This window comes from Chryseobacterium paridis (assembly GCF_016595215.1).
Taxonomy (GTDB): domain Bacteria; phylum Bacteroidota; class Bacteroidia; order Flavobacteriales; family Weeksellaceae; genus Chryseobacterium; species Chryseobacterium paridis.
The window spans coordinates 2,197,150-2,254,820 of sequence record NZ_JAENHK010000010.1 but is presented as its reverse complement, the minus strand read 5'-3'; the positions used below and the strand labels follow the sequence as shown (position 1 = coordinate 2,254,820).

Below are 57,671 nucleotides of genomic sequence, written 5' to 3'. Positions count from 1 at the left end.
TCCATATAATGCAGTTAACTGGAAACAATCTATAGGAGTACAGGCTTGGTTAGCAATGTTTAACAAAGGGTTTGCTAGCTGGAACTTTACAAGACGTCTGGATAGCCCAACACTTGTGAATCCTCCGAAATCAAATATAGCGTCTGTGCCATATAGAATGCCTTATTCTGATCAGGAATATGTATTAAATGGTGCTAATGTTAAAGCTGCTGCAAGTAAAATTGGTGGCGATAAAGCAACAACTAAATTATTCTGGGACAAATTTTAATATATTTAACATTCATATCAAACAATGTTTTGTTTATAATGGTCGGATTTATTCCGACCATTTGTTGTATACCATCTATTGAATTAGTCATTACAAAGTAATAAAAATGACATTTATGATATTGGTATTAATTTTAGGAGTCTACCTTAATTGTTTGATAAAAGATCTTAATATCCTTTTGGGTTAGGATACAATTTTCCCTCTTTGATGTTCCATTTTTACAATATCATTAGTGTTTTTGACTTATTTATATTTATTAATTTATTAATTATTGGTGTAAAATATTAATAAAAAATACGTTTAAATTAATTGTTTCTGAGTATTTGTTAATTTTGCGCCATTTTCTTTTGCCTTGTTAACGAAAGTTTAACAAATTTGTGAGGCAAAAAAAATTAATTGATATGAAGAAAACTACAGCAGGTGTTCTTACACTTGTATTGTCTTCATCCCTAGCTGTATCATATGGACAGAAGGGAAAGAATGATACAGTAAGAACACAAAACATTGAAGGTGTCGTTGTTACAGCTCTTGGAATTAAAAGAGAAAAGAAATCTTTAGGTTATTCAACACAGGAAGTTAAGGGTGAGCAAATTTCTGCAGTTCCTGTAGCCAATGTTTCTGATGCACTGGCAGGGCAAGTTGCAGGTTTAAACATTACTCAATCTGGAACGATGGGTGGATCCACCAATATGGTCATTCGAGGTATTAAGTCACTAACCTCTAGTAATCAAGCTCTTATTGTAATAGATGGAACTCCTATTAATAATGAGACTTTCAATCAGAGTGGAATAGGCTCTGGTGGTGGTGGATATGACTACTCAAACGGATTGGCTGATCTTAATGCTAATGATATTGAAAGTGTCAACGTTTTAAAGGGAGCCGCAGCAAGTGCTTTATATGGTTCAAGAGGAATGAACGGAGTAGTAATGATTACCACCAAAAAAGGTAAAAAAAGCAAAAAGCTTGGAATAGAATTTAACAGTTCAACTACATTAGGATTTGTTGATAGGTCTACGCTTCCTAAATACCAACATGAGTATGGAGGTGGTTACACAGGAAGCTCTTTTTATAGTGGTGATATCAACGGAGATGGTGTTGTGGAAAACAATATAGTATATACTTATGATGATGCCTCGTTTGGGACACGCTTTGATCCGAATGTAAAAGTTTATAATTGGGATTCTCAATATCCACAATTACCAGGCTATCTGAAAACAACGCCATGGGTAGCGGGAAAAGATCCTAATTCTATTTGGAATACAGCTGCAACATTTCAAAATTCAATTGCTTTTTCCGCTGGAAATGAAAAAGGGAAATACAGGCTAGGATTTACAAATTTTATCCAAGAAGGTGCTCTGGACAATAGTGAAATAAGAAAAAATACAATTGACTTTGCGGCGGATTATAATTTTACAGAGAAGTTGAATATTTTCGGTAATATCAGTTATGTAAATACTAATGGGAGAGGTAGGGTTTATACAGGATATGAATCACGAAATCCGATGCAGGGATTCAGGCAATGGTGGAATATGTCTGTAGATATGGATAAACAAAGAGAGGCTTACAACCTAACAGGTCAAAATATGACATGGAATATCAAGGATTATACGAAGCAGCAAGTAGGATATACGGATAATTATTTCTTCAATAGATACCAGAATTATCAGTCAGATACAAGAAACAGATACTTTGGAAATTTTGGATTTAACTATAAGATTACAGACTGGATAAGCTTTATGGGAAGATACACTTTTGATACTTTTGATGAGCTTAGACAAGAAAGAGTTGCTATTGGTTCTTCTAATCAAGGACGTCGCAATAATGGAGGGAGAGGTGAATATTACTTTATGAATCATAAGGTTTATGAAATGAATTATGATGCTATTTTAAATATTAACAAAGATCTGGGAGCAGATTTTAACCTTAACGGAAATATAGGTTTTAATCTTAGAAGAAATGGAAGATATGGTAATTCAGGAGTAACAAATGGAGGCTTGAAGGTGCCAGGGTTATATTCTATCACAAATAGTGCAGAACCTTTGACAGAAGTAAATGTTAATGATTTCGACGAAAATAAAAGCGTAGATGGGATATTTGCCCAAGCAAGTTTAGGGTATAAAAATATGTTATTCTTAGATGGATCGATTAGGAGAGATAGATCATCAACTTTGCCAACCAACAATAATACATATTGGTACCCTTCAGGTTCATTGAGTTTTGTTTTTTCTGAACTTTTGGCGAATAAAAATAAAATAAGCTTTGGTAAAGTTCGTTTTAATTATGCAGTGGTAGGGAATGATACAGGGCCCTATAATCTGTTAAATACATATGTTTTTAATCCTGCATTTAATGGATCATTTAATGCAAGTGTAAGAGACGTAGCTGCAAATCCAAACCTAAAACCAGAAATGATGAATGAGATGGAAGCTGGTTTAGAAATGGGTTTCTTTAAAAATAGATTAAGTTTTGATGTTTCAGTCTATCAACAAAGAACCAAGGATTTGATTACTCCTACCAACATTTCAGGAGCATCAGGTTTTACAAGTAGATGGGTAAATGCGGGTGATATCGAAAATAGAGGTATTGAAGCAAGATTAACTGCTGTCCCAATAAAAAGTACAAAATTTTCATGGGAGGTAACTGCCAACTGGTCTAAAAATAGATCAAGGGTTACTAATATTTATGGAGAAACTGATTTTTTACCATTTGCTTCGATGTGGAATGTTACTTCGGGAGCTATGTTGGGAGAATCTACCGGGACAATTAGAGGAACTAATTATGTCTACATGAATGGACAACGCGTAGTAGACGATAATGGTAAGTATATGATTAGCAGTAATCCACAAGAAAAAATTGGGGATGCTGTACCGGACTGGAGAGGAAGTATTATCAATACTATTCGATATAAGAACTTAAGTCTAAGCTTTTTAATTGATGTTAAGAAAGGAGGTGATGTGTATTCACAAGATATGGCATTTGGTCTTGCTACAGGATTATATAAAGAAACTGCTGGGCTTAATGATTTGGGTAATCCTATAAGAAACACTATTGCAAATGGAGGTGGAGTTATTTTACCAGGCGTAAAAGCCGATGGAACTGCTAATAACACAAGAACAGGATTTACCAATTATAGAAACCCTTATGGTTATTATGGAGGACCTGAAGCTATGCATGTTTATGATGGTTCATTTGTAAAACTTAGAAACGTAACAATTTCCTATAGACTACCTAAAGAAACCTTCGGAAATTCTTTTATAGACAGCATGACCCTTTCTTTAATTGGAAGAAATCTATGGATTATTCATAAAAATTTACCATATGCCGATCCTGAAGCTTTAATGAGTTCCGGGAATGCATTAGGTTTTCAGAATGGTGCTCATCCATCTATGCGAGAAATTGGAGCAAGTATAAAAGTTGAATTTTAAAAGTTAAAAAAAATGAAAAAAATAATAATAGGATCATTGATAAGCTTGTCGCTGTTTTCATGTACTAATGAAGATTATGAAAACTTAAATAAAGATCCCAAGAACCCTGCAGAAGTCCCTGGTAGTTTTCTTTTTACAAATGGGGTGAAAAGCCTTTTTGACCAAATGGGTAATACCAATGTAAATAGAAATGTATTTAGACTCTTTGCTCAGCAATGGACACAGACTCAGTATGTCGATGAAACTAATTATAGTATAAGGAACAGAAGTATTCCGGATAATCATTGGAACATTCTCTATACGAAAGTTCTTTATAATTTAAAACAAGCCAAGGAATTTATTAATAAAGATCCTAAACTTACATTGGGGCAGAAAAAAAATCAAACTGCCTACATTTCAATTATTGAAGTTTATACGTGGCAGCAATTGGTTGATGTATTTGGTAATGTTCCTTACTCACAAGCATTACAGGGAGTTGAAGGAACTTTGCCGGCTTATGATGATGCTTTTACTATTTATAAAGATCTGTTATTAAAAATTACAAAAGCTTATAGTGATATTGATTTTAAGTCGACTGGTTTTGAAAAAGATTTTGTTTTTGATGGAGACCATACCAAATGGAAAAAATTAGCTGCTTCGCTAAGATTTAAATTAGCTATGAGAATAGCGGATGCTGACCCATCATTATCAAAGACAGAAGCAGAGGCAGCTTTTGCACAAGGGTTGATTTCTTCTAATCAAGACAACTTTATTCTCCGATACGAAAGTAATATTGCTAATGCTAATCCATTGTATGCCGATTTGGTTTTAAGTGGAAGACAGGATTTTGTTCCGGCAGATACTTTTGTAGACTATTTAAATAATTTACAAGATCCTAGAAGAAGTGTGTTTTTTGATAATAATAAGGTTCCTTATGTAGGGGGAATTTATGGAAGTTTTAATACTTATACAGATTATACCCATATTGGGAAAGTTTTTTTTAAACCAGATCTGAATGGAAACTTAATGGATTATTCTGAAATTTCATTTTTGCTTGCTGAAGCGAAGGAGAGAGGATATAATGTTTCTTTACCTGCAGCGGCTTATTATACACAAGGAATTATTGCAAACATGGAATATTGGGGTATAGATTCTGCCGATATAGCAACTTACCTTGCTAAGACTAATGTAAATTATGCTACTGCATCTGGGACATGGAAAGAGAAAATAGGGAAACAATTCTGGATTGCAATGTATAATCGAGGGTTCGAAGCATGGAGTGTCTGGAGGAAATATGACAACCCTGCATTAAGATTACCTGCAGCAACAAAAACTCCTGTACCAAACCGATTTACTTATCCAGTACGCGAAACTACTTTAAATGGTAGTAATTATAATCAGGCTGCTGCTGCTATTGGAGGAGATAAGCTTCAGACAAAGTTATTCTGGGACAAATTTTAGTATTCTAATATATTTCACATTCACTTAAAACCGCCTTCGGGCGGTTTTTTTATTTCCGTATATTTGTATTTCGAAATTTCACTATGAAATATCTTCAAGAAATATTTCATAGTGAAAGTAAAATTGTCTGTGTTATCCTACCTAGACGAAAAAGATAAAAGTAATTACATGAATATTAAAAATATAATTGAGGAAAAACTTTCAGAGGTTATTCTAAATGTATATCAGTTGAAAGATATCAATCTGGAGGTTCAGGAAAATAAAACTGAATATGAGGGAGACTTTACGATTGTTACATTCCCATTAGTAAAACAACTTAAGAAGAATCCTGAAAGTATAGGAATAGAGTTGGGTGAATCTTTAACGGCACAAACTGACTTGTTTGAAAGCTTTAATGTGGTTAAAGGATTTTTGAATGTTAAAGTGAAAAACCAATTTTTTGTTAATCAATTCAGATCTGTAGCTGAAGGTTTTTCAAAAATAGATAAAAAAGATGCTACTGTAATGGTAGAGTATTCTTCACCGAATACCAACAAGCCTTTACATTTAGGGCATATCAGAAATAATTTGTTGGGATTCTCTGTTGCTCAAATTCTTAAAGAGGCTGGATATGATGTGATCAAATCACAGATCATTAATGACAGAGGGATTCATATTTGCAAGTCGATGTTGGCTTGGGAAAAGTTTGGAAATGGGGAGACTCCGGAAACGACTCACATAAAAGGAGATAAATTTGTTGGAAACTATTATGTAGAATTCGATAAAAATTATAAAAAAGAAATCTCAGATCTTGTTGAACGAGGAATAGGAGAAGATGAGGCTAAAAAAGAAGCCCCATTAATGAAGGAAGCTCAGAAAATGCTATTGGACTGGGAAAATGGAGATGAAAAAGTCAGAAATCTTTGGAAGGAAATGAATTCTTGGGTTTATAAAGGATTCAATGAAACGTATAAAAGACTGGGAGTTGATTTTGATCAGGTTCAATATGAGAGCAATACCTACATTTTAGGAAAGGATCTTATCCAGGAAGGATTGGAAAAAGGTATTTTATATCAAAAAGAAGATGGATCAGTTTGGTGTGACCTTACAGATGAAGGATTGGATCAAAAACTTTTGTTACGTTCAGACGGAACCTCTGTTTATATGACCCAGGATTTAGGGACAGCGGTAGAAAGATTTAAAGATAATAATATCCAGAAACTCATTTATACCGTAGGAAATGAACAGGATTATCATTTCCAGGTTTTATTCAAAATCTTAAAGAAATTAGGATATTCATGGGCTGATCAATTATTCCATTTGTCTTATGGAATGGTAGAACTTCCGGAAGGAAAAATGAAATCACGTGAAGGAACAGTAGTAGATGCTGACGATCTAATGCAGGAAATGTATGAGACGGCTAAGTTTAAGGCTCAGGAGCTGGGCAAGCTCGAGCACTTATCCGATGAAGATAAAGAAGCATCATATGAAACTGTAGGTTTGGGAGCATTAAAGTATTTCATGCTGAAAGTGGATCCAAAAAAGAAGATGTTATTTAATCCTGCTGATAGTGTCGATTTCAATGGAAATACTGGACCATTCATTCAGTACACCTATGCCCGAATTCAATCTTTATTAACAAAAGCGAATTACGAATATAAAGAAGCTGCGGAAGTGAATCTGAATCAATTTGAGAAAGAATTGATTATGCTGTTAGCCAATTATAAAGCAGTTGTAGAAAGAGCTGCTGAAGCATTAAGCCCCGCTTTAGTTGCTAATTATGTATATGATCTGGTAAAATCTTACAATTCATTTTATCAAAATCAAAGTACTCCGATTGTAAAACTGGAAGAAGGAGATTTAAAGCAAACCCGTTTGAATCTATCAGATCTGACAGCACAGACTATAAAAAAATCGTTACGATTACTGGGAATAGGAACCGTAAACAGAATGTAAAATATAAGCCTCTTGAATTCCAAGAGGCTTTTTTTATGTCGATTCGTTTTGTGTGGTTTGTTCTTTGTGACTGTCTTCATACAATTTGGCATCACTCCATTTTGCATGTTTGGAAGGTATAATTTTATAACCTCTTTTATACGAATACACTTTGGTAAATTCGGCGCCGAAAAATATCAACATGCAGGAATAGTTGATCCACATCATAATAAGGATGACAGTTCCTGCTGTTCCAAAAGTTGAGGTAGGTTTAAAATTGCTGAAATAGAGACTTAATAAAAACTTACCCAGGGTAAATAAAATCGTTGTTAATATAGCTCCTTTCCATACTGGTCTCCAGCTGATCTGAACATCTGGAAGGAATTTGAACATCAATGCAAATAACAGCATAACCAGAGCAAAACCAACCGCAAAATTGACCAACTCCACCAGCATATACGTTTCAAACCCAAAATAATTCGTAATCCAAGTATTGAAAAGACTTATGGCTGAGGAAAGAATCATCGTGATCATTAATAGAAAACCCAAAATAAGGATCATTCCTAAGGAATTCGCTCTATCGAGGAGGAATTTAATCAATGCCTTTTTGGGTGCTGATTGTACATCCCAAAGAGTATTTAAAGAATGTTGTAATTGGAAAAATAGAGTAGTGGAACCAAAAACTAAAGAGCCTATCCCTACTGCCTTCATGAAAATATTTTGCTTATCAATCAGTGCTCCTGCAATCATGCTTTCTACACTTTTGGCTACGTCGGTTCCCATTAATCCACTGATTTGAGTACTGATCTGCCCGCGGATAGCTTCTTCACCAAAAAAGTTACCCGCTATCCATATAATAATAATTAATAATCCCGGGATAGAAAAGATGGCGTAATAGGCAAGACTGGCCGAATCTCTTGATGCGGTAGAAGTGTTCCATTCCGTGAACGTGTCTTTCAAAACCTCCCAGAAAAATTTTATATTATTGATCATATTAAAATGGATATCCGATTGCGATATTTAAAACTAAATTATCTTTTCTCCAGCTGCTGTCTCCAAAGTTAATCCTGTTAAAAGTCCATCTGTCTCCCTTTTCATAATAAGGAACACGTATTGGCATTGCTAAATCGAGCCTTAGAATTAAAATAGAGAAATCAAGTCTTAGACCAACTCCGGCACCGACAGCTATTTCACTTAAAAAATCTTTAGAAAACTTCCCTCCAGGTCTTTCATTTTTCTTGTCATTAATCAACCAAACGTTTCCGGCATCTACAAATGCAGCGACATTTAAAAACTTATAAAGATTAGCCCTATATTCTGCATTCATTTCTAACTTAATATCTCCGGACTGGTCAAAAGCAAAATTCTGATCTAACCCTCTGGGATCATAACTTCCAGGTCCTAAAGTTCTGGCCCGAAATGCTCGGATACTATTACTACCTCCCACAAAAAATTGTCTGGAAAAAGGAATCTGATCTGAATTTCCATAAGGATAGGCAATACCCGCAATAATTCGTGAGGCAAAATTAGTTTTCTCAGAAAATTTATGATAGAATCTGAAGTCATTTTCCATTTTTGCATACTGGCTGAATGGTACTCCGAAAATTTCTTTCTGCTTACCTTTTTTTGCATTAGCACCTGTCACTAAACCAGTAATGTTTCCCGCCAAATCAAGTGTACCTTTATAATAGATGGTATTTGGCTTTGCCAACATAGTGTTGGTATAGGTATAAGAATAAGTAGGACCAAAAATAAGTTGTTTCTGAACAGCTCTTTCTAAATATGGCCTTCCGTTAGTCTCAGCATGATATAGATCAGTAACATTGGCTGGAGAAACTAAAGTAATATCAAGTACCTTTAAATCATGTTCTTTTCTTGCATTTTCTTTCCACACATATCCAAAAGAAGCTGTAAAATTGTTAAGTGTGTAGTAATCAGTACGATTTTGAAATTCATACCCTAAGCTGATATTGGTTCTTGGAACAAAAGCACTGGAAGAATTGAATCTGAAAGGTGCAACAATTCTAGGAATGGATAGCTGAACATTGGCTCCGGCACGATACATATTCTTAGCTTGTGACTGACCTCCCATTTGTACATCAAAGGCCCCATAAACTGCTGCTTTAAACTGTTCAGCTCCCCGGAAGAAATTTCTGTGGGTCCAGTTTAAATTCAATTCACTACCGGCAAAGCTTGCAGAATTGGTTCTCCCTAAAGCTTCTAAACGAAGAGATTGTACTTCTCTGGGGGTTAATAAATAATATGCATCAAACTTATGCTGTAAAGAATCTGAAACAATGAATTCATTCTTCACGAATTTGAAAACTCCTAAACTTATCAAACGATTCAGAGACAGATTATGATTGGTTCGGTTATATAAATCTCCTTTCTTGAAATATAATGCCCTGTCAAAGATTTTCGGTTTAAATTTATGCTGCGGATCGATCACATAAATGTCATCATAAGCATATTTTGAAAGAGAATCAGAGTTCATCGGAACACTGTATTTGCCATTCTTAACATCCTGAAGGTTATAATTAGGGAAAACAATTACCTTATCGATCCCGAATTGCTGAGTGGCTAAATCCGGAGTGTCTTCTTTTAGTTTTACATTAAGTTCAACTTTATGATTTTTTGCAACTGTACTGTCGGCCTGAACGATGATGTTATCAGAATGGAAATAATAAAATCCTTTTTCTTTCAAACCATTATCAATCCGGTCCCGCTCGGCTTTGATGACACCTAGATCAAAAGGGTTTCCATTTTTAAGAAAAGTTTTATCTTTTAAATTCTGAATTTCCTGATTAACTAATGTAGAATCTTTTTGAAATTTTACATCACTGATCAAATATTGAGCACCAGGTCTTAAAGTATAGATTACCCTTGCTTTTTTATTTTTGGAAATTGTATCATAAGTTGCTTTAGCGTTAAAATATCCTTTGTTTTCAGAATAATTAACGATAATGTCTTTATTGAATTCACGATCAACATCACCAAGTAAGACCGGTTTTTCACCGACTTTATATTTTAACCAATAATTGAAACCTTTGTCTTTTTTCGGTTCTTTAGCAATATTATAAAAATACAATCTCGGACGTAGCCCTAAAATTGTTGAATTGGGTTTTGGAACTAAATTTTCCTCCAGAGCTGCTTGGAGTTCTTTTTTTTCTTTTTTCGGAATAGTGTCGTTTTCAATTTTTACTTCTGCACCAGTATAGAGCATTTGCCCTTCCTTAAGGTATTTTGTATTGCTGCATGAAAGAGTAACCACTGTAATTCCAGAGTAAAGAAAATATTTCAGATATGTATTGAATTTGTTTCCCATTATTTAAATTCTACTACTTGGTTATTCTTGTTTTCTTTTTTAGATCTGTCTTTTCTGGATTTTTGAAAAATATCCCGGAATTTATCATAATCCAATGTGATGATAAAACCAACTCCTGTTTCAATAATCTGTCCTTGTAAAGCCACCTGATATTCATCTTTACGATAGGCTCGCAACATATATCTTCCATCTTTGGAAAGACTGTAATCTACTGTAACATTTCCTGCAATATTAGTCGTACTTTCATTTTGTCTTGCATCACCCTCCAGACCGAAATTACTTCCTACAGATACTTTAAGCCTATCATTCAAGAGTCTTTTGCTAATATCTACGTTGAGATCTGTTCTGGTATTTTTTTGTCCAGTAGAATAATCTTCAGAAGATTCGAGACCAAAATTTAAATCTACTCCTTTTATTAGGCCTGAAGCAAGGTTGTTCAGCTGTTGTGAAAGAATCTTACTTACACTTTGCCTTGCCATTGCTTCTGCGGACATTCCTGCGCCGCTTTGGAAAGGGTTTTCTCCTATAAAACGGTTTAGTAATAATAATGCAAAAACCTGTTTATTCATTTCAGATTCCTGTGTTCTTAGCTGTGTTAGTTTTTGATCCACTGCATCTGTTACGGTTGATGAAACAGAATTATTTTTCTTATCTGTTGTAATATCGAATGTAATCTGTGGTTTTAGTAATTCACCTTTCATTTTTAGTAGTGTATTGAAAGGTATTCTTTGTTTAAATTGATTCAATACAGCAGCATCACCACTTACCTGTTGCTCAACAAGATCGATAGGGGCCGTTTCGGTTTTATAAATAGCTGTAATATCCATAATGGCTGCGGTTGGTTCCCCAGTCCATGTGATGGTACTTCCTTTCTGGATATCAAATTTCCTTTTAAGTAAACTCACAGAAAGTTCATAAGAACCTTTTTCCACTTGATAAACGCCAACAAGAGTCGTTTTTCCGGATGGATCAATTCCTCCCGTTAATTCTGCCTCTCCCTGGAGTTTTACAAAGTCACCATTTGCTTTATCAATAACGATCGACATTTTAGCTTCTTTACTTACTTCAATGTTTACACTTACATCCATCCCTTTGATGCGACTTTGAGCTTTCAAAGAATCGGCTTTAATAGTTTTGTTTAAAACTACCTGATCCTGATCTACGAATTCTACAATCCCATCTCTTTCCTGTAATGATGGACTGGATTGAGGAAGGACAAAAGTAAAATCAGTATTATCAGCAACAGCTAATTTACCGTCTACTTTTGGAAGGTCTAGATTTCCACGAATGTGTAATCCTGCATCAATAGCAAGAATTCCATACATCATGGCATCATTCGACTTTTCAGAGCTTACTACTTTAAAATCTTTAGCATTTACATCCAGGTTAAATGCGAAATCCCTGTAAGTTTGAGTAAGAACCTGTCCGTCTACTACAAGAGCATTTCCATCCTTATCATTAATTTTGAATTTATTAAATTCTATTCCCCTGTTGGTAAAATCAATCTCATCGTTTAGTTTTCTGAAATCACTTCCTGTTTTAGCAATTTCAAGTCCCACATTATTAAATTTTACTTTACCTAAGATGTTAGGTTTGTCGGTATTTCCGGTTATTTTGAGATTTCCTGAAAGATAACCTTCTGTATTGGTAACCGCATTCATAGAGAACCCCTGGACACTTTTCATCTGGAGTTTATTGATGGCCATATTAAGATCAAACGTGCTGGAAGAAGTATTATAGTCTCCTATAATTTTTACATCATTATCATTACCGGATAATGCAATGTCAGCATTTAAAAGTTTAGCTGAGGTGCTGTTTACCTTTACTGCAAGATTCCCGATAGGATTTCCATATACAAAAAGATCTGAAATATTAAGATCAGAGGTGAATGTCATGTCCTTCGTCAGATCCCGAAGCTGAGCTGTTCCATTGATCGTTCCTTTGGCCAAAAGAGAATCTTTTTTGATGATCTCAGTAACCGTTTCAATCTTGAAATCTTTCAGTGAGATATTCAAAGGGCTGTTTGGCGAATTACCTTCAGATTGTAAAGAAATTTCACTTCCTGAATTCGATAGTTTGAAATTATCGGCTATAATTCCTTTGCTGCTGATCTGAATTTTATTTCCTTCGGCTACTGTCCAATCATTATAATTTAATTTTAAACCATTTGGATTTAGGGAAACTTCTGTTATATCATTTAGCGATTTTGCATTTCCTGCAATCAGGAATTGAGTGACATCTTTTTGATCCTTGGTTGTGATATTGTAATTAATCGTATTGTCTGAAACATCGCCGCCAATATTAACTTTATTTAATGCAAAGCTAGAGCTTTTTAAAGCTGCTACATTGAGATTATACTGTAATGCATCATTCTCATTAGTAACTTTCAATGATGCATTTTCAATTGAGTTTTCACCATATAATAGCTGTGGGATCTGTCCATCGATCTCAATTTTATGAGAATCTGCATTATAGTTTCCAACTAAATTGATCGTTTCAAAACTTTTCAGATCAGGAACAAATTTTCTGATAAGGTCATCATTTTTAATCTTTGCATTGAAGGTAAAATATTGTCCTGCATCTACTTTTTGAGATTTGTCAGGTTTCTGGAACTGATAGTATTGATTGATGGTTTGAGTTAAAGATCCAAAGATCTGGCTCAATTTATATTTTCCTTTCAGTTCTACATCAGCGATCTGCGAGTTGAAAACAATGTTCGTCGAGTCATTAGCAGATCTGGCATTCAAATGAACTTCCTGGATCGGATATACTTCTTTAGTATCTGAGAATGCAAAGTTTTGAAGATTTAAATACCCGTTCAAATGATCTGGATCAAGATTGGTGAAATCACCATCTATTTTTCCACCAATAATCATTTGTTTTTCATAAAAACCAAGTTTGTTGAGATCAACTTTGATGATGTCTCCATTGATCTTTACCGTTGGATTTTTTTCATCATAAACTCCTGAAGCAGTTAATTTCAAATTAGCATTCGGATCCCTTGAATCTAAAAGAATATGGTAAGCACCATTATTTATTTTTCCGGTTAGATTCATATCGCGATACTGATAACCTTTGTAGGTTGCAGAAGCAACATGTCCAGTAAGATCTGCTTTTGCTCTTTTAAAGTCAAAGCTTTCTCCTTTTGCGGAAATCTGTGCTGTAATTGAACCAATATCTTTATTCTGAATAATTTTTCCGACTTGTATTCCCTGAAGGTTTGCTTTGATATTATACAATTCATGATTCTTTCTTCGCATATCCACTTCAGCAATAATTGCAGCATTTCCGAGTGTTGAATAAAGATTCAGATTAGTATCAACCATTTTAGTGGTTCCCTTCGCTGTTCCCTTTATACTGAAATTCGAGGGTAGGGAAATGTTGGAAGGAATTGTATTTTTGGGAACGAGGTTAAAGATTGTCTTGGCAGAAGACGAAAGTTCTCCAATTTTAAGATCATAGTAAAGCTGATCAGGGTTCATTGCATTTCTAATTCTCCCAGACGCAGCAACTCTTAGCTGATCCAATCCGGAAAGTTTGAAATTCTGAATCAAAAGATCATTGACACTCCCTTTTACATTGGCGTTTACAGCAAGTGTTGCATTCGGGTATTTATTAAATGGGACCGTATTACGTAAAGTTGGAACGATATTCAAAATATCGGTAAAGCTTACTTTAGAATCACGGATATTAGCTGATATTTTGACCGCTCCGAGATTTGAACTTAATTGCTCTATTGAATTATATTCCAATATAACCTCATCCCGTAAAATTGTTTTTGGAGTCTGTAGATATAGGTCTTTAAGATAAGCCTGTCTTTCTCCGTATACAAAATCAGTATTGAATTTCTGGATATCCAAACCACGGCCTTCCTGAATTTCTGCTGAATTTACCTTTCCTGCGAACGTATTATTTTCCATTTTGAAACTATGGACCTCCACATTCATTTTTGAAAAGTTGAGGTGATTAAAATCCATTCCCTGTTTTGTTGGAGCAATAGCAGTATTGTTGTATGCTACTTTTACATCATTCAGAACCATTTTACCCAAAAGCAGTTTCATTGCTTTTTCTTTATCAGAATCCGGAGTAGATTTAGCCTCTTCCTTTGAATTTTTTGGATTGGCATTTTGAGCAGGCAGATAAAGGTTAGCATTAATATCTGCTCCCGAAAGAACCAGATTGGATACATTGTAAGAATTATTATCAAGATCAAGCTTATTGACTTTTGTACTTAATTCTTTAAATAAAACCTTTGCAAAAGTCTTCGTATTATCATCACCATAGTCAATATCAAAATTGGTTAATTTAATTCCCCTTAACCCAATATTCATTGATTTTTTCTGGTTAAGGGAATCTACCTTTTTCTCAACCTTCTTTGATACCTCTTCTACGATACCCTGTTTTAATTTTAGTTTTAATCCATCAAGATTAATATCATTAACGGCATAAGAGTTTTTATTTAAATCAAAAGTTTTTACCCTTGTATCAAAAGATTTAAAGTAGAGTTTAATATCATTTTTTGATTGAAGATCATTAAAAGTAACTCCAATATCTTTTAATTTAATTTTATCAAGAGAAATAATAAATGGTTTGGAAGAACTCTCTTCTTTATCCGAAGTAGCGAAGGCATCAATAATGTAATCAAAATTGAATTTTCCGTCCTTTTTTCTTACCACATTTGCTTGTACACCCTCTAGATCTACAGAAGTAATATCTGCTGTAGAATTGATAAGTTTAAGCATATTCAAGCCCACATCCAGTTTTTTGACTGCAAGAAGAGTATCGACGTCCTGCCCCTTTAAATATAGATTTTCCATAACAAGACTGTTAGGGAATCCTACATATACCTTTTCAAGGCTGACTTTTGTTTTGATTTTTTTTTCGAGATAGACAACAAGCTTGTCTTTGATGAAGTTTTGAACTGCCGGAAGGCGTAGACTAAGTATAAGAAGGGTGACAAAAACCAATATACAAATAATGGTTATGACAATACGCCTCAGGAGTTTTTTTATATTAATTTTTTGTTTCAAATGGAATAGGGTTTATAACAAAGATAATGATACTATTTAAAAAATTACCTGATGTGGTACCCTATTGAGCATGCAAAAATCCTGCCTTGGCTGTCATTTATGGAATTTTAGTTGAGTCGAAGTGAAGTGAATAGTTGAGACAACAGCCAAAACAAGGATTTATTTTTTTCTTTAAAAAGCCCCCTTTTAATTCATTTTTCAAGTATGAAAAGGTAGTAGAAAATGAAGTTTAATGTTAGTTAGTATTCAAAGGGGGCTACTATGGATTGATGTGTTTAGTTGAATGATTTATTGATTGTTATTTTCCCATTTTACCTCTTCTCCTTGAGGGGCAGCACCACCCTGAGCTTCTGTAACAGGTGTTTTTTCCTGATTGATATGATAGATATAAGATGCAATTTTTTCGGCATCTCTGCCTGTAATGGTTCCTTCCTTAATAAAAGGTCTCATGGTTGGGTTGTTTGGAGAACCATTTTCCAGCATCCAGAAAACATTTTTAAAAAGGCTTTTTTCTTTAATATTGATCCAATGAGTATCCGTAAGATTAGGACCAATTCCACCTCTTGCACCATCTCCATGGCAGGTTACACAATTGGTTTTGAAAAGTTGTTCACCCTCTGTGATATAATCAGCATTATATTTTGCTGTTTCAAGATTGATGGTAGGGGCATTTTTTTCATATTCTATAATAGAAGCCAGCATGAATTTAGTTTCTTTATCATATTCCGCATCTGGGTGAGCATAATCTGTAAAAGCAAATGCAAACATATACACAGCGCAAAAAATGATTCCAAAATAAAATAGTCCGATCCACCATTTGGGTAAGGAATTATCAAGTTCAGTGATTCCATCGAAACCATGGTCTATAAGAATATCTTTTTCTTCAGTTTGTGATTGCTTTTTCACAGCCGAATTCCATAGTTTTTGATAAAAAGGAATGCTTTTTTCTTCAAGATATGCTTTCTTCTCAGTTTCTGTTAATCTACTGAAGGTTTCATTTTCAACAAGGTCTCCGATAGTGTTCATAATTAAAAGCAGGATTGTCGCAATTAATAACAAAGCCCAGAAAAAAGGAGAAGTAAAATAACCGGAATCCTGAGCAAACATCTCGAACGCCATAATAGTCAAACCTATGGTTACAATGATATATATGGAAATGGGTGTTCTTGTTTTCATTTTACGTTCATTTTAATAATTAGTCTACACTTGCTGTTTTAATGTCCGTGGTTTTAATATCAGTACCCAGTCTTTGAAGATAAGCGATCATGGCTATAATTTCTCTTTGCTCAAGAGGAATGAATGCTGAACCTTTTGTTGTTTGATCTTTCTGCACCTGGTCCCTAACGTCAGTTGCTTCAGCATAAATTCTTTTTACGATTGCTTTAGATTGGTTATCTGCCCATTGATTGGCTGAATCTATTTCGGCTTTGGTATACGGAATATCAAAAGTGTTTTTCATCAGTTTCATTTTATCCACCATTTCAGAGCGGTCAAGTTTATTTGTGATCAACCATGGGAAACGAGGCATAATAGAACCCGCTGAAGTAATTCTTGGATTGTACATGTGTTTAAAATGCCATGAATCCGGATTTCTGCTTCCTTCTCTATGTAAGTCGGGTCCTGTTCTTTTAGATCCCCATAAAAAAGGTCTGTCATATACAAATTCTCCCGCTTTTGAATACTGTCCGTTTTTACCATCAAATCTCATTACCTCATCTCTGAATGGCCTTACCATTTGGGAATGACAGGAATTACAGCCTTCACGGATATAGAGATCGCGTCCTTCCAGTTCCAATGGAGAATAGGGTTTTACAGCAGTGATCTGAGGAAGGTTGCTTTTTATAGTTAAAGTAGGAACAATTTCCACAAGGCCCCCTATTGAAATGGCAACAAAAGCCAGTATAGAAAGTAATTTAGGTGTTCTTTCCAGCCAAAGGTGAGCTCCTTCGCCTTCTTTTCTGTGACTTCCGATATGAGCTAAAGCTGGTGCTTCCGCAGGGACTTCTTTCTGGAATGATCCTGCTTTGATTGTCTTGATAACATTAATTACCATTAAAATAGCTCCTGAAAGATAAAGAACACCACCAAGAAATCTCATTTTGAAATAGGGGATAATTGCCGTAACGGTGTCCAGCCAGTTTTTCCATAATAGAGTTCCGTCAGGATTAAATTGTTTCCACATCAACCCCTGTGTAAATCCGGAAATATACATCGGTACTGCATAGAATATAATGCCTAAAGTTCCTAACCAGAAATGCCAGTTGGCTAGTTTTTTAGACCAAAGTTCGGTTCGCCACATCATTGGAATCAGATAATAAATAACCCCGAATGCCATAAATCCGTTCCATCCCAATGCACCTAAGTGTACATGACCAATTACCCAGTCGGTATAGTGCCCTATTTTATTTAATGATTTTGTAGCTAATAGAGGTCCTTCAAAAGTGGCCATCCCATAACAGGTCACAGCAACCACAAAGAATTTTAAAATAGGATTTTCTCTCACTTTATCCCAGGCTCCCCTTAGTGTAAGAAGCCCATTAAGCATACCTCCCCAGGATGGTGCGATAAGCATGATAGAGAAGCCTGTTCCCACAGCCTGAGCCCACGCTGGAAGTGCTGTATACTGAAGGTGATGAGGTCCTGCCCAGAGATACACGAAGATCAATGACCAAAAGTGAATGATTGAAAGTTTGTAAGAAAAAACAGGTCGGTTGGCAGCTTTAGGCATAAAATAATACATTAGTCCTAAAACCGGAGTTGTCAATACGAATGCAACTGCATTATGTCCATACCACCACTGTACAAGGGCATCTTTTACTCCGGCATATACCGAATATGATTTCCAACTTGTAAATGAGAGAGGAACCTCAAGATTGTTAAAAATGTGAAGCATTGCTACAGCAATCCATGTTGCAATGTAAAACCAAATAGCTACATAAAGATGTCTTACCCTTCTTATGGCAATCGTTCCAAACATATTAATACCGAAAACAATCCATGAGAAAGCGATCAATATATCGATTGGCCATTCATGTTCCGCATATTCTTTAGAAGTATTGATTCCCATTAAGAAGGTAATAACGACGCTCACAATCATAATCTGCCATGACCAGAAATGAATCCATGAAAGTGTATCACTGTACATTCTTGTTTTTAATAATCGCTGCATGCTGTAGTAAGCACCGCAGAAAAATGAATTACAGACAAATGCAAAAATGACAGCACTGGTATGCAACATTCTGATTCTTCCGAACCCCATTGCTCCTTGTGTATTGATTAGTCCCTGAATGTTACCACTTCTTAAACTCTGGATCGTTGTATCATCGGTTCCAAATAAAAATTCAGGCAATTCAGGATAGAAAAGCATTAATGCCGCCGTTAGTCCCAGTAAAAAACCTACCAGGCCAAATGCAATAGTAGCATAGAGAAATGCTCTGACAATAGTATTGTCATAATTAAATTTTTGCGTCTCCATAATTCCAATAGTTGTTGTACAGAAATAATATTTATGATCGTTAGCAGTTCTTTTTCTTATATTTTGAAGCTAAATTCGATTACGAAATAAATATCATGTAACGTGTATAATGTTTTGCCAAAGGTATTTATTAACTTTGTTAGAGGCTAGTAGATACTCTTCTAAACTATACCAAAAACTACTAAAACAAATGCAATGAAAATATGTGGGCAGAACATCAGAAAAATACGGAGAAGTAAAGATTTGACACAGGAGTATATGGCTTTTGAAATGGAGATTTCACAAAAGGCCTATTCTGATATTGAAAATTCTAAAGTCAAGATCAATTTTGATATCCTAAATAAGATTTCAAGTATTCTTGAAATTAAGCCATCAGATATTTGCAGTATCTCTCACAAATGTGGGACAGAAGGGAATGAAGACAAGTATCAGTCACTTTTAGAGTACTTAAAAAAGAATAATATCTCAATTCCAAAGGAATATTTATAGAGAATTTCATGTCTTTTTGGTTTTAATTATTTAAAAATGAATGGTTTGAAGTTCTTATAGTTTCATAGAAGGTTAATTTCTCTAAAGTTTTATATATTTAGGGCCAAATTCTTTTTATGAGCGAAGAAGCAAAAACTGAACATCATTCTCAGGAAAATTCATCCTTGGTTAGAGGACTTACTAACCGACATATTCAATTAATTGCCCTTGGTGGTGCTATCGGAACAGGATTGTTTCTTGGAATTGGTCCTGCTGCAGTCTTGGCTGGTCCATCAGTTATTTTAGGGTATGCCCTTGCAGGAATAATTGCCTTCTTTATTATGCGCCAGCTTGGTGAGATGGTAGTTCAGGAACCCGTTTCGGGAAGCTTTAGTTATTTCGCTTATAAATACTGGGGAAATTTTCCAGGTTTTGCTTCCGGATGGAATTACTGGATTCTTTATATTCTCGTAAGTATGGCTGAACTTACAGCTATTGGACATTATATTCATTTCTGGTGGCCGGAAATTCCACTTTGGGTTTCCAGCTTGGTTTTCTTTGTTCTCATCAACGCCCTTAATCTCGCCTCTGTAAAAGTATATGGAGAAACAGAATTTTGGTTTTCAATTATCAAAGTAGTGGCGATTGTTGCTATGATTGTTTTTGGTATTTATCTTTTGGTGAGCGGGACAGGAGGAGATAAAGCCAGCATTCAGAATTTATGGAATGACGGTGGATTTTTTCCAAAAGGATGGTTTAATAAAAATGAAAATGGCTATACAGGACTTTTTGCTGCAATGGCAATGATTATGTTTTCTTTTGGAGGATTAGAATTAATTGGAATCACTGCGGCAGAAGCTAAAAACCCTGAAAAAACAATACCAAAAGCTACCAACCAGGTTATTTACAGAATTTTAATTTTCTACGTAGGAGCTTTGGTGATTTTGTTTGCGTTAAGCCCTTGGAGAGAAATTACAGAAGGATCCAGTCCTTTTGTGATGGTATTTCAAAACCTGAATGGATTTGAGTTTAGTATTTTTGGAAAAACGATCCAGTTTAATTCATTGATAGCTAATATTCTTAATTTAATTGTTTTAACGGCTGCTTTATCTGTTTATAATAGTAGTGTTTATAGCAACAGCAGAATGCTTTTTGGATTAGCACAACAAGGAAATGCTCCAAAAGGTTTAATGAAACTGAATAAAAATCATGTACCTACTAATGCAATTATCGTTTCTTCTTGCTTTGCAGGTATTTGTATTATTATTAATAAATTGGTTCCGGAAAAGGCATTTGAATATTTGATGGCTTTGGTGGTTTCCACTCTTATTATCAACTGGCTGATGATCTGCTATACCCATTTGAAATTTAGAAAAAGTAAAGTTAAAGAAGGGATTACAACAAAATTTCCCTCTATATTTTATCCTGTGTCCAATTACATCTGTATTGTCTTTTTACTTATTATCTTAGGATTAATGTGTTTCACGGGAATGGAAATTCAAGTGATTTTGATACCTGTCTGGTTAACCTTTTTATTTATCATGTATAAATTATATAAACCCAAAAACTAAATAGTAATCTGATGGAAAAATTGGAAAATACTCTGATCTTTCTAAAATGCTTCTCATAAAAAAGGATATGATGTATTATCAAACACCTTAAAATTATATACTAAAGACAGATTCTTATCTGTCTTTTTTTTATCTATAAATTAAAAATCATTTTGGTAACTTTATGTAAAACTGATATCCTTTTAATTAAATTTTTCGGGATATTCATTTTCTAATGTAGAAACGAGATTGTCGTTTTAGGACAACTTATATTTTTTTTGATGGGCTAATTTTGCCGAAGTAAATTTCACAGTTCAGGAATTTATTTTATAAAAATTAGAAAATACAACTCATGAAAAAAATATTATTTTCCCTTATGATGCTATACTCCTGTTATGCGGAAGCACAGGTTTCCATTCAAGGATATACGGGAGTAAAAGAAACAGAGGTTTTGGGGATTTTTGACAAAGATTTTAAAACAAAATGGAATTATTTTGCTTTAGGAAATGTTTCTTATGGTTATGAATCTAAAAAAGTAAACGCAGAAGTTTATCAAAATCTTAATTATCATATCGTAAAAAACTGGGGTGCCTCAGCAGGAGTTCATATTTCTAATGAAGATGTGATGCCATCTGTAGGATTAGCATTTACAAAGGAAAAAACAGATTTTGGGATCAGCCTGTTCCCTTCATTAACGTATTCTTTTGATAGCAAAGAGATGGGGTTGGGGCTTTATACACTAATGGAATATACGCCTAAAATTAATGATCGTTTTAATTTTTACAGCATGTTGATTATAGAATCTGATTTCAGTTTTAAACAACACCAGAGTAGCAATCAGGTTGTAAGATTAGGATTGGAGACTAGAAAAAAAGTCCAGTTTGGTATAGGAAGTACCATCTCCCAAACAGGAAGCAATTTTGAAACTAGTTTCGATTTTGGAGTATTTATAGGAAAGAAATTTTAATAGTATGAATAATAAATTTTTCACTTTTATTGTAACATTAAGTTCAATGTTTTGTATGTCACAAACGTATCATTTTCCCGAGGAATCATCACCTCATGAAGGAACCTGGCTCCAATGGTCACATCATTATCAACATGGAAAAACCTATCGTGAAAGGGTTGAACAAACATGGATTGATATGACCAAAGCACTACAGGGTAATGAAAAAGTTCACATTATCGCTTATGATGATGCAGAGAAGAAAAGGATTACAGGAATTTTAGAAAAGAATGCTGTACCATTAAAAAATATTGATTTTAAAATTTATCCGACTGATGACGTTTGGGTAAGAGATAATGGACCTATTTTCGTAAAAGACGATAAAGGTAAGTTATTGATCGAAGATTGGGGATTTAACGGTTGGGGAGATAAATTTGATTCTGAAAACTGTGATAAAATTCCAGAGTTGATCGGAAAAGACCTAGGTGTAAAAGTCGTTAATTTAAATGAAGAAATGGTAAATGAAGGAGGTGCGGTAGAAACTGATGGGAATGGTGTTTTGATGGCTTGTAAAAGTTCAATGATCAGTCAGAAAAGTGGTGCGATCCGAACTAAAGGGATCACTCAACAGGAAGCAGAAGAAATGTTTGAAACCTATTACGGAGTCTCTAAGGTAATCTGGTTGGATGGTGTTACAGGTTTAGATGTCACGGATATGCATATTGATGGGTTTATGAAATTTATTAATCATAATACCATGATTACGATGGATGAAGAAGATTTACTTGAGTTAGGGCTTTCAGATAAGGATATTAGTACACTTTATACAGCAACTAATGTTGAAGGAAAGGAATACAAGAAAATCTATGTTCCTGCTACAAAAAACAAAGTAAAAACGGCTTATGGAAAACAGTTGGAGGACAAGGGTTCATATGTAAATTATTATGTGGCAAACAATGTTGTGCTGGTTCCTAATTATGGTGATCCTAATGATAAAATTGCGAATGATATTATTCAGAAGCAATATCCGAATAGGAAGGTAATAGGAATTGACGTAAGGAATTTATATGAAAATGGAGGAATGGTTCATTGTGTTACACAACAGCAGCCAATTGGGCTTTAGTAAAAAGATATTTATTAGTTATAGTTAAGATAATAGGCTTTCAAGGAAGCCTATTATCATATTTATAGTTAGGGAGAATAATTGGTTGCTTTCAAATTTTTGTAAAAAACATATCCAAAAGGGAAAAGTATTACTACATAAGACTGAATCAGGCTTTTAAAAAATAGCTTTTTCATTAAAGCTATATCTATCAGTATATTACTTTCTAAGGAAGTATAAATTTTCAAAGATAGAAAAGCTCCCGTTAACAAAAATCCAATGACTAAATAAGTTAAAAGGATTATGATTAATTTTTTATTCATCTTTTATGTAATTAAAACCCTCCAAATGCTGATGATGAAATAGTGCCCCAAGCTAGGCCTGCAATATACGCAGCTCCTCCCATTGGGCCAAATGCTAAAGCTATTGAATTTCCAATAAATGCTACTCCAAGACCTATGCCGTCATTTCTAATTACATTTCTCCAATTTACTTTTTTAGAAGTGTTGGAGGTATATTTTAAAAACTCCTGTCCTTCACCAGTTCCTCCGATTTCTTTAGGGGCCCAATATTGAAAGGAATTTTTACTTACCTCAATGAATGCTTGTGCCATAAATTTTTCATCACCTTCTAGATTTTTATCAATAAATGCTATTTGATTTTTACAAAACCTATTAAAATCAGGTACTGATTGTGAGGTGTTAATTTCATTTAATGTTTCATTATAGATATTTTTTAAAAGTTTATTTTCGGTCTTGGCTAATAGTAATTCTAAGTCGGGGTTTTCAACATCAAAATTAATTTGAAATTCTCCATTTAGGATTTCTTTAGTTCTTTTGTCCTCAATGGCTTTTCTAATAACATCCTTGGAAGACAAAGAGGGGTTGGTATTTTCTTGTAATTTTTTTAAAATATCACTTAGGCCTAAATTGTGTTGTTTTCCTAAATCCACTGCATTTTGATAACTTAAATTATTACTTTTTTTATTAGTTATCAAACTTGAAGATGTTTCATTAGATGTGCCTAATGTGTCATCACTATTGCTACACGATACAATAAATAGAGCTAAGCATACAAAAGCTAAAATGTTAAATAATTTTTTCATTTTAATAATTTTTTTCTGTTATACTTTGTGTTTTTAAATAATTGCGCAATATTTAATGATTTAAAGAAAATTAAAATAATTCTATTGTCCAAGCTTTTAATCTTGTTTTATGTATGTCTTTTTTTATGTTAATAAGGTTATTATTTGTTGAAAATAAGTTTTTTATGTTGTTTGTTTGTATGATTAATCTATAAGCTATATATAATTTTTGCTTTTTTTATTAGTGATGAAATTTGTTCACTTATTAAGGTGGAGAATATATTTGTAATAATTGGGAATTTTGAATGGGTATTCAGAAGTGGTTTCTCTTTGGAGGAAAATATCTATTTAGATTTTAAATCTATTAAAAAAGAAATTTAAAAAGTGAATAGTAATAAAAAAACAAAAACCACCCTTAAAAAGAGTGGTTTGTAGACCCACAGGGATTCGAACCCCGACTGACGGTACCAAAAACCGGAGTGCTACCGTTACACTATAGGTCTGTGTTATTTTTTGGTGGTGCAAATTTATAACTTTTTTCTATATATGCAAAAATCTAAGAGGAAAAATCTGCGATTATGTAGTAATAAAATAATAAATAATTGTTATTTAATACTTTATAAAAGAAGGTAAGAAGGAGAGTTATATAAAAACAAAAACCACCCTTAAAAAGAGTGGTTTGTAGACCCACAGGGATTCGAACCCCGACTGACGGTACCAAAAACCGGAGTGCTACCGTTACACTATAGGTCTGTGTTATTTTGGTGATGCAAATTTAAAGCTTTTTTCTATACATACAAGAACTTTTTAAACTTTTTTTTACATTTACATCACTTTTTATTTGCAGTAAACATGGTGATAGACTTCAATAATCTCAAAATTAATAATTTACATTCTCAGACAGAATTTGAAAAAAAAGTGATTCTTTTTTTAGAAAAATGGCTTTCAGATTCAAAGACGGTCGAAGTCCAGACTTCTGGGTCTACAGGTATTCCCAAAATTTTTGAAATTGAAAAAAACAAAATGTTGAATTCTGCACGGATGACATGTGATTTTTTACAATTGAAAGAAAATGATGAGGCGTTACTATGTTTGCCTGTAGAGTATATTTCAGGTAAAATGATGCTTGTTCGTTCTTATGAAAGAAAGATGAGGTTAATGATAGCAGAACCATCTTTAGAGCCTCTTAAAGATATAGAATCAGAAATAGATTTTTGTGCAATGACTCCGCTGCAGGTTGAAAATTCATTAGATAAACTTCACCTTGTAAGAAATTTAATTATTGGTGGGGCATCTGTTTCTGAAAATTTAAAAAAGAGAATCTCAAATCTCAGTACAAATGTATTTGAAACATATGGGATGTCTGAAACATTATCTCACATTGCTTTAAAACAGTTGACCCCCAAATCCGAAGATTACTTTACTGCTTTTGAAAACGTTACTATCTCTACAGATGAACGTGGGTGTTTAAAAATATTTGCCCCAAATCTCAATGACGAGATTTTGCAAACTAATGATTTAGTTGATATTAAGAATGGGAATCAGTTTAAATTCCTGGGCAGGATCGATCATGTTATCAATTCTGGTGGAGCTAAAATATTTCCTGAAGAATTGGAAGCTTTGGTAAAAAAGGAAATTTCAAATGAAGTTGTATTTCTTGGAATAGAAGATGAAAGTCTGGGTCAAAAGCTTGTACTGGTGATAGAAGGAGAAGAGTCAGATCAATTGGTACAAAAAATATCTCATGTGCAGTTTACAAAAAAATTTCATAAGCCTAAAAAGATTATGTTTATTGATCAGATACTCCGGACTCCCAATGGAAAGGTTAATCGTCTCGAACTAAAGAAGCTAATAAATAATAATCTGTAGCCTTTAAATTTATAATCATGAAAGATTTTTCAAAAGAACTTAATTTTAAAACTTCACGGAGTAGTGGGGCAGGTGGGCAAAACGTAAATAAGGTTGAAACCGCTGTTACGGTATTATGGAATGTTGGAGCGTCCGAATTTTTTAATGAAGACGAAAAAGCATTAATTGAAAGTAAGCTGAAAAATAGAATCAATAGTGAAGGACTTTTGTTTTTGACAGTTTCTGAGAGCAGGACCCAATTAATGAACAAAAATAAGGCTATTGAAAAAATTATAGAGATTGTAAATAAAGCTTTAATTATTCCTAAAAAAAGACTCGCAACCAAACCATCAAAAGGCCAAAAACAAAAAAGGCTTGATACTAAGAAGAAAATTTCAGATAAAAAGGAAAGCAGACGTTTTAAGTTTTAATTGGCCATTTAGGGAAAAGTACTATTTTGCCGAAATTTAAAACAAATGATAAAGAAAATTACACTTTTAGGAGCGCTTTCAATTTCTATGCTATCTCTGGCTCAGCAGAAAATTTCAATTATTCCATCAGTAGGATATGCATGGAGAGTAGCTAAGATGCCTTCAAACATTTCAAGGGATACGAGAGATTATATCAAAGGATTAAAGAGCGGAGTCAACTTCGACATCGCAGCCTACTACAATGTAAAAGGAAACATTAATCTTGGAGTAAAATATTCTAACTATAGTGCATCAAGTGATGGAAGAATTACTGTCAGAGACACTAATACGGGACAAATGGTTTCGGGAAATGTAAGTACAAAAGATCATATTAACTTTTTTGGACCTGCTTTTATGTATTCAAATTTTAATGATGAATCAAAGCATAAATTCTTTTATGATGTTGCATTAGGAGCAATTACTTATACAACTAAGACTGGAAATGTAAAAGGAACAGGTGCCAACCTGGGACTGGAAGCGGATTTTGCTTACCAATATGAGGTGTCTAAACATTTCTTCATAGGTCCAAAATTGGGAGTTACTGCAGGAACATTAAGCAAAATGACGATCAATGGAACTAGTGTTAATTTAGGAGATGATCAGAAAGAAGGATTAACGAGACTTTCTCTAAGCGCTGCTGCTACATTCCGATTTTAAGTTTTATCTTTGCAAAAATCAAAATAAATGAACAAGCCAATTTCTGAGTTTATAGAGAAATATTATCTGCACTTTAATGCAGCTGCATTGGTGGATGCATCAAAAGGTTATGTTGCACATCTTAAAGATGGCGGAAAGATGATGATAACTTTAGCTGGAGCTATGTCTACCGCTGAGTTAGGGAAAATTCTTGCTGAAATGATCCGTCAGGATAAAGTAGACTTTATTTCATGTACCGGAGCAAATCTTGAAGAAGATTTAATGAATCTTGTTGCACATTCTCACTATGAAAGAGTTCCTCATTACAGAGATCTTACACCACAGGAAGAGTGGGACTTGTTAGAAAGAGGTTTAAACAGAGTTACAGATACATGTATTCCTGAGGAGGAAGCTTTCAGAAGATTGCAGAAACATATCGTAGAGATCTGGAAAGATGCTGAAGCAAAAGGGGAGAGATATTTTCCACATGAGTATATGTACAAAATGATCCTTTCCGGAGTTTTGGAGCAGTATTATGAGATTCCAAGAGAGAATTCCTGGATGATCGCTGCAGCAGAAAAAAATCTTCCAATTGTTGTTCCTGGATGGGAAGATTCAACAATGGGAAATATTTTCGCTTCTTATTGTATCAAAGGAGAACTTACAGCTACTACAATGAAATCTGGAATTGAATACATGATGTATTTGGCAGATTGGTATACTAAAAACTCTGCAGGAAAAGGAGTTGGATTCTTCCAGATTGGTGGAGGAATTGCAGGAGATTTCCCTATTTGTGTAGTACCAATGTTGTATCAGGATATGGAAATGCATGATGTGCCTTTCTGGTCTTATTTCTGCCAGATCTCTGATTCTACAACTTCTTATGGGTCATATTCAGGAGCTGTTCCAAATGAGAAAATTACATGGGGTAAATTGGATATCACAACGCCGAAATTTATCGTTGAAAGTGATGCTACTATTTGTGCTCCGCTAATGTTCTCTTATATTTTAGAGAATTCATAAAAATAACTATATCACCAGATTGATGGTGAATAATAATTTAAAACGCTTCAATTATTGGGGCGTTTTTTTGTTAGTATATGGCAGAAATAAAGGATCTTCTGACGTTTTAAAGGTAGTTAAATAAGGAAAACAGTAACCCTTCAGGTAAGATTAAAAATCTGCGTCAGCTGCTAAATCAGCGAGATGAAAATTATCTCCCTATTGTTTAATCCAGCGAATTTACAAGGACGAAATAACGATAAGCTAAAATACCTTTTTGGATCTTCGTTAATGAACTCGGATCTTTATCACTCAACTTAGGAAGAATCTTTTTATTAATTGTATTCAGGAGGCGGAAGAATGATTTTTTCATAACTTTATATTTTTAATGAGAAATATCATTGAGGTTACTATCCTTCAAAAATGATGCAAATATTTAAATAAACATAATCTATCGGATATGGACGAGGTATTTAAGCAACAGATTTATGAGATTACGAGACTTATTCCAAAAGGTCGGGTGTCTTCTTATGGTGCGATAGCAAAAGCAGTTGGCTATCCGAATCATTCCCGTCATGTGGGTAAAGCAATGGGAGGATGTCCTAAAGATGTTCCGGCACATCGTGTGATTTCAAGTTCCGGAACTTTATCAGTAAAAGAATTTCAGCCTAAGCTCGAAGCTGAGGGTGTTGTAGTTGAGAATTTTAGAATCAAAAATTTTAAGAAACTTTTTTGGGATCCTCTTGCAGAATTATAAATTTATTTTTTTCCTTTTAAACTTTTTAATTCTTCATTTAACTTAAGGTTTTCTGCTTTTAATAAAGAAATATATTCCTGAAGGTTCTCCACAATAGAAAGCGGAATTGTACTGTTGTTATATTGATAAACACCTGATGCCGAACTGTCATTAAATACGGGATGGTCATTGTTAACAACGATTTGGGCATCATCTTCTTCATAGATGTCTTCCATAGTAACATCCAAAAAATTAGCTATTTTTTCCCATTCAGCCCTTACAATCTTTACGTCGCCGCTTTCCTTTCTGCTATAGTTGGAAACATCGGTTGCAATGATATCAGCAATCTGTTGCTGGGTATAACCCTTTCTCTTTCTGATCAAACGTAATTTTTCTTTTTGCATCTCGCATTTTTTTACAAATATGCAAAAAAAATTATACAAAATATATAATTGTTGTACACTAAAAATGCAAAAAATATACAATAGGATTGTGCATTAAAAAGGTTTTGTCTTTTATAGTTTTGGAAGACAACCAATAAAAAAAAACACAATGAAAAAAAGATTATTCTTGGTGGGAGCGTTATTCCTGCTGGTTTTTCAGTCATGTTCTTCTAATGAAGATTTATCCAATTTCCAAGATTCCAGTTTAACCGTAAGTGAGAAAGTTTCTTTAAAAAGCAGAGAAGCAAGCTCTAGAAATTTATCTGAGTACGTGTCTACTCAGCTCAGTATTCAATCAGATATCAAAGATATCATGGATAATGAGAAAAATGCTGATTTTTCGATGATTCAATCGGAAATAGAAAGAATTAAGACAAGTGAGGAATTAGAAAAACTTTATAAGGCGGCAAAAATTGTACATATAAAAGAGCTTATAACCTTGTACGAAAAAATGAGAGACCAGAGCCAATCCTTTAGGGACTCTAATGCTGATTTTTACGCTAAGTATAATGATGATGAAAGAACAAGAATTCTAACTAATGAGATAGATCTGCAACTTGGATATACTGGGCGCATGGCAAATGTAACAACTAATTGTCAATCTTCTTTTGCTACCGCATCTAAAAGGTGCATGAGGAATTACGCAATCGAGATTGGTGGGTCAGTTTTAGTTGGTGTTTTTACAGGTGGAGTAGGTGGGGCTATTGCAGGTGGGCTTGCAACAGCGCATATGGTAGCATGTAATTCTGATGCGGAAAGTGATTATCATACATGTGTAAGAGGTGGTGGAATACGATAAAATATAAGAAATGAAATTAAAGTATGCTTTAATAGTAGTTGTAATAATGTTAGCTTTGACACCATTGTTTGCATTAGATAGTGCATTTCGACTAATCTTTGAAATTATCTGTTTTGTAATGATTCTTACTTTGATAATTATAGCTTGGAAACAACAAGATAAAAATGCTGTTATTGCATATATTTTTTTAATGGCTATAAGTGCTATTCAATTTTTTGATAAAGAGGATAGGTACTTTTTTGTTCAGATAATTCTTTTAGTAATAATGCTCGGCCTGACCATTTTGAAATTGATCAGATCGGAGAATAAAAACGGTATCGATTAAGTATATAGCTTTTAAAATTCTTTTTTAATCATTACGGATCTTTAATTCAGGTATTAAATTCTGCTTTGGGAATTGTAATTTATAATTTTCTCAGAATAAGGAAAGAAAAAGATTGGAAAGAATTATTATAAAATGTTTTTATAAGAAAAAAGCGGTACAATCCTGTACCGCTTTTCTCATATTATTTCTCAAGTTGTTTATAGCTTCTTTGAATAAAGTCTGTAAGATCTTTTCCTTTCAGTAAGTTTTGAGAAAGTTTAGCAAGATCTAAAGCGTATTTAATCAGGTTTTCTTTTTCTTCCTGATTTTCTGTTTTCAATATCTGACCAGCAAATTCGCTGTTAGAATTCACTACAAGGTTATACATTTCTGGAAAACCTCCCATTCCAAACATTCCACCTCCGCCAGTTGCCTGCATATCTTTCATTCTTCGCATAAATTCAGGCTGTGTAATAGTGAATGGAGCATCTGAACTATCAAGATCTTCCAGCTGAACCGTGAATTTTTTGTCGCTAATTGTTTCTTCTACATTCTTTTTTAAAGACTCTTTTTCAGTGTCATTTAATTTAGAAATAACAGGTTCATCTTTCTTGATAAGATTATTAACGTGATCAGAATCTACTCTTACAAAAGAAACTTTCTCTTTTGATCCTTCCAGCTTTTGAATAACGTGAGGAACGATTGGAGAATCTAAAAGAAGAACTTCATAGCCTTTATCTTTTGCAGATTGGATATAGCTGTGTTGCTCATCAGCATTAGATGCATACAGAATAATCAGGTTACCATCTTTATCAGTTTGTGCTGGTTTGATTTTCTCTGTCAGTTCATTCCATAAGAAGTAAGTTCCATCAACAGTTGGATACAAAGTAAATTTGTCTGCTTTTTCATAGAACTTCTCTTCAGAGATCATTCCATATTCAATTACGATTTTTATGTCGTTCCACTTTTTCTCATAATCTTCACGGCTTTCATTGATAAGAGAAGCCATTTTATCTGCTACCTTTTTAGTGATGTAAGAAGATATCTTTTTCACAGCACCATCAGCCTGTAGATAAGAACGGGAGACGTTCAATGGAATATCCGGAGAATCAATTACACCACGAAGAAGCATTAAGAAATCCGGAACGATACCTTTTACTTCGTCTGTAACATATACCTGATTTTGATATAATTGAATTTTATCTTTTTCAATATTAAGATTGTTGGCTAGTTTTGGGAAAAACAATACTCCTGTCAGATTAAAAGGATAGTCAACATTTAAATGGATGTTAAATAGAGGCTCTTCAAACTGCATTGGGTACAACTCATGATAGAACTTTACATAATCCTCTTTTGTTAAATCACTTGGAGCAATTGTCCATGCCGGATTTGGATTATTGATGATATTATCCACTTCTTCTGTTTCAGCTACAGCATCTTCTGGAGAGCCTTCTGGTAAAGGAAGTGTATGTGTTTTAGTCCCAAATTTAATTGGAACGGGCATAAATTTATTATACTTTAATAATAATTCGCGAATTTTTGATTCTTCAAGAAACTCAGTTGAATCCTCTGCGATATGAAGAATAATTTCAGTTCCCCTTTCTGTCTTATCAGTAGTTTCTTCAAGAGTAAACTGAGGGCTTCCGTCACATATCCAACGAACTGCTGGCTCATCCTTATAAGATTTGGTAAGAATTTCTACTTTTTCAGCAACCATAAAAGCTGAGTAGAACCCTAAACCGAAATGTCCAATAATTCCTGAGTCTTTTGCACTGTCTTTATATTTTTCCAAAAACTCTTCTGCTCCAGAAAATGCAACCTGGTTGATATACTTTTCAACTTCCTCTGCAGTCATCCCGATTCCCTGATCAATAATATGAAGCGTTTTTTCTTCTTTATTAATTTTTACTTCAAGCTTAGGATTTCCATATTCTACTTTAGCTTCGCCAATACTTGTCAGGTGCTTTAATTTTAAAGTAGCATCAGTGGCATTAGAAATTAATTCTCTTAAAAATATTTCGTGATCACTGTAAAGAAATTTTTTAATAAGTGGAAAAATGTTTTCAACGCTTACATTAATATTTCCTTTTGTCATTGTATTTAAATTTTTTACTGTGTTAAAACTTGTATGTTTTTTTTCTCAAAAAAAATACCATGTACACAAAAGTGACAGATTGACATTCTTTAGACTTATAATGGAATAGGCGTTTTATGCAAAGTTGTCAAAGAAATACCTTATTTTTAATGTTTAAAATTATTAAAAAATGAAGTTGAAATGTACAGTTTTTATTCTGCTTATAATGACCTGTTTTATGTATGGGCAGAAACAACCTTTAAATCATTCCGTCTACGACAGCTGGCAAAATATTGGGGCAAGAAAAATCTCAAACGATGGAAAATGGATTGCTTATTCTGTAGATGTCCAGGAAGGAAATCCTAATCTTTTTTTGTATTCAGTTAAAAATAAAACTTCCAGGCAGTTTGCAAGGGGAACAAAAGTGGATATAACGAGTGATTCAAGATTTGCCGTTTTTCAGATCCGTCCATTGTATAAAGATATAAAAGCGGTAAAAGATAAAAAGCTAAAACAAAGTAAATTAACGAAAGATACTCTTGCAATCGTTGATTTTTCCAATGGTAAAACGGAGAAAATTCCTAATGTAAAAGAATTTAAAATTCCTGAAAAAGGAGGTTCTTACGTTGCTTACCTTCTGGAAAATGTAAAAGACAAATCTTCAGATGACTCTTCAGATAAAGAAGATGGAGATGAAAAGAAAGATGAAGATAAAAATGCAAAGCCACTGCAGTTGGTGGTAAGAAACCTTTTGGATGGGAAAAGCACCATTTACGATAATGTATTCCGTTATGAATTCAGTAAAAATGGAAAACAGCTTGCTTTTGTAACCAAAAAACCGGAAGAGAAAAAAGATAAGGATAAAAAGGAAGATAAGAATTCAGATAGTGAGAAGCCTGCTGATAAAAAGGATAGTGACAAATCGAAGCCTAAAAAATATGCTCTTCAAACTGTACAAATAGTTGATCTGCAAAAGGGAGTAGTAAATAAAATTTCAGAAATGGAAGGTGATTTTTCACAATTGTCTTTTGATGAAGAGGGAAACCAGCTGGCATTTGTAGGAACTTCTTCGGCACAAAATGATTTAGTGAAGTCTTATCAGTTGTATTACTTTAATTTTAAAGGAAATAAAAAAGAAACACTCAACAATGAAAATGCTCAAATGAGAAATAATTGGGTAATTTCAGAAAACCGTTTACCTATCTTCAGCAAAAATGGGAAGCAGTTGTATTTCGGCGTTGCTCCAAAACCTATTGCAAAAGATACAGCGATGATTGCTAACGATCATGCTGTTGTAGATATATGGAATTATAAGGATGACTATTTGCAAACGGTACAGTTAAAGGAATTGAAAAATGACTTAAAAAAATCATACGCTGCCGTAATGCAAACTGAAAAACCAGATTTTTTCAGAAATATTGATAATGTAGATTTGGATACTTTACGATTGGTAAACGAAGGGAATGCCGAATTTGCATTAGGTATTACAAGTATAAACAACCGAATTTCTTCCCAATGGAATGGTTCAACTAAGAAAACATATTTTCTTATAGATAATAAAACAGGAGAAAGAACAGAAATCATTAAAGATCTGGATGGGGCGGTTTCCATATCTCCACTTGGGAAATTTGTTGTGATTTTTGACAGAGAGAAGGGGAAATGGTTGAGTTATAATATTAAGACAAAACAAACGCTTCCACTCAATAATGGGCTGTCGGTTTCTTTTGTTGATGAAGAGTTTGATATGCCGGATTTTCCGAATTCTTATGGTATAGCATCCTGGACGGACAATGATGAGTCTGTTATTATCAAGGACCGTTTCGATCTTTGGGAATTTTTCTTGAACAGTTCAAAAAAGCCCAGAAATATGACTAATGGATTTGGGCGTAAAAATAAAATAACATTTGATACATACAGTTTAGATAAAGATATTAAAAGTTTAAATCGAAAATCTTCTATCTACTTATCAGCATTTAATAATATATCCAAGGCGAACGGAATTTTTAAGACATCTGTTCAGTCAAATTCAGATCCTGTAAAAATCAAAATGGAAGATACCTGGGGGTATCGAAGTATTCAAAAAGCAAAAAATGCAGATGAATATGTTTTAATAAAAGAATCATACACAGATTCTCCCAATATTTTTGCAACATCAGATTTTTCGGAGCAGCAAAAGTTGAGTAATACAAACCCGCAACAAACCCTTTATAATTGGGGAAGGGATGAACTGATCAATTGGACAACGCCAAAGGGAAATACTTCTACAGGTATTTTGTACAAACCAGAAAATTTTGATCCAAACAAAAAGTATCCTATGATTGTGTATTTCTATGAAAAACTTTCGGATAACCTGAACCGTTATGTAGCTCCAGCTCCAACTCCTTCAAGATTAAATATCTCTTACTTTGTGAGTAATGGGTATTTGGTTTTTACTCCTGATATTTCATATACTGACGGTCTTCCTGGTGAATCTGCGATGGAATACATTAATTCCGGAGTTGAAAAGCTAAAGCAAAATTCATGGGTAGATGGTTCTAAAGTTGGAATTCAGGGACAAAGTTGGGGAGGTTATCAGGTAGCTTATCTTATTGCTCATACAGATATGTATGCAGCTGCATGGAGTGGAGCTCCTGTTGTAAATATGACTTCTGCATATGGAGGTATCCGTTGGACTTCAGGAATGAACCGACAGTTTCAGTATGAGAAATCACAGAGTAGACTAGGGAAGAATCTTTGGGATGCACCTGATCTTTATATTAAAAATTCACCACTTTTTACAATTGATAAAGTGAAAACCCCTGTAGTCATTATGAGTAATGATAAAGATGGGGCAGTGCCTTGGTATCAGGGAATCGAAATGTTTACAGCATTACGCCGTCTTGGAAAACCCGTATGGCTCCTGAATTATAATGGTGATGACCATAATCTTGTAAAACGCCAGAACAGAAAAGATATACAAATTCGTGAGCAGCAGTTTTTTGATTATTATCTTAAAGGAGCTAAAGCTCCGGTTTGGATGACAAAAGGTGTTTCTGCTACCCAAAAAGGAAAAGACTGGGGATTTGAATTAACAGAGGATAAACCTTAAATAATAAAAAACGACAGTCGGTGAGAGCTGTCGTTTTTTTTATTAAAAGATTAAAAGATTAAAAGATTAAAAGATTAAAAGATTAAAAGATTAAAAGATTAAAAGATTAAAAGATTAAAAGATTAAAAGATTTTCCTAAACACTTTCATTTAACCTCGGACTAAAAAATCCCGAATCCCGCACCTCGAAACTCATTTACCCGCATCTGGCTTCAGCCAAAACTTATATTGTAATAATAGCAATAAAAAATTACTCAATTAACGTAAATAAAAATAAAAAAGACAGCTCAATGGCTGTCTTTTTTTTGGTATGTTTAAAAAACTATTTGTTTTTTAATACTTCTTTAATTTTATTTTCCAATTCTTCAGAAAGTTCTGGATTGTCTTTTAAAACATCTTTTACGGCATCACGCCCTTGTCCTAATTTTGTTTCTTCATAGCTGAACCAAGAACCACTTTTCTTTACAACTCCTAGTTCTACGGCCTGATCAAGAATCTCTCCTGTTTTAGAAACACCCTCTCCATACATAATATCAAATTCAGCTTGCTTGAATGGTGGAGCTACTTTGTTTTTAACAATTTTCACTTTCACACGGCTTCCTACAGCTTCATCACCATTTTTGATCGGTGCACTTGCTTTTCTGATATCTACTCTTACAGAAGCGTAGAATTTCAAAGCGTTACCACCTGTAGTTGTTTCAGGGTTTCCAAACATAACACCAATTTTCTCTCTCAACTGGTTGATGAAAATTACTGTACATTTTGTTTTTGAAATAGTGGCTGTAAGCTTTCTTAATGCCTGAGACATTAATCTTGCATGAAGACCCATTTTTGAATCACCCATTTCTCCTTCGATTTCAGCTTTAGGAGTAAGAGCTGCTACAGAGTCAATAACAACAATGTCAATAGCTCCTGAGCGGATAAGGTTATCAGCAATTTCCAAAGCTTGCTCACCGTTGTCTGGTTGAGATATAATAAGGTTTTCTAAATCAATTCCTAATTTTGCCGCGTAAGTTCTGTCAAAAGCATGTTCAGCATCAATAAATGCAGCAATTCCACCTGCTTTTTGAGCTTCAGCAATAGCGTGAAGAGTTAGAGTTGTTTTACCAGAAGATTCAGGACCGTAAATTTCAATGATTCTTCCTCTAGGATATCCGCCTACTCCTAGTGCGATATCTAATCCCAAAGATCCTGAAGGAATAACTTCTATTGTGTTGTCAACAGAATTATCTCCCAAAGTCATTACAGTTCCTTTTCCGTATGTTTTATCTAGTTTGTCAAGCACTAGAGCCAGTGCTTTTTTCTTATCGTCGATGTTACTCATTTCTATAAAATAATTTCTCAAAAGTACATAATTTTGCAATCAAAAGCTAATATTTTTCGATTTCAAAAACTCTTTTTAACATTAAAAAAACAATAAATCTGGTTGGTCAAATAATAGCTATCTTATTCTGAATGAAATATAAGGATGCCGAAAATTTTCTTTTCAGATTGAATGATCTAATGAAAATTAGAAACAGCCGTGACTCTTAAATAATCTTCTAAAACTGTAAGATGTTTTTTATTTCCAGCTTCAATTCTGGCCTTTCGACCGAAGAGTGTATTATATATTATATTGATTAGTCTTTTCGTTTTCGGAAATGCATTTTTATTAGAAACATCCGGGATACTTAATCGTTTACAAACATCACTGTCCAATAGAAACCAGGTACAGCAAATATGCAGATACCGAAGATTTTTTCTTTGGAAATTAAACTTCAATATGGGATTTTCTAAAGATTCATTTAATAATGAATGCGCAAGAAGTACCGAATCTTTGTCCGATGGAGGCTGGATAGATGTCCACAAATAAAAATATTCAGTAGCCTGCTTTTTATTATCAGGTAAAAGATCTTCCGGTATGCCAAGTAAATATCCAACATATTTCCAGAGATGGAAAATACCAAGTTCCTCTTCCGTTGAAAAAGTATTTCCCAGTTTTTGTAAGCTGTGCAAAAATACCAGACTAAAGCCGATATAGGTAGCCATCATATCCCAGGAATTAATCGGCTCACCCCAGTTTTCTGTATCCCAACCCTGATAATGCTTTTTAATAGAAAGTCTTGCATAAGAATGAATGAGTCTTGTTTTTATAGCAAACTCATAACCTTTAGCATGGATCTCCAATGCATTATAGCGTGTTGCATTAACCCAAAAGTCCAATGTTTCTGAAAGACGTTTAACAGCTCCCTTCTTTAATGCTTCTGTAACAATAAGAGGTTTATTGAGGTAAGCATAATCATAGCCACCAATTAAGCAGTAGTCCCGTAAAGAAATTAAAGCATCTAATCCACTCCGCATACAGAGTTCAGCACCCCATTTCAATAGGTCTTCATTCAACCATTCTGGTTTTCTTTGAGTATGGATAAAAAGCTCTTTTACACTTTCCGGTACATTGTCATTTTCAGAAACTCCATTTCTAACATAATGTTCAATCTCCTTAGATGCCTCATGGAATTTTTTTGTAAAATAAATATCTTTTACAACCTGATCTCCTGCTTCATCTACATGATAGTAGTAGGAAGCAAATTTTTCAAAATTTTTGAAACTTACTTCAGCTCCGGAGAATTCAATCAGCAGTTTTCCATTGCCTTTTTGCCAGAAATCTTTGAAATGAGGTGAATTTTTAAAACGGGGTTGTAAGGTTGATCTCTCCATCTATTATAAAAGTACAAGTTTTACGCCGAAACACCCTAATGAGATTTGTCATCAAAGAAACGGCCTTTCCCTGTTGTATTTTTATCATTAAATAATACCCCATTCAAAAGCCTTTTTAAGAAGCTCTTTACCATTTCTGGAATTGGTTTTCGTTAAAATGTTTTTCCGATGAGATCGAACGGTGTGTTGGGACAAAATAAGTATTTCTGATATTTCTGTTCCGGAATAGCCTTTCGCAATTAAGGATAATACTTCTACTTCCCTTTTGGTTAAGCTTTCTAAAGAGTGATGAGCTGATAAAGAGGTGTCTTCTATTTTAATTTGATGAAAGTCATTTCTGGGACCAATACCTGATACCAAAACCGTATTCGGGTTGTGCTTTGTAATATGATTGATATTTGTGTGTATGTTGATAGACTGTACCAAATTTCCTCCCTCGTCTTCAAGAGTGGGGATGGCCTGATGGTGAAACAATTCATAATTTCCCTTTTCGGTTTTCATTCTGAAACAGTAACTGGATTTGATATAGAGTTGATGTTCCAGTCCAATTTCAAGCATCTTTGCAATAACAGCTTGCTCTGCTTTTATGACAAAAGGAATGTCTTCAGGATGGGTGAGATCGATAACTTCTTTTAGGTTTTCCGGGAATTCTTTTAAACCATGCAACTTCAGGATATTTTCATGATGATGAGAAAGAGTGCTGTTGGTGAGATTCATGACATAATAGTAAAACTCTCCGATGGCAAACATTTCACCAATTATACGTTCGATAGGCGGGGTGTTTAATATTTCTTTCTTCTCTTTTCTTGTACCTGGATAAGTATTCCAAACGTCGATCAATGGGTGTTTTTTTTCAGAATTTTCCATGAAAATAGCTTTGTTTTAAAAATAGTTAAAATTTTCTTAAGAAATCCCCCTTTTGGGGGATTTTTTTGTGTCAAAAAAAATGCAAAATTTGTTGTAAACTAATAACCCTGAAAACTTAATTTCCAAAACTGTTTGAGAAATTTCAATTAAATTGTCATTTTTGGTAATTAATTACATTTCTAAAATGCATTAATTTATTAAACTTAAATTATTTAAAAATAGTATAATATTTATTATTATTTATTTTTTAATGAATTTTTAATAATGTGGATTTTTAAAACATATAGTTAAGCTGGAAAAAAGTATTCAGGAAAAATTATAGTTTATACTTTCTTTATTAGTTGTTTGGAAATGGTAAACTAAAAACCCCACTCAAATTTGAGCGGGGTTTATATATTTTAGTGCTTGTTTAATTATTATAAAGAAGCAGCGTGGATAAGCATATCAACCAATTTGTTAGAATAACCCATTTCGTTGTCATACCAAGAAACAAGTTTTACAAAATTAGGAGAAAGCATAATACCAGCATCTTTATCGAAGATTGAAGTTCTCTTATCTCCTACGAAATCCTGAGAAACTACTGCATCTTCAGTGTATCCTAAGATACCTTTTAATTCTCCTTCAGAAGCAGCCTTAATAGTAGCACAGATTTCATCGTAAGAAGTAGCCTTCTCAATTCTTACGGTAAGGTCAACTACAGAAACGTCTACTGTTGGTACTCTGAAAGACATACCTGTAAGTTTTCCGTTTAATGAAGGAATTACTTTTCCTACTGCTTTAGCAGCACCTGTAGAAGAAGGAATAATATTGTTAAGAGCAGCTCTACCACCTCTCCAATCTTTCACTGAAGGACCGTCTACTGTTTTTTGAGTTGCTGTTGTAGCATGAACGGTTGTCATTAAACCTTCAACAATTCCAAAGTTATCATGAATTACTTTAGCTAATGGTGCTAAACAGTTTGTAGTACATGAAGCATTAGATAAGATTTTGATATCATCTGTAAGTTCTTTGTGGTTTACACCCATTACGAACATTGGAGTATCATCTTTAGAAGGTGCAGAAAGGATTACTTTTTTCGCTCCTGCATTAATGTGAGCCTGAGCAGTATCTTTAGATAAGAAAAGACCTGTAGATTCTACGATATAGTCAGCTCCTATTTCATTCCACTTTAGGTTATTAGGGTCTCTCTCTGCAGTTACTCTGATTTTTTTTCCATTCACTACAAGATCATTACCTTCTACAGATACTTCACCTGGGAAAATTCCATGAACAGAATCATATTTTAACATGTAAGCCATGTATTCTGCATTGATAAGGTCATTGATTCCTACTACCTCAATGTTGTCTCTTTCAGTCATTGCTCTGAAAACAAGACGTCCAATTCTACCAAACCCGTTGATACCTACTTTAATTGTTGACATAATATTTTGATTTTTACAATTATAAAAATTAGATTGCTAATATTTCTGAGATCAATAGAAGATCTTTATTGATTTCGTTATGCTTTTTAATGGCCTCTTCAATAGGAGTATACACCATATCATTGGAACGCATTCCAGCCATTACATTTGTTTTCCCTTCCATCAATCCTACTACCGCTCCATAGCCCAGTCTGCTTGCCAATACTCTGTCTGCACAGCTTGGAGAACCTCCTCTTTGTATATGTCCCAAAATTGCTACACGGATATCATAGTCCGGAAACTCTTTTTGAGTCTGCTCTGCAAGTTCATAAATATTCGCTACTTTATCTCCTTCTGCAACCACTACAATACTTGATGATTTTCCTGTTTTTTCAGCATTTCTGAAAGTAGCAAAAAGTTCATCTACACTGTCTTTTTTCTCAGGAATTAATATATCTAAAGCTCCGGTTGCCAATCCACTGTTCAATGCAATAAAACCAGCATCTCGACCCATTACTTCGATAAAGAATATCCTGTTATGAGATGTAGCGGTATCACGGATTTTATCAATAGCATCCATTGCAGTGTTCAGAGCGGTGTCGTAACCAATGGTATTATCTGTACCAAAAATATCGTTGTCAATAGTTCCGGGAACTCCAATTACTTTGATTCCGAATTCTTCATTGAAGATCTTGGCTCCTGTAAAAGTTCCGTCTCCACCAATACAAACAACGGCATCAACACCATGTTTAACACAATTATCGTAAGCTTTTTGTCGCCCTTCTTTTGTTCTGAATTCCTGAGATCTTGCGGACTTTAAAATAGTTCCACCCTGGTTGATTATATTTTTTACGGAACGAGGCCCCATTTTTAGGAAGTCATCGTTGATAAGGCCATTATAACCTTCTCTTATTCCATAACATTCAATATTATAATAATTTGCTGTTCTTACTACCGCTCTTAATGCGGCATTCATACCTGGAGAATCTCCTCCGGAAGTAAGAACTGCAATTTTTTTTACAGCACTTTCTTTCATCTAGTAAAAAATTTCGAACACAAATTTACAAAAACAAGTTCAGATTATGGTAGTAACTTGATAATAGTTTTGGATATAAATTGTTAAAAACTTCTAAAATTGGCAGGTTTAAAATAATATCTCGCAGTTTTGATTTCAGATGCATTTACATCTAAATCATACCAGGGCGAAAGATCTTTATCAAAAGGATTGGAAAGTAAGTGGATGGATTGAGCAGGCGTAAAGCCTTCAGCTAATAGAAATAATTTTTTACCCTCTCTATTAATGCATGATCCTGAAATAAATACAACATGTCCAGGGCTTCCTGGTGTGATGAGAATATCTCCGGTTTTTAAATCGGTATTTTTTGTAACGGCTTGCGTCTCTTTATGTAAAGAAATCGTTCCAGCATAATTAAAGATGAGCTCGAGGTAATTTCTAAAATTTTGATATGAGTCATCAAAAGAAGCCGTTTTTCTGAAACTTACAGAATTACCATTAACAAAAGCCCTTATGCCATTTTTGTAATCATTCCAGCTAACGAGATCACCATTTGTAAAATGAAACTGTATTTCGTTGAATTTTTTTGTCTTGAATAAATATTCAGCTCTTAAACGGATAACGGCGTCTGCACATTGCTGTAAATCCTTATCTCCGGTATCAATATCAAAAACGGCTTCATGAAGATTCTGGGTAGAAATTGGATCGCCATCATATCTCAAAATTTGACTTTTATAAGGTTTTAAAGTATAGTTCTCAAGAAAATATCCAAAGGAGTCAGGTTTTCCCTCAATCCATTCATAGCCGTTTGGTGGTGAAAATCTTTCTTTAGTCGTATTTTTATTGATATTAATTAAAGTTTTCGAAGCTGGGCTTTCATTTGCACCAGGTTTTACCTTTTCTATTTTATCATTTTTGCAGCTTAGAATTGTTGCCAAAGCAATTATGCATACTATCTTTTTTATCACTTTGACTATCATATATTTTTATCATGAAATTTTTATATCCGCACTCATATTAAGATCTGCGTTATCTGCTAAATCTACGAGATCATTAATTGCCTTAAATTAGTTCTTTTCAGTCAGATATTTCCAATACCTTTTCGGAACATGCTGGATATGCAGTTTCAAGTTCTTCCTTTCCGCAATATTCGTTTTTATAAAATACCTTTGCCAAAGGGTTTGATATTGAGTTTCCTCATCATGAAGTTTTTGTTGATACTGTTCCAAATTTAATTTCTCTTCAGGATAAAAGAAGTCACAGTTTTCAAGATCATATAAAATTCCGTAATGCCTCCTTAGGTCGTAGATCATCCATTTTTGGTCCTGATAACGGTCCTTAAAATGTTTTCGAATCAATGGAATGACATTAAAATCCGGATCTATTTTGGCAAAGAAAACACCATCCTGCATTTTCTCAAACCTTACAAAGGCTGTCATCCTATGTTTTTCCCGATCAACTGATTTGCAAATCTTTGAAATTTTTAAAATATCATTATCAGCATAATTTTGGAGAATATTTTCCTGTGGATGTTGAATAGATTGTTTTATGGCTGATAAAATGATTTGTTCTGACTCTGGATCTTCTGATAAAAAGACTTTTAATAATTGGTGGATTCCAGATTTACTTATATTCTGTTCCAGTTTGTTCAAAACTCTTTCTGCCTTATCATTTTGTGTGACAACTTCGTGGATTTCAGCAAAAATGTTCTCCTGATGAAAATGTCCTTTACTGATAATCTCTACGTCCTTATAGCGGTATTCAAATACTTCAAATACTGCAGTTAAAAGACCGTCGAAGCTTCCATCATAAAGTAAGGTTGTCATTATTTAATATTGCAATTTGTAATTCTTGTTATTTCTTTTGGTATGCTGAAAGCATATGAGCAAAGTTTAATGTTAAGTATTTCAATTGTCATTTCGACGTGAGGAGATGATAGATTTTTGACTCTGCATTGCTTCGTTTTGAATGACACTGTAAAAAGAAATAGTGTTCATTCTGTAAAATATTTGTGCAATTCATTTTTAAAATAAGGTCAACTGCTGTGAAAACTGATTCTGAAATTTAGATGAACTTCCGCCAATAAGAAGCTTTCTGAAATTTTTATCCGTCAGATATCTCAGGTACATATTTCCTGCATCGAAATCAATAAAATACCTTGCCCTGTTCACAGCTGCTCCTAATTTTTTAAGATGATCGATATTCAAAACTTGGAAGCGTCTGGCCTGTACAATTTTTTTAGCTGTTTTTACTCCGATTCCTGGTATTCTAAGAATCATTTGATAGTCTGCTGTCTGAAGACTTACTGGAAATTGATCCAGATGCCTTAATGCCCAGCTTAATTTTGGATCGATCTCAAGATCCAGAAAAGGGATATTAGGGTCTAAGATTTCTTCTGCTTTAAAACCATAAAACCTCATGAGCCAATCAGATTGATATAATCTGTTTTCTCTTAGCATGGGAACTTCCGTCGTTAAGGACGGTAATCTTTTATCTTCGAGAACCGGAACGTATCCGGAGTAATATACCCTTTTAAGATTAAAATTTTTATAGAAGTGATCAGCTACTTTTATGATTTGGAGATCATTTTCATTGGTTGCCCCCACAATCATTTGTGTTGATTGTCCTGCAGGTACAAACTTTGGAACTTTCCGGAAAATTTTCTTTTCATCATTGTATTGTGCAATTCCATTCTGGATATAGCGCATTGGGCTTATCATATCCGCTCTGTTCTTTTCGGGCGCCAATAATTTCAACCCACTTTCTGTTGGAATTTCCAGGTTGATTGATAATCTATCAGCGTATAAAGCGGCTTCCTGCATCAATTCATCACTTGCTCCAGGAATGGATTTTAAATGAATATATCCATTGAAATTCTCCTCCAGGCGCAACTTTTTTGCTACCCTCACTAAACGCTCCATGGTGGTATCGGCATTTTTAAAAATACCTGAACTTAGAAAAAGACCTTCAATATAGTTTCTTCTATAAAAGTTAATCGTTAGATCAACCACTTCTTCCACAGTGAAAGCTGCTCTTTTTATATCATTAGAACTTCTCGAGACACAATAAGCACAATCATAAATACAGTGATTGGTCAAAAGAACTTTCAGAAGAGATACACATCTTCCGTCTTCAGTATAGGTATGACAAATTCCACTTATGGAACTGTCTCCTAAAGCGCCTTTTTTATTCTTTCGAGTTCCTCCACTGGATGAGCAGGAAACGTCATATTTCGCAGCATCAGCAAGGATTTCGAGTTTTTCTTTTAGGCGGTCAAAGTTCATTTAAAATAGTATATGGACGATTTAACGGTATGAATTTAAGTTCAAAAGTAATTCCAAAATTGAGAAATGTCACCCTTTTTAACATAAAGTTATCAACAGATTAAAGTATCAAAATCATTATATTTACGGTTCTTTAAAGTTATACTATGAATCATCAACCGATTGAAGGTTTTTCCAAACTTACAAAACAAGGGAAAATGGACTGGTTAGTCAATGAATATCTTGACGGTAATCAGGAATATCAAAATATATTACAACAATACTGGAACGATAATGCAGAACTTCAGAAACTTCATGATGAATTTTCTGAAAATACAATTTCCAATTTCTATATGCCTTATGGAATAGCGCCGAACTTTCTTATAGATGGAAAGTTAGTGGCTTTACCAATGGCCGTTGAAGAAAGTTCTGTAGTCGCAGCTGCCTCTAAAGCGGCTAAGTTTTGGATCGATAAAGGAGGTTTTAAAACTACTATTATCAATACTGAGAAGCTAGGACACACTCACTTTATCTTTAATGTAGAATCTCATAAACTATTGCATTTCTTTAATTTTAAATTAAAGAAAAAATTGTTCGAGGCTACAGAAGCGATTACCGCCAATATGAGAAATAGAGGGGGTGGGATCTTGGATATTAAGCTGGTGGATAAGACAGCTGATATGGCTCATTATTATCAGTTAAAGGCGAGTTTTGATACAGTGGATTCTATGGGGGCTAACTTTATCAATTCATGCCTTGAGCAGTTTGGAAAGACTTTGAAGGAGGAAGTAGCAAAAGAAGAAGATTTTACTCAGGAGGAAAAAGATTCTTTACAGATTGTGATGAACATCCTATCTAACTTTACTCCCGATTGTGTAGTCCGTGCTGAGGTTTCCTGTAAAATTGATGACCTGAAAGATGATAGCGGAATTTCTAATGAAGAGTTTGCAAGAAAATTTAAACAGGCAGTAACAATCGCTGAGATTGAGCCATTCCGTGCAACGACTCACAATAAAGGAATTATGAATGGAGTAGATGCTGTGGTGATTGCTACAGGTAATGATTTTAGAGCAACTGAAGCCTGCGCACATGCTTATGCAGCAAGAGATGGACAATACAGATCTTTAACTCATTGTACTACCGAAAACGGAATTTTTAGATTTTGGATTGATCTTCCTATTTCCGTTGGAGTTGTAGGAGGGTTGACGAATCTTCATCCTTTGGTTAAGTTCTCCTTAGCACTCCTTGGAAAGCCATCTGCTCAGGAATTGATGAGTATTCTTGCTGTTTCGGGATTAGCACAGAATTTTGGAGCGTTACGCTCTTTAGTGACCACAGGAATTCAGAAAGGGCATATGAAAATGCACCTTTTGAACATTTTGAATCAGATGGGAGCTACCGAAGAAGAAAAACAGCATTTTGTTGTTTATTTTAAAGATAAGACAGTCACTCATCATGAAGTGATCAGTGAATTTAACAGAATGAGAGCTCAATAAGATGTTCGGAATTATATTGTCAGCTTTTATATTGGTTTTTGGTGTCTTCCTGAAAGTGACTCAGCATCCGGGTTTTGCAAGTAGTAAGAAGCTCGCATGGATGTTAATTGCCATTGGAGCGCTGTCTTTGGTATTCAAAATTTTAAACTATAAATAAAACGGATCCGACAAAGATCTGTTTCCATAAATTGATACAATGAAAACAATTACTTTAGTATTTGGTGCCGTTTATGGCATACTGTCGGTAATTTTAGGTGCATTCGGCGCGCACGCTCTAAAGAAAATATTAACGGTTGAAAGACTTGAAAGTTTTGAAACCGGAGTAAGATATCAAATGTATGCTGCTTTCTTTTTATTGATTGTAGGGTATATCTTGAAATTTGAAACCTCTTCAGAAAAATGGGTTTCTATATTAATGATTGCTGGAGCAATGTTGTTCTCGTTCAGTATTTATTTTTTAAGTCTGCAGGATTATCTTGGAGCCAATCTGAAGTTTTTGGGACCAATTACTCCACTTGGTGGATTGTTGATGATTCTAAGTTGGGGAATGCTTATTTTATATTTTGCTAAAAATAAAATATAAACGCAATAGAAAATTAAGAGGAGAAAACTCCATCTAAAGATTTCGAATCCTAAAAAATATATTGACGAATAAAAGAAAATTAGAAGACCTGTTAAAAATCAAGATCATTGAACTTTAATTTTTGGACATAGAATCTTGCACTTCCATGTCTTTTTAGTAAATTTGTCAACCTTTAAAATTTAAAATAAAATAATAAAAATAATATGAATCTTCACGAGTATCAATCAAAAGAGATTTTATCAAAGTACGGAGTAGCAATACAACGTGGTTTCGTAGCTAATAATGTAGAAGAAGCTGTAGCAGCTGCTGAAAAATTAACTGCTGAAACCGGAGCACAAGCTTGGGTTGTAAAAGCACAAATTCACGCAGGTGGTCGTGGTAAAGGTGGTGGTGTTAAGTTTTCTCCAAACATGGATAAGCTTAAAGAAAATGCACAGAACATCATCGGAATGCAGTTGGTAACTCCACAAACTTCTGCTGAAGGTAAAAAAGTAAACTCTGTTTTGGTTGCAGAAGACGTTTATTATCCTGGAGAATCTGAAACTAAAGAATTTTATGTTTCTATTCTTTTAGATAGAGCTGAAGGTAAAAATACAATCGTGTATTCTACTGAAGGAGGTATGGATATTGAGCACGTTGCTGAGGTAACTCCTCATTTGATCCACAACGAACTTATTGATCCTGCTTTAGGTCTTCAAGGTTTCCAGGCTAGAAAAATTGCTTTCAACTTAGGTCTTGAAGGAAATGCTTTCAAAGAATTTACAAAATTCATTACATCTTTGTATAACGCATATGTAGGAATTGATGCTTCTCTTTTTGAAATCAACCCGGTATTGAAGACTTCTGATAACAAAATTATCGCTGTAGATGCTAAAGTAACTTTAGATGGTAACTCATTATTCCGTCACAAGGATCTTGAAGCTTTAAGAGATACAAGAGAAGAAGATCCTATCGATGTTGAAGCTGGTGAAGCTGGTCTTAACTTCGTAAAATTAGATGGTAACGTTGCTTGTATGGTAAACGGAGCTGGTCTTGCAATGGCTACTATGGATATCATCAAATTATCTGGTGGTAACCCTGCTAACTTCCTTGACGTTGGTGGTACTGCTGATGCTCAGAGAGTTCAGACTGCTTTCGGAATCATCTTAAGAGATCCAAATGTAAAAGCAATCTTGATCAACATCTTCGGAGGTATCGTAAGATGTGACAGAGTTGCTCAGGGTGTTGTAGATGCTTACAAAGCGATGGGAAGCTTACCTGTTCCATTGATCGTAAGATTACAAGGAACGAACGCTGTAGAAGCTAAAAAATTAATTGATGAGTCTGGTCTTCCGGTACACTCTGCAATTACTTTAGAAGAAGCTGCAAACAAAGTAAAAGAAGTTTTAGCATAAGACTAAAATTTTAAATAAATAAAAAACCGTTTCAGTGACTGGAACGGTTTTTTTGTGTATTTCAAACTTCAAAATAGTGATAATGGACGATCTCTAAAGCAGTTTATATCTATTGATTTCCTGCCAGATTGGTGTCTCCATTAGTAATACTGATACTTGTTGGTGTCACCAATAATATATTATCACTGTCCAGACGTTGTTTGATCTTTAAATAAGCGTCACTTTTAACCCTGGTAATATTAGCTCCTATAGTCATCCAGAACTTTGCCTGAAGATTAAATACTCCTTGTTTCAGATCTGTAAATACAACTTCAGCAGTATCTAATTTATCAACGTACTCTAAACTTTTAATAACTTCTAAAATTCCTTTTTGGGCTTTGTTAATATCTTCATCAGCAGGAATTTCAAAGTTTAATATAATCCTTCTCTGAGGGGATGCGGTAATATTAGAAAATGGTGAATTAAAGATAACCTGATTCGGTATATACACTTTTTTACCGTCATCTGTAATTATTTTAGTGGTAAGAAATCCAATCTCCATTACAGTGCCTGAGTTGTTCCCAATAGAGACATAATCTCCGACCTTAAAAGCTTTATCAATTCCAATCAGCATTCCTGAAAATATACTCGATACCAGATCTTTTAATGCAACCCCTGCAATAACCCCTGCTACTCCTAAACTTCCAATGAATTTCCAGAGAAAACCACTGAATCCCATTATTTCTAATGCGATAAAACTTCCCATCAGCATAATAATAAAACGGAAAATAGCTAATAAAGTAACCAGGGAACTTTCCTTTTCGCTTTTGGGAAATAATTTATGAAAGAGCTTTACGGCAAGCTGACTAAAATATTTACTTGTAAATAAGAAAAAAGAAAAAACCAGTATTCCAACAATTAATTTAGGGGTCAGTTCTGCAAATTTGAGGTACCAGCTTTGCAAAACTCTATAGACGACATCAACATAACTTAAACCAATTTTCTCCATGTATTAATTTTTTTTAATGTAATATATAAATTTTCATCAAAAAATTTGCCAGTTCAAAAAAGTCTACTAAATTTGTAGACTAATAAACGAGAATAGTATGTCAATTAAACTAGGAGATATAGCACCCAACTTTCAGGCAGAAACAACTGCAGGTGATCTGGATTTTCATAATTATCTGGGAGATTCCTGGGGGATCTTATTTTCGCATCCTGCTGATTATACACCTGTTTGCACTACTGAACTTGGTTTTACATCAAAACTGAAATCAGAATTTGATGCAAGAAATACAAAGGTAATTGCTCTGAGTGTAGATGGAGTAGAAGATCATCAAAACTGGATTAAAGATATTAATGAAACACAGAATACAGAAGTGCAGTTCCCGATTATTGCTGATAAGGATAGAAAAGTTTCAGAATTATATGACTTTATTCATCCCAATGCTTCTGTAACAGCAACAGTACGTTCTTTACTGATTATTGATCCTGCCAAGAAAGTACGTTTAATAATAACTTATCCAGCATCTACAGGAAGGAACTTCAATGAAATTATCAGAGTTCTTGATTCTTTACAGTTGGTAGACTCTCATACTGTGGCTACACCGGTTAATTGGAAAAATGGCGACGATGTTATAGTTCCTCCATCCATATCAACAGAAGAAGCCCGCAAAATATTTTCTAAAGGAGTAACTGAAATAAGGCCGTATTTAAGATATACGCCTCAACCCAATACATGATTTATTTGATTTTTTATAGTTTAGTTTTAATTTGTACGAAAAGTGCCTCGAATTATTCGAGGCACTTTTATTTTTAAAGATGATTTGTAAAAATTAATTTTTTACGTCATTCATAATTTCTTTTCCTTTAGATGTAGGAAGATAAATACTAAATCCTACGTTAAAAGTTAGGGTTGAAGTCAGACCGTTTTTACCAAATCCGGCAACACCATTATATTTAACAAGACCCTCAACACCAATATTTGGTGTAATGAAGTATGAATACCCAGGACCTGCACCGAAATCTAAACCTGTAGTAGAGTTTCCTCCTTCTGTAGAAGTTCCTCCAATACCAACGTTACCTTCGAAAAACCAACGTCCGTGGTGTAATAGATTATCAATACCTTTTTCACCTGGTGATACAAAATAACGTCCTAAAGCTCCTACTTTATATACAAAATTTGTAGGTGATCCCTTGGTAACTTTATTAAAACCTAAGTCAACATATCCCCCTAATGCAACGTTGTCTTCAATAAAGTAAGCTGCTTTTGGTTGTAAAGAAATGTTATATCCTCCCCCTGTATTAAGACCAAAATTACTAGCTACAATACTACTACCAACCATCCAGTTACCTTTTTGAATTTGGGCATTTGCTGTTGTTGTTAATCCAGCTACTGCAATTATTCCTGCTAAGATTAGTTTTTTCATAATTTATAATTTTAATAATTAATATTTATTATTCTATGGGTGGTGAAAATCAATAAATGTGCCATAGTACGTATTTTTAGCTAATTTTACTAAAATAATGTTAAATTAAGAAAAATGAAAATGAAATTAATTATGCTGTTTTATTAATTATTTTACAATTTCTAAATGAAGATTAAAATAATAGACACTACAAGTCCGGCAATAGTAAAAATCATTCCGCGCTTGAAGGCTTTCGTTTTTGGATTGAACATCCAGAAGCTCGAAATTACAAAGAAGAATAAAGCAACTCCAAAAAAGGTATTTAATGGAGATAATGTGTCCTTAGATTGTGCCTTATGAAGTTTTACCATTTTATCAAGAGCAAAAGGCAATTCTTTTTTTATGTATTTAGCTTCACCAGTAGTTGTATTATAGGCTCCTTGTTTAAAATAAGCAATATTTCCAACCCTGCTTTCTATTTCAAAATTCTTGATTTTTAACTCTTTGCCTAAAGCTTTTTCTGAGAGATCTTTGCCAACTGTTGTGCTGTACTTTTTATCTTTCTTTAAAAAGTCGGTATCCCTATATACCAATAACACACCGCTTATCGCATAAATGGCCATAATTCCCGCAAGAAAATAGCCTAAATACCTGTGGGTAATTCTCATAAAACTTCTGGTGTCTTTTATTTTATCCATATCTATTGTTTGTTTTTATTTAAAAAAGTGAAAGCTGCAAAAATGCAACTTCCACTTTAGATGAAAAAATAACTGATGTTATTATTTTTAAAGTTTATAAGTTAATGTGAAATAATAGTTTCTTGGAGTTATAGGGTTTACAGAGTAGTTTTCATGAACATTGTAGTTAACGACATCAAATAAGTTTCCTACTTTTCCTTGAAGCACAAATTTTTTCCATTCGTATCCCAGACTAAAATCTACTGTAGTAAAACCGTTAATGTCAATCATTCTTGTAACTTGTTTTTGGCCTTTCACATCATTCCAGCCAGCTTTTCTGTCTCCTGTATAAAATAGAGATGCACCAATTTTTAAGCCCTTTACAAAGTCTGTAAAGGTATAAAAAGCAGATGCATTGGTAGTAAACGCTGGAGTTCTTACTAATCTTTGGTCTTCAACAAATCCATTATTTGGAGTTTTTGTATAGACTGCGTTATTATAAGAAATACCCCCAATTAAAGATAAATTGCTCATCGGATTTCCAGTGATATCTAATTCTACCCCTCTGCTTCGGATATTTCCTGCATATACTCTATAAAGAACTACAGCTCCATTTGGTAAATTAGGTACGGTGTATGTATCTCTGTTATTGATCTGATAAGCTGTAAGATTTACTGCTAATGCATTGTTCCAAAGATTTTTCTTAATTCCTACTTCATATTGATCTACAGTAGAAGCTTTTAATGCAGCCCCTGATTCATCAAACCCAGTATTCGGAACAAATGAGTTGGTGTAAGTAGCAAAAACAGAAATGTTTTCATTAGGATTATAGATTAAACCCACTTTTGGAGAAAACGCAGTTTCTTTTGTGCCACTGTTTGGTGTAGGTTTTTCTTCATTGGTTAAGAAATTCTTTACCTTAGTATCATCATTCTGAATACTAGACCAACGTAACCCAGCTAAAACTTTAAATTCTTTAGTTATACTAATTAAATCCTGCGCATAGAAACCATACCTTGCTGTATTTATTCTATTTCTGGATGTTCTGCTAGTATTTGGCATTGGGCCTTCATTAGTCCATGTTGAAGGGTTATTGAGAGACAAAACAACAGGAGTATTGCTGTCAATTTTATATGCATAAGTATCTGCAACTCCATAATCTCCATCAGTTCCAAACAAAACTTTATGATTAAGCCTTCCGGTATTAAATTCTCCATTCAAATTAATTTGCATAGAAGTATAATTCTGCTCCGTATAATTTCTACCTAAAGGTCTAGACCAAGTTGGATTTGAGTTGTTTACGGATGAATTATAAGTCCATTGCACTCTTTCTGTAGAGAAATAGTCTTTGGTGTAGTTCTGGTAAGAGGCAACTGCGTTTAAGGCCCATTTATTGTTGATTTTATGATTTAAAACAACATCTGTTGTAGCTTGTTGATTAGTTTGATATTGCCAGTTGGTCCCAAAAAATTGTTTTCTATTAACTTCTGTAGCGAGTCTTGAGATTCCAGTAGCCTCGTCTACTATACTACCTATTCCAAAATCGGGTGTAAAAGTATGGTATAAATAATCTCCTTCTACAATAAGTTGAGTGTTTTCACTAAGATTAAACACAAAAGAAGGGTTGAAGTAATTCTTTTTAGATTCTACATGATCTCTGAAGCTCTCAGCATATTCATAAGTACCATTTACTCTGAATGCAATATTTTTACTTAAAGGACCATAAATATCTACTGTAGGTTTGTATGAGTTCCAGCTACCTGTGCTGAAACCAACCATACCTCCAAAATCAAATTTTGGTTTTTTTGTAATAAGGTTTATGATTCCTCCAGGACCAACGTTTCCGTACAACATTGCATTGGCTCCTTTTAATACTTCCACTCTTTCTAGACCACTTACTTCAGGAAATACTCCGCTATTAACTCTTGCTCCATTCTTGAAAATATTATCATTTCCGAAAGTAAAACCACGTCCCCCAAAACTATCCTGAGAACCGCCCCTTGCAGAAGTAAGGTAAAGTCCATTTACATTTTTTATTACATCACTTAATTGTTTAGCCTGTTGCTGTTCAATCACTTCATGAGTAACGATTGCTATTGGCTGAGGAATTTCCATTACGGTAAGATTTGACTTAGTAGATAACGGTTTAGCCTTATTTGGATTTCCTGTTTTATGGAGATTTACGTCTTCAATAGTTTGAATTCTAATAGTATCGGTTTCAGATTTATTTCCCATTTGTGCAGTTGCTGAGAGGGATATAACCATAAAACCTAAAGTAGTAATTTGTTTTTTCATTCTTAATTTTACTTTATTTAGAGTGGATTTAAATAACGCGCAAAAGTAAGGTATTTGAAATTATTATTTAGAATCAATAAAAATGATTCTAATGATATTTGTCATGTTCTAATAAGTGGTAAATTATATCTGCTATAGATTTATAAAGAAAGATTTTTCTCAATATATTTGTTAAAAAAATAGAGTATGCAATTGGTAAAAGTAGGTCTTTGCGCGTTTGGAATGAGTGGAAAGGTTTTTCATGCACCCTTTCTAAAAGAACATCCTGGTTTTTTTATGTCGGCTGTAGTAGAAAGAAGTAAAGAAGAGTCTAAGGAAAAATATCCTGATGCAACAATCTATCGATCAGTAGAGGAAATGCTGAATCATTCTGATGTTGAAGTAGTAGTGGTTAACACTCCGGTTCAAACTCATTTTGAATATGTCAAAATGGCCCTTGAAGCAGGTAAAAATGTCATTGTAGAAAAGCCTTTTACGGTTGATGTTTCTGAAGCTGAGCAATTAGTACAATTAGCCGAAGAGAAAGGATTGTTTTTAAGTGTTTATCAGAACAGAAGATTTGATCGAGATTTTTTACAAGTAAAGAAGATTCTTAATGATAAAAAATTAGGAGATATCAAAGAAGCTGAGATACGATTTGATAGATTTCGTACTGAACCCAGCGGAAAGCAACACAAAGAAAATCCGCAGCAGACTGGTTCCGGATCACTTCATGATCTGGGGGCTCATTTGATCGATCAGGCAGTGCAGCTTTTCGGATTTCCGGAAAAGCTTTTTGGAGATGTCTTTTCAATGAAAGGAATAGAATATGCGAACGACTATTTTGAGATTATTTTGTTTTATAAAAATAAGATGAGGGTTCGTTTAAAATCTTCTGTTTTTAGTAAAGAGGCTCATTACGCTTATGTTATTCATGGTAATAAAGGTAGTTTTTTACAAGAAAGAACCGATAATCAAGAAACAGAACTGGTAGCTGGAACTTTACCAACTTATGGTGAAAACTGGATGCTTCCGCTGAAAGATTCTGATGGGATTTTAAATTATGTAAATGACCATGGCGAAACAGAAAGAACCCTTACATCAAGTGAGCCTGGAAACTATATGAATTACTACCAGGAGATCTATGAACATATTGTTTTTGGATATGACCTGCCATCCCCAGGAAAAGAGGTTATTCAAAATATGAAACTTATTGATGCTTGTTTTGAGAGCTCAGAAAAAGAAGAAGTGATACATCTTGATTAAAACAATTTCGGCTTCACCTAGGTGAAGCCGAAATTGTTTTATTTTCTAATGATAATATTATTCACCCAGGATTTCCTGGAACTCTAGCCATTTCATTTCATGATCTTCCAGTTTTGCTGAAATTGTCTCTAGTTCAGCTGAAAGTTTTGAAATTTTTTCATAATCTGTTTCATTGTTGAGCTGATCAAGGATTTTCTCACGCTGTTCCTCTAATTTAGGCATTTCATTTTCAATAGTTTCTAATTCCCTTTGTTCCTTAAAAGACAGTTTTCGTTTTTTTGAACTTGTTGGAGTTACAACAGGAGCTTGCACAGGTTCTTTGATCTCTGCTTTTTGTGGTGCACTTTTTTCTGAAGAATCTTCACGGCTTTTGGCTTCTCTGTATTCTGAGAAGTTGCCAATAAAATCTTTAATTTTCCCGTCTCCCTCAAAAGCTAAAATATGATCAACGATGCGATCCATAAAATATCTATCGTGCGATACAATAATTAATGAACCCTGAAATTGTTGTAAAAAGTTTTCAAGAACCGTTAATGTAGGAAGATCCAGATCATTGGTCGGCTCATCGAAAATAAGGAAGTTAGGATTCTGATAAAGAATATACATCAGGTGCAATCTTCTTTTCTCTCCTCCCGAAAGTTTAGAAATAGGAGAGTATTGCGTTTGATCATCAAACAGGAATAATCTTAAAAACTGAGAAGCTGAAAGACTTTTTCCATTAGCCAGAGGATAGAACTCAGCAATTTCTTTAATGAAGTCGATTACTCTTTCATCCTCTTTATAAGTTAATCCCTTTTGAGAAAAATATCCAAAAGAAATTGTTTCTCCAGTTTCAATTTCCCCTTTGTCTGCTTTTTCAAATCCCTGGATAATATTTAATAGGGTAGATTTCCCGGCACCATTTTTCCCGACAATGCCTACTTTTTCTCCACGCTGGAATGAATAACTGAAATCTTTCAACAATACTTTACTGCCAAAGCTTTTATCAATATTTTTAAGTTCCAGAATTTTATTACCAAGACGCTTCATTTCGAAATCCAATTCAAGACCTTGTTTTGAAGTATTGGTTTTTGCTACTTTTTCTGTTTCGTAAAAAGCATCAATTCTACTTTTTGATTTTGTTGTTCTTGCTTTGGGTTGTCTTCGCATCCACTCCAACTCTTTTCTATAAAGATTGTTGGCTTTATCGATAGTGGAATTAAGATTATCCTCTCTGATCATTTTATTTTCAAGATAGGTAGCATAAGAACCATTATGGAAATAAAGGTTATTGTCTTCCATTTCCCAAATAATATTACATACACCATCTAAAAAATAACGGTCGTGGGTTACTAGCAATAAAGTAATCTTAGCTTTATTTAAATAATTTTCAAGCCATTCTACCATTTCTACATCAAGGTGGTTGGTAGGCTCATCCATTATTAAAAGGGTATGACGGTGTTCCGCTCTGGTTTCAGTTAATAACTTAGCCAAAGCTACACGTTTGATCTGTCCACCTGAAAGGGTTCCCATTTTGGCTTCCAGATCTGTAATTTTAAGCTGTGATAAGATCTGCTTCATTTCATTTTCAAGATCCCAGGCTTTATGGACTTCCATATCAGCCAAGGCTTTTTCAATGAATTCAAGATCTGTTGAATGGAGTGATTTATGATAGTTTTTAAGAGCTGCGATAGGAGCGGAGTCAAGAGTCATCATAAACTCATCAATGGTCAGCTTCGGATCATAGTCAATTTCCTGATCAAATAATACAACCTGTATATCTTTATTGATGATTACATTTCCACTGTCTGCTATCTCTCTTCCCATCAGGATTTTCAACAAGGTAGATTTTCCACTCCCGTTTTTAGCAACAATGGCTATTTTATCCCCTTCATTGATATTGAAAGATATATTTTTAAATAAAACTTTTACTCCGTATGATTTAGTAAGGTTCTCAGCAGCAACGTAATTCATTTCTATAAAGATTTCGTGGCGCGAAAATACGAAATATTAAAGGTTTTAATTAATAAATATTTTGTCCTTTGCCTGAAGCCTCAAAATACTTATGACAGTAAACGATATATTATAAAGATATCTTTAACTAAATGGAGAATAATTTTAATAAACTGTTATGAATTTTGGATGATATAAATAAAGATATTTGTCCCAAACTTTTACCATGAAAAAAATCAATTCTTTATTCTTTCTTTTTTGGACCTTCTTTCTTAATGCTCAGATAATTTCCGGAACTGTACTTTCAAAAGATGAAAATCAACCGATTCCCTATGTGAAAATAGGAGTGGAAAAAGAGAATATAGGTGTTATTTCTGATGAAAAAGGCAATTTTTCGATTGATCTTACCAAAGCTAATAGGGCAGGGAACGTCAGAATTGAAGTGGCAGGATATGAGAATTATACGGAAACGGTTCAAAACTTTGTAAAGAATAATTCTCAAAAAATATTATTAAAAGAGAAAGTAAAGAATATTCAAGAGGTAAAGCTAACACCTAAGAAATTAGTAGACAAGAACTGGGGTGTCACTACTAAGACCAAGAATGTCATGTATTCGGTAAACCCGGGACTGAATCAAGAGAACTTTCTTGGAGAGACAGCATTACAGTTTAATGCCACCAGAAGATCTAAGATCAAAAATATTAATTTAAATATAGCCAGTTACGTTTCTGATGAACCTGTACAAATGCGTTATACCATCTACAGTGAGAAAAATGGCTTCCCTGATAAAAATATATTGAACGAAGAAATTAATGTTGCACTTACTGAAGATATGACCAAATCAGGGACGTTTGCTTTAGATGTAAACGATTATAACATCTGGGTGCAGGGTAAATTTTTTATCGGAATTCAATTTTTAAAAAGATTTAATGGGAGGATAAAGATTAGTGCTGCTTTATTCAGAACTGGATTTTTGAGGGAGTTTTATGGAGAC

At 34.0% G+C, this 57,671-nt stretch carries 45 protein-coding genes and 2 tRNA genes (2 of these 47 only partly in view); 23 read left to right on the top strand and 24 right to left on the bottom strand.

What is annotated here, in order from left to right; translation table 11 throughout:
- The 4 genes from JHL15_RS19635 to argS all read left to right on the top strand — a co-directional run.
- Nucleotides 1-268, top strand: partial view of a SusD/RagB family nutrient-binding outer membrane lipoprotein gene (locus JHL15_RS19635; protein WP_200248553.1) — the final stretch only. The gene continues 1,181 nt to the left of window position 1, outside the view; the window shows 268 of its 1,449 coding nt (coding positions 1,182-1,449); the start codon falls outside the window, past its left edge; the stop codon is at nucleotides 266-268.
- A gap of 401 nt (nucleotides 269-669) precedes the next feature.
- A complete protein-coding gene (locus JHL15_RS19630) occupies nucleotides 670-3,693 on the top strand; it encodes a SusC/RagA family TonB-linked outer membrane protein (protein ID WP_200248552.1) in 3,024 nt (1,007 codons plus the stop codon).
- A 12-nt stretch (nucleotides 3,694-3,705) separates the two neighbouring features.
- Entirely contained in the window at nucleotides 3,706-5,133 is a 1,428-nt protein-coding gene (locus JHL15_RS19625) for a SusD/RagB family nutrient-binding outer membrane lipoprotein (RefSeq protein ID WP_200248551.1), read from the top strand.
- 168 nt (nucleotides 5,134-5,301) lie between these two features.
- Nucleotides 5,302-7,068 (top strand): arginine--tRNA ligase, encoded by a 1,767-nt coding sequence (gene argS / locus JHL15_RS19620; RefSeq protein WP_200248550.1) that lies wholly within the window; start codon nucleotides 5,302-5,304, stop codon nucleotides 7,066-7,068.
- Between the two features lie 33 nt (nucleotides 7,069-7,101).
- Here argS and JHL15_RS19615 read toward each other — a convergent pair whose 3' ends face one another.
- The 5 genes from JHL15_RS19615 to ccoN form a co-directional block, all read right to left on the bottom strand.
- The gene (locus JHL15_RS19615) at nucleotides 7,102-8,040 is read right to left on the bottom strand and encodes a YihY/virulence factor BrkB family protein (protein WP_200248549.1); all 939 of its coding nucleotides are present in this window, start codon (nucleotides 8,038-8,040) and stop codon (nucleotides 7,102-7,104) included.
- 1 nt (nucleotide 8,041) lies between these two features.
- Nucleotides 8,042-10,372 carry a translocation and assembly module lipoprotein TamL gene (gene tamL, locus JHL15_RS19610; protein ID WP_200248547.1) on the bottom strand — a complete coding sequence of 777 codons (2,331 nt, stop codon included), beginning with the start codon at nucleotides 10,370-10,372 and terminating at the stop codon, nucleotides 8,042-8,044.
- Complete coding sequence (locus tag JHL15_RS19605) at nucleotides 10,372-15,402, bottom strand: translocation/assembly module TamB domain-containing protein (protein WP_200248544.1); 5,031 nt, start codon at nucleotides 15,400-15,402, stop codon at nucleotides 10,372-10,374. The genes tamL and JHL15_RS19605 overlap by 1 nt, the downstream gene beginning before the upstream one ends.
- A gap of 288 nt (nucleotides 15,403-15,690) precedes the next feature.
- On the bottom strand, nucleotides 15,691-16,578 hold the full coding sequence (locus tag JHL15_RS19600; protein WP_200248542.1) for a cbb3-type cytochrome c oxidase N-terminal domain-containing protein: 888 nt from the start codon (nucleotides 16,576-16,578) through the stop codon (nucleotides 15,691-15,693).
- A 19-nt stretch (nucleotides 16,579-16,597) separates the two neighbouring features.
- Nucleotides 16,598-18,877 (bottom strand): cytochrome-c oxidase, cbb3-type subunit I, encoded by a 2,280-nt coding sequence (gene ccoN / locus JHL15_RS19595; protein ID WP_200248539.1) that lies wholly within the window; start codon nucleotides 18,875-18,877, stop codon nucleotides 16,598-16,600.
- 195 nt (nucleotides 18,878-19,072) lie between these two features.
- Here ccoN and JHL15_RS19590 point away from each other — a divergent pair, with 195 nt between their 5' ends.
- From JHL15_RS19590 to JHL15_RS19575, 4 genes are all read left to right on the top strand, one after another.
- On the top strand, nucleotides 19,073-19,366 hold the full coding sequence (locus JHL15_RS19590; RefSeq protein ID WP_200248537.1) for a helix-turn-helix domain-containing protein: 294 nt from the start codon (nucleotides 19,073-19,075) through the stop codon (nucleotides 19,364-19,366).
- 116 nt (nucleotides 19,367-19,482) lie between these two features.
- Nucleotides 19,483-20,916, top strand: coding sequence for an amino acid permease (locus JHL15_RS19585; RefSeq protein ID WP_200248534.1), 1,434 nt, complete (start codon nucleotides 19,483-19,485; stop codon nucleotides 20,914-20,916).
- A gap of 331 nt (nucleotides 20,917-21,247) precedes the next feature.
- Complete coding sequence (locus JHL15_RS19580) at nucleotides 21,248-21,862, top strand: hypothetical protein (RefSeq protein ID WP_200248532.1); 615 nt, start codon at nucleotides 21,248-21,250, stop codon at nucleotides 21,860-21,862.
- A gap of 4 nt (nucleotides 21,863-21,866) precedes the next feature.
- Entirely contained in the window at nucleotides 21,867-22,964 is a 1,098-nt protein-coding gene (locus JHL15_RS19575; RefSeq protein ID WP_200248529.1) for an agmatine deiminase family protein, read from the top strand.
- Nucleotides 22,965-23,277: 313 nt separating this feature from the next.
- On the opposite strand, the gene JHL15_RS19570 is transcribed toward JHL15_RS19575, so the two are convergent.
- From JHL15_RS19570 to JHL15_RS19560, 3 genes are all read right to left on the bottom strand, one after another.
- Nucleotides 23,278-24,048, bottom strand: a complete 771-nt coding sequence (locus tag JHL15_RS19570) for a hypothetical protein (protein ID WP_200248527.1) — start codon at nucleotides 24,046-24,048, stop codon at nucleotides 23,278-23,280.
- 411 nt (nucleotides 24,049-24,459) lie between these two features.
- A tRNA-Gln gene (locus JHL15_RS19565) sits at nucleotides 24,460-24,530 on the bottom strand.
- A gap of 179 nt (nucleotides 24,531-24,709) precedes the next feature.
- Nucleotides 24,710-24,780: transfer RNA gene (locus JHL15_RS19560), tRNA-Gln, on the bottom strand.
- Between the two features lie 99 nt (nucleotides 24,781-24,879).
- Here JHL15_RS19560 and JHL15_RS19555 point away from each other — a divergent pair.
- Genes JHL15_RS19555 through JHL15_RS19540 form a run of 4 tightly spaced genes read left to right on the top strand, consistent with a single transcriptional unit; the run spans nucleotide 24,880 to nucleotide 28,004 of the window.
- Nucleotides 24,880-25,896, top strand: coding sequence for an AMP-binding protein (locus tag JHL15_RS19555; RefSeq protein WP_200248524.1), 1,017 nt, complete (start codon nucleotides 24,880-24,882; stop codon nucleotides 25,894-25,896).
- 17 nt (nucleotides 25,897-25,913) lie between these two features.
- The gene (gene arfB, locus JHL15_RS19550) at nucleotides 25,914-26,306 is read left to right on the top strand and encodes an alternative ribosome rescue aminoacyl-tRNA hydrolase ArfB (RefSeq protein WP_200248521.1); all 393 of its coding nucleotides are present in this window, start codon (nucleotides 25,914-25,916) and stop codon (nucleotides 26,304-26,306) included.
- A gap of 45 nt (nucleotides 26,307-26,351) precedes the next feature.
- Nucleotides 26,352-27,002, top strand: coding sequence for a hypothetical protein (locus tag JHL15_RS19545; protein WP_200248519.1), 651 nt, complete (start codon nucleotides 26,352-26,354; stop codon nucleotides 27,000-27,002).
- Nucleotides 27,003-27,029: 27 nt separating this feature from the next.
- Complete coding sequence (locus JHL15_RS19540; RefSeq protein WP_089027742.1) at nucleotides 27,030-28,004, top strand: deoxyhypusine synthase family protein; 975 nt, start codon at nucleotides 27,030-27,032, stop codon at nucleotides 28,002-28,004.
- A 205-nt stretch (nucleotides 28,005-28,209) separates the two neighbouring features.
- Here the strand turns inward: JHL15_RS19540 and JHL15_RS19535 are convergent, their stop codons facing one another.
- On the bottom strand, nucleotides 28,210-28,356 hold the full coding sequence (locus JHL15_RS19535) for a hypothetical protein (RefSeq protein ID WP_200248517.1): 147 nt from the start codon (nucleotides 28,354-28,356) through the stop codon (nucleotides 28,210-28,212).
- Nucleotides 28,357-28,443: 87 nt separating this feature from the next.
- Between JHL15_RS19535 and JHL15_RS19530 the strand changes: the two genes are divergently transcribed.
- A complete protein-coding gene (locus JHL15_RS19530; RefSeq protein ID WP_200248514.1) occupies nucleotides 28,444-28,740 on the top strand; it encodes an MGMT family protein in 297 nt (98 codons plus the stop codon).
- Nucleotides 28,741-28,742: 2 nt separating this feature from the next.
- Here the strand turns inward: JHL15_RS19530 and JHL15_RS19525 are convergent, their stop codons facing one another.
- A complete protein-coding gene (locus JHL15_RS19525; RefSeq protein ID WP_200248512.1) occupies nucleotides 28,743-29,123 on the bottom strand; it encodes a helix-turn-helix transcriptional regulator in 381 nt (126 codons plus the stop codon).
- 166 nt (nucleotides 29,124-29,289) lie between these two features.
- Here JHL15_RS19525 and JHL15_RS19520 point away from each other — a divergent pair, with 166 nt between their 5' ends.
- Both JHL15_RS19520 and JHL15_RS19515 read left to right on the top strand, forming a co-directional pair.
- The gene (locus tag JHL15_RS19520; RefSeq protein ID WP_200248509.1) at nucleotides 29,290-29,961 is read left to right on the top strand and encodes a hypothetical protein; all 672 of its coding nucleotides are present in this window, start codon (nucleotides 29,290-29,292) and stop codon (nucleotides 29,959-29,961) included.
- A 10-nt stretch (nucleotides 29,962-29,971) separates the two neighbouring features.
- Nucleotides 29,972-30,286: a hypothetical protein gene (locus JHL15_RS19515; RefSeq protein ID WP_200248506.1), complete on the top strand. Its 315-nt coding sequence runs from the start codon at nucleotides 29,972-29,974 to the stop codon at nucleotides 30,284-30,286.
- A 181-nt stretch (nucleotides 30,287-30,467) separates the two neighbouring features.
- Here the strand turns inward: JHL15_RS19515 and htpG are convergent, their stop codons facing one another.
- On the bottom strand, nucleotides 30,468-32,360 hold the full coding sequence (gene htpG, locus JHL15_RS19510) for a molecular chaperone HtpG (RefSeq protein ID WP_200248504.1): 1,893 nt from the start codon (nucleotides 32,358-32,360) through the stop codon (nucleotides 30,468-30,470).
- A 169-nt stretch (nucleotides 32,361-32,529) separates the two neighbouring features.
- Here htpG and JHL15_RS19505 point away from each other — a divergent pair, with 169 nt between their 5' ends.
- Nucleotides 32,530-35,427, top strand: a complete 2,898-nt coding sequence (locus JHL15_RS19505; protein WP_200248501.1) for an alpha/beta hydrolase family protein — start codon at nucleotides 32,530-32,532, stop codon at nucleotides 35,425-35,427.
- A 321-nt stretch (nucleotides 35,428-35,748) separates the two neighbouring features.
- Here JHL15_RS19505 and recA read toward each other — a convergent pair whose 3' ends face one another.
- The 8 genes from recA to JHL15_RS19465 all read right to left on the bottom strand — a co-directional run bounded on the left by recA (nucleotide 35,749) and on the right by JHL15_RS19465 (nucleotide 44,689).
- Nucleotides 35,749-36,750 (bottom strand): recombinase RecA, encoded by a 1,002-nt coding sequence (gene recA / locus JHL15_RS19500; protein ID WP_200248498.1) that lies wholly within the window; start codon nucleotides 36,748-36,750, stop codon nucleotides 35,749-35,751.
- 176 nt (nucleotides 36,751-36,926) lie between these two features.
- Nucleotides 36,927-38,123, bottom strand: coding sequence for an oxygenase MpaB family protein (locus tag JHL15_RS19495; RefSeq protein WP_200248495.1), 1,197 nt, complete (start codon nucleotides 38,121-38,123; stop codon nucleotides 36,927-36,929).
- Nucleotides 38,124-38,210: 87 nt separating this feature from the next.
- On the bottom strand, nucleotides 38,211-38,990 hold the full coding sequence (locus tag JHL15_RS19490) for a response regulator transcription factor (RefSeq protein ID WP_200248493.1): 780 nt from the start codon (nucleotides 38,988-38,990) through the stop codon (nucleotides 38,211-38,213).
- A 416-nt stretch (nucleotides 38,991-39,406) separates the two neighbouring features.
- A complete protein-coding gene (gene gap / locus JHL15_RS19485; protein WP_089027731.1) occupies nucleotides 39,407-40,411 on the bottom strand; it encodes a type I glyceraldehyde-3-phosphate dehydrogenase in 1,005 nt (334 codons plus the stop codon).
- A 28-nt stretch (nucleotides 40,412-40,439) separates the two neighbouring features.
- The gene (gene pfkA, locus JHL15_RS19480) at nucleotides 40,440-41,426 is read right to left on the bottom strand and encodes a 6-phosphofructokinase (protein ID WP_200248490.1); all 987 of its coding nucleotides are present in this window, start codon (nucleotides 41,424-41,426) and stop codon (nucleotides 40,440-40,442) included.
- A gap of 83 nt (nucleotides 41,427-41,509) precedes the next feature.
- Nucleotides 41,510-42,385: a DUF4846 domain-containing protein gene (locus JHL15_RS19475; RefSeq protein WP_200248488.1), complete on the bottom strand. Its 876-nt coding sequence runs from the start codon at nucleotides 42,383-42,385 to the stop codon at nucleotides 41,510-41,512.
- Nucleotides 42,386-42,472: 87 nt separating this feature from the next.
- On the bottom strand, nucleotides 42,473-43,231 hold the full coding sequence (locus JHL15_RS19470; protein WP_200248485.1) for a TIGR03915 family putative DNA repair protein: 759 nt from the start codon (nucleotides 43,229-43,231) through the stop codon (nucleotides 42,473-42,475).
- A 198-nt stretch (nucleotides 43,232-43,429) separates the two neighbouring features.
- Entirely contained in the window at nucleotides 43,430-44,689 is a 1,260-nt protein-coding gene (locus JHL15_RS19465) for a putative DNA modification/repair radical SAM protein (RefSeq protein WP_200248482.1), read from the bottom strand.
- Nucleotides 44,690-44,835: 146 nt separating this feature from the next.
- On the opposite strand from JHL15_RS19465, the gene JHL15_RS19460 reads away from it, so the two are divergent.
- The 4 genes from JHL15_RS19460 to sucC all read left to right on the top strand — a co-directional run bounded on the left by JHL15_RS19460 (nucleotide 44,836) and on the right by sucC (nucleotide 48,141).
- Nucleotides 44,836-46,164, top strand: coding sequence for a hydroxymethylglutaryl-CoA reductase, degradative (locus JHL15_RS19460; protein WP_200248479.1), 1,329 nt, complete (start codon nucleotides 44,836-44,838; stop codon nucleotides 46,162-46,164).
- Nucleotide 46,165: 1 nt separating this feature from the next.
- Nucleotides 46,166-46,321: a hypothetical protein gene (locus JHL15_RS21280; protein ID WP_234047815.1), complete on the top strand. Its 156-nt coding sequence runs from the start codon at nucleotides 46,166-46,168 to the stop codon at nucleotides 46,319-46,321.
- A gap of 39 nt (nucleotides 46,322-46,360) precedes the next feature.
- The gene (locus tag JHL15_RS19455) at nucleotides 46,361-46,747 is read left to right on the top strand and encodes a DUF423 domain-containing protein (protein WP_200248476.1); all 387 of its coding nucleotides are present in this window, start codon (nucleotides 46,361-46,363) and stop codon (nucleotides 46,745-46,747) included.
- Nucleotides 46,748-46,950: 203 nt separating this feature from the next.
- On the top strand, nucleotides 46,951-48,141 hold the full coding sequence (gene sucC / locus JHL15_RS19450; RefSeq protein ID WP_200248473.1) for an ADP-forming succinate--CoA ligase subunit beta: 1,191 nt from the start codon (nucleotides 46,951-46,953) through the stop codon (nucleotides 48,139-48,141).
- A gap of 109 nt (nucleotides 48,142-48,250) precedes the next feature.
- Here sucC and JHL15_RS19445 read toward each other — a convergent pair whose 3' ends face one another.
- Nucleotides 48,251-49,129: a mechanosensitive ion channel family protein gene (locus JHL15_RS19445; protein ID WP_200248470.1), complete on the bottom strand. Its 879-nt coding sequence runs from the start codon at nucleotides 49,127-49,129 to the stop codon at nucleotides 48,251-48,253.
- A gap of 97 nt (nucleotides 49,130-49,226) precedes the next feature.
- On the opposite strand from JHL15_RS19445, the gene JHL15_RS19440 reads away from it, so the two are divergent.
- Nucleotides 49,227-49,862 carry a peroxiredoxin gene (locus JHL15_RS19440; protein WP_200248467.1) on the top strand — a complete coding sequence of 212 codons (636 nt, stop codon included), beginning with the start codon at nucleotides 49,227-49,229 and terminating at the stop codon, nucleotides 49,860-49,862.
- Between the two features lie 93 nt (nucleotides 49,863-49,955).
- Here JHL15_RS19440 and JHL15_RS19435 read toward each other — a convergent pair whose 3' ends face one another.
- From JHL15_RS19435 to JHL15_RS19425, 3 genes are all read right to left on the bottom strand, one after another.
- Nucleotides 49,956-50,549, bottom strand: a complete 594-nt coding sequence (locus JHL15_RS19435; protein WP_200248464.1) for a hypothetical protein — start codon at nucleotides 50,547-50,549, stop codon at nucleotides 49,956-49,958.
- A 161-nt stretch (nucleotides 50,550-50,710) separates the two neighbouring features.
- The gene (locus JHL15_RS19430; RefSeq protein WP_200248462.1) at nucleotides 50,711-51,226 is read right to left on the bottom strand and encodes a hypothetical protein; all 516 of its coding nucleotides are present in this window, start codon (nucleotides 51,224-51,226) and stop codon (nucleotides 50,711-50,713) included.
- 87 nt (nucleotides 51,227-51,313) lie between these two features.
- Nucleotides 51,314-53,500, bottom strand: a complete 2,187-nt coding sequence (locus tag JHL15_RS19425) for a TonB-dependent siderophore receptor (RefSeq protein WP_200248459.1) — start codon at nucleotides 53,498-53,500, stop codon at nucleotides 51,314-51,316.
- 186 nt (nucleotides 53,501-53,686) lie between these two features.
- Between JHL15_RS19425 and JHL15_RS19420 the strand changes: the two genes are divergently transcribed.
- Nucleotides 53,687-54,745 carry a Gfo/Idh/MocA family oxidoreductase gene (locus tag JHL15_RS19420; protein WP_200248457.1) on the top strand — a complete coding sequence of 353 codons (1,059 nt, stop codon included), beginning with the start codon at nucleotides 53,687-53,689 and terminating at the stop codon, nucleotides 54,743-54,745.
- Between the two features lie 57 nt (nucleotides 54,746-54,802).
- On the opposite strand, the gene JHL15_RS19415 is transcribed toward JHL15_RS19420, so the two are convergent.
- On the bottom strand, nucleotides 54,803-56,698 hold the full coding sequence (locus JHL15_RS19415; protein WP_200248454.1) for an ABC-F family ATP-binding cassette domain-containing protein: 1,896 nt from the start codon (nucleotides 56,696-56,698) through the stop codon (nucleotides 54,803-54,805).
- 205 nt (nucleotides 56,699-56,903) lie between these two features.
- Between JHL15_RS19415 and JHL15_RS19410 the strand changes: the two genes are divergently transcribed.
- Nucleotides 56,904-57,671 carry the 5' portion of an alpha/beta fold hydrolase gene (locus JHL15_RS19410; protein WP_200248452.1) on the top strand. Its footprint extends 876 nt past the window's final position, so only the first 768 of its 1,644 coding nucleotides appear in the window; its start codon is at nucleotides 56,904-56,906; the stop codon falls past the right edge of the window.

Excerpts from the sequence above, each read along its gene's own strand:
- JHL15_RS19630 (WP_200248552.1), top strand. The coding sequence starts at position 670 with ATGAAGAAAACTACAGCAGGTGTTCTTACACTTGTATTGTCTTCATCC.
- JHL15_RS19625 (WP_200248551.1), top strand. The coding sequence starts at position 3,706 with ATGAAAAAAATAATAATAGGATCATTGATAAGCTTGTCGCTGTTTTCA.
- argS (WP_200248550.1), top strand. The coding sequence starts at position 5,302 with ATGAATATTAAAAATATAATTGAGGAAAAACTTTCAGAGGTTATTCTA.
- JHL15_RS19615 (WP_200248549.1), bottom strand. The coding sequence starts at position 8,040 with ATGATCAATAATATAAAATTTTTCTGGGAGGTTTTGAAAGACACGTTC.
- tamL (WP_200248547.1), bottom strand. The coding sequence starts at position 10,372 with ATGGGAAACAAATTCAATACATATCTGAAATATTTTCTTTACTCTGGA.
- JHL15_RS19600 (WP_200248542.1), bottom strand. The coding sequence starts at position 16,578 with ATGAAAACAAGAACACCCATTTCCATATATATCATTGTAACCATAGGT.
- ccoN (WP_200248539.1), bottom strand. The coding sequence starts at position 18,877 with ATGGAGACGCAAAAATTTAATTATGACAATACTATTGTCAGAGCATTT.
- JHL15_RS19590 (WP_200248537.1), top strand. The coding sequence starts at position 19,073 with ATGAAAATATGTGGGCAGAACATCAGAAAAATACGGAGAAGTAAAGAT.
- JHL15_RS19585 (WP_200248534.1), top strand. The coding sequence starts at position 19,483 with ATGAGCGAAGAAGCAAAAACTGAACATCATTCTCAGGAAAATTCATCC.
- JHL15_RS19580 (WP_200248532.1), top strand. The coding sequence starts at position 21,248 with ATGAAAAAAATATTATTTTCCCTTATGATGCTATACTCCTGTTATGCG.
- JHL15_RS19575 (WP_200248529.1), top strand. The coding sequence starts at position 21,867 with ATGAATAATAAATTTTTCACTTTTATTGTAACATTAAGTTCAATGTTT.
- JHL15_RS19570 (WP_200248527.1), bottom strand. The coding sequence starts at position 24,048 with ATGAAAAAATTATTTAACATTTTAGCTTTTGTATGCTTAGCTCTATTT.
- JHL15_RS19555 (WP_200248524.1), top strand. The coding sequence starts at position 24,880 with ATGGTGATAGACTTCAATAATCTCAAAATTAATAATTTACATTCTCAG.
- arfB (WP_200248521.1), top strand. The coding sequence starts at position 25,914 with ATGAAAGATTTTTCAAAAGAACTTAATTTTAAAACTTCACGGAGTAGT.
- JHL15_RS19545 (WP_200248519.1), top strand. The coding sequence starts at position 26,352 with ATGATAAAGAAAATTACACTTTTAGGAGCGCTTTCAATTTCTATGCTA.
- JHL15_RS19540 (WP_089027742.1), top strand. The coding sequence starts at position 27,030 with ATGAACAAGCCAATTTCTGAGTTTATAGAGAAATATTATCTGCACTTT.
- JHL15_RS19535 (WP_200248517.1), bottom strand. The coding sequence starts at position 28,356 with ATGAAAAAATCATTCTTCCGCCTCCTGAATACAATTAATAAAAAGATT.
- JHL15_RS19530 (WP_200248514.1), top strand. The coding sequence starts at position 28,444 with ATGGACGAGGTATTTAAGCAACAGATTTATGAGATTACGAGACTTATT.
- JHL15_RS19525 (WP_200248512.1), bottom strand. The coding sequence starts at position 29,123 with ATGCAAAAAGAAAAATTACGTTTGATCAGAAAGAGAAAGGGTTATACC.
- JHL15_RS19515 (WP_200248506.1), top strand. The coding sequence starts at position 29,972 with ATGAAATTAAAGTATGCTTTAATAGTAGTTGTAATAATGTTAGCTTTG.
- htpG (WP_200248504.1), bottom strand. The coding sequence starts at position 32,360 with ATGACAAAAGGAAATATTAATGTAAGCGTTGAAAACATTTTTCCACTT.
- JHL15_RS19505 (WP_200248501.1), top strand. The coding sequence starts at position 32,530 with ATGAAGTTGAAATGTACAGTTTTTATTCTGCTTATAATGACCTGTTTT.
- recA (WP_200248498.1), bottom strand. The coding sequence starts at position 36,750 with ATGAGTAACATCGACGATAAGAAAAAAGCACTGGCTCTAGTGCTTGAC.
- JHL15_RS19495 (WP_200248495.1), bottom strand. The coding sequence starts at position 38,123 with ATGGAGAGATCAACCTTACAACCCCGTTTTAAAAATTCACCTCATTTC.
- JHL15_RS19490 (WP_200248493.1), bottom strand. The coding sequence starts at position 38,990 with ATGGAAAATTCTGAAAAAAAACACCCATTGATCGACGTTTGGAATACT.
- gap (WP_089027731.1), bottom strand. The coding sequence starts at position 40,411 with ATGTCAACAATTAAAGTAGGTATCAACGGGTTTGGTAGAATTGGACGT.
- pfkA (WP_200248490.1), bottom strand. The coding sequence starts at position 41,426 with ATGAAAGAAAGTGCTGTAAAAAAAATTGCAGTTCTTACTTCCGGAGGA.
- JHL15_RS19475 (WP_200248488.1), bottom strand. The coding sequence starts at position 42,385 with ATGATAGTCAAAGTGATAAAAAAGATAGTATGCATAATTGCTTTGGCA.
- JHL15_RS19470 (WP_200248485.1), bottom strand. The coding sequence starts at position 43,231 with ATGACAACCTTACTTTATGATGGAAGCTTCGACGGTCTTTTAACTGCA.
- JHL15_RS19465 (WP_200248482.1), bottom strand. The coding sequence starts at position 44,689 with ATGAACTTTGACCGCCTAAAAGAAAAACTCGAAATCCTTGCTGATGCT.
- JHL15_RS19460 (WP_200248479.1), top strand. The coding sequence starts at position 44,836 with ATGAATCATCAACCGATTGAAGGTTTTTCCAAACTTACAAAACAAGGG.
- JHL15_RS21280 (WP_234047815.1), top strand. The coding sequence starts at position 46,166 with ATGTTCGGAATTATATTGTCAGCTTTTATATTGGTTTTTGGTGTCTTC.
- JHL15_RS19455 (WP_200248476.1), top strand. The coding sequence starts at position 46,361 with ATGAAAACAATTACTTTAGTATTTGGTGCCGTTTATGGCATACTGTCG.
- sucC (WP_200248473.1), top strand. The coding sequence starts at position 46,951 with ATGAATCTTCACGAGTATCAATCAAAAGAGATTTTATCAAAGTACGGA.
- JHL15_RS19445 (WP_200248470.1), bottom strand. The coding sequence starts at position 49,129 with ATGGAGAAAATTGGTTTAAGTTATGTTGATGTCGTCTATAGAGTTTTG.
- JHL15_RS19440 (WP_200248467.1), top strand. The coding sequence starts at position 49,227 with ATGTCAATTAAACTAGGAGATATAGCACCCAACTTTCAGGCAGAAACA.
- JHL15_RS19435 (WP_200248464.1), bottom strand. The coding sequence starts at position 50,549 with ATGAAAAAACTAATCTTAGCAGGAATAATTGCAGTAGCTGGATTAACA.
- JHL15_RS19430 (WP_200248462.1), bottom strand. The coding sequence starts at position 51,226 with ATGGATAAAATAAAAGACACCAGAAGTTTTATGAGAATTACCCACAGG.
- JHL15_RS19425 (WP_200248459.1), bottom strand. The coding sequence starts at position 53,500 with ATGAAAAAACAAATTACTACTTTAGGTTTTATGGTTATATCCCTCTCA.
- JHL15_RS19420 (WP_200248457.1), top strand. The coding sequence starts at position 53,687 with ATGCAATTGGTAAAAGTAGGTCTTTGCGCGTTTGGAATGAGTGGAAAG.
- JHL15_RS19415 (WP_200248454.1), bottom strand. The coding sequence starts at position 56,698 with ATGAATTACGTTGCTGCTGAGAACCTTACTAAATCATACGGAGTAAAA.